We start from the raw sequence: 56,661 nt of genomic DNA, 5'->3' as shown, positions 1-56,661 counted from the left end.
GCCACTTTTGGCGATCACCCGATGACACGGGATAAGATAGCCAACATGGTTTTTGCCAATGGCACTCGCCACAGCGCGAACAGCGTTTGGTTTATCCAGAAAATTCGCCATATCTTGGTAGGTCGCGACAATGCCATTGGGAAGGTTGAGAAGCGCTTTCCAGACATTGACTTGAAAATTTGTGCCTTTGACCAACAGGGTGTATTTTTTGTTTTTGAGAAAAATGTTCTCCAGATATTCACGCGCTTTTGCTTCATCGTGCAGTAGATTTGCATTTTCCCAAAGTTCTTGAAACCTAGCAAAGATGAGCGCTTTGTTGTTGTCGATAAATCCCAAATAACAGATGCCTTTGTCAGTAAACCCGATCAACGCCTCGCCAAAAGGCGTTTCGCCATAACCGTATGTTATACGAACATCTTTTCCTTTTTCACGCCACTCTTTAGGCGTCACACCAATGAGGTTGACAAAAAGTTCGTGAAGACGGCTCGTGCTTGAAAGCCCAATGTCTAAACTGCTATCCAAAATAGAACGTGACTCTTTGATGTGCTCTTTGGCGTAATTAAGGGTCACGGAGTGTAGAAACTGCTTAGGCGTCACACCCACATACTCTTTGAAAACACGAATAAAGTGGAACTTGCTCATGCCTATATTTTTAGCAATCTCATCGATGGAGGGCTGTTCTTTGAAGTTGTCATCGATGTAGCGAATCGCCTTTTCGATCTGTCTATAATTGTCCGATAACTCAACGTTAGAGCTCATGGATAGACCTTCGTATAGTTTTGTCAAAGTATAACGCAATGAGCGAAGAGAAACAATCCAAAAATTGCTATTTTTTGAAGATGTGTCAATGAAAAATCTTTACATGTAAAATGCTACAATTTCTCTATGCAAATTACCATTACACCCTACACAGACGAAAATGCCACCGAAATCACAGACCTGCACCACGCCTGCGTGCATGCGATAGACCCGCTTATTTATTCGCATGAACAACAAGAAGCGTGGGCGCACACACCACCCAATTATCCCTATTGGGTCAAAAGGCTCTCTCTTAAAAAACCGTTTATGGCGATGGTGGAAGCAAAAATTGTCGGGTTTATAGAACTGGAAGAGAACGGGCATATCGACTGTGCGTACACCCATCCAGAGTATCAAAAATGCGGTGTGATGAGTGCGCTTTATACGTATATTGAAAATTTGGCACAGCAAAAAGGTATGGAAAAGTTATACCTCGAAGCCTCTATCGTCGCGAAACCTTTTTTTGAAAAACGAGGTTTTACAACACTAAAGCGCAATGAAATCAAGAGAAATGGACAGATGATTGTTAATTATTCGATGGAGAAAATGCTAAGCTGAATCTTTACATGTAAAATCACTCTAACCTTATTTCTTCTTGATCCTGTAACATGTTCGTACTATAATCATTCTAACGCTATCGTGATAAGGATTGATCATGTATTTAATATTGGTTGCAAGTCTAAATGAAAATATGAAGTTGGCACGAAGAATAGAAAAAAGCCTAGAAACAATGGGTGTTAAAAGTCAAATCATCAATCTAGTTGATTTAAACATCACCCTGTATGACTCTTCGAAAGAGACAAATGATGGCATCCCAAGCAAAATCCTTGAGCTTTCAAACACCATGAAAAATTCCTCAGGATACATCGTTGTAGCCCCTGAGTACAACTACTCCATTCCTCCTGTTTTAACCAATGTCATCGCATGGATATCCAGAAGCAATGAAAATTTCAGAGAACTGTTCACCTTAAAATGCGTCCAACTCGCAACGCACTCAGGAATCACGGGAACTGACGTGTGCAATGCGATGCGTTTACAGTTTTCAAAATTAGGAGCGGTCGTTGCCCCCAGAGAGATTTTAACAACCGCCCAAAATAAGATTGAAGAGGGTAGTTTGCAGAGGATTTTGACGCAATTTTTGAGTATTTCGCAAAAGCCACTGTAATTATTTTTAGCAATTAAGAGATTATCGTTTAATGGTTACATGTAAGGAAAAATCCTTACATGTAAACTCTCTCACTCCTCGATTTTCTGCATCCGATAGTACAAAACAGGTATCACCAAAAGTGTCAATATAGCCGAACTTACCACGCCACCGATCATCGGTGCGGCGATGCGTTGCATGACTTCACTTCCGACACCGTTTAACCACATGATAGGCAGTAGTCCTCCAAGGATGGCAAAAACGGTCATCAATTTAGGGCGTACTCTTAAAACTGCGCCCTCAAAAATAGCTTCTTGTACCGCCTCTTTGGTTTTATGCTTGACATTTGCAAGAGCTTCTTCAAGGTAGATAATCATAACAATAGCCGTTTCTACCGCGATGCCAATCAGTGCTAAAAAGCCCACGATAACGGCAATGGAGAGGTTAAAGTTCAAGAAATCCACATACAAAAACCCACCAACCGCAGCGAGAGGCAATGTCAAAAAAACCAAAAGCGCATTTTTAAACGAGCCAAGCCCTAAGTAGATGAGCACAAACGTGACTAACAGTGTGAGTGGAAGGATGAACTGCAAACGCTCCATAGCACTTTCCAAGTACTCGCTCTCCCCTGCCCAACCGATGTAAAAGCCCGTTGGTAACTCCACGCTCTCTTTTAAAATTTTGGTCGCTTCGTCTTTATACGTTTTAGACGAAAAGCCCTCTTTGAGCGTGATGTAGATGTAGTTGACTTTTTTGCCCATTTCAGACTTTAGTTCACTCGCACCGACGTCGTAACCAAGTTCCACAAAGTGCCCAAGACGTTGGAATCCGTACGGCGTTTTGATAGTCAACTCGCTGATGGCATTTAAGTCTTTGCGACTCTCTTCTTCCAGTCTTAGCGTGATCGCATAACGCTCAATGCCTTGGTAAAACGTCGTCACTTTCGAGCCACCGATGGCGTTGTCCACAAAGTTAAGTATCTCTTCTTTCGTGAGACCATAAGAGGCGATATTTTCAGGCTTTAGCGTCATATTGAGGTAATACCCACTGTTGGCTTTGTCCGCAAAAATGCTTTTTGTTCCCTCATAATTGGCAAGCACACTGGCGATTTTATTGGCGCTATCCTCTAGCGCTTGGTCATTGTCACCGTAGAGTTTGATGCCAAGCGGTGTTCGTATGCCTGTTATGAGCATATCAATGCGCCCGCGAATCGGGTATGTCCATGAGTTCGTGAGCCCCAACATTTGAAGCTGTTCGTTCATCTCATCGCGAAGTTTCTCATAGCTCATGCCCTCTCTCCACTGCTCTTTGGGTTTGAGCTGTATGATGGTCTCGATCATCGAAAGCGGAGCGGGATCTGTCGCACTTTCCGCTCGCCCTGCTTTAGCGAAAGTGCTCAGCACTTCAGGGAAGCTTTTGATGACTTCATTACTCTTTTGCGCGTACTCTTTTGCCATCTCAATGCTGATGCCAAACGGCGTGACAGGCATGTACATAAACGTCTGCTCATTGAGAGGCGGCATAAACTCCCAACGCTGTTTCGTAAACGTGTGATACCCTAGTACCAAAAAGCCGATAAACGCAACCATAGCGATGTACCAGAAACGCATATGCAGTCGTAAAAGTGGCGCATAAAGCCAGATGAAAAAGCGATTGAGTGGATTTCTATGTTCTTCTAGGATTTTGCCTTTGACAAAAAAGAGCATCAAAAGCGGAACAAGGGTGATGGAAAGCACCGCACCGATGAGCATCGCAAACGTTTTAGTGTACGCTAACGGTTTAAAGAGCGCTCCCTCTTGACCGCTGAGTGCAAAGATGGGTAAGAAACTGACCACGATGAGCAAAAGCGCAAAAAAGATCGGGCGACCGACTTGTTTGGATGAAGCGATGATGATGGCTTTGCGCTCTTCATCACTTTTTATCTCACCGTGTGAAAGCTTTTTATGCACATTTTCGATCATCACGATACACGCATCGACCATCGCACCAATGGCAATGGCAATGCCACCCAAACTCATGATGTTCGACTCCAGCCCAAAAAGCTTCATCGCCAAAAAGGTCAGAGCAATGGTAAGTGGCAAAACGATAATAACGACCAAGGCACTTCTAAAATGCAGTAAAAAGAGCATAACGACTGCCAAAACAACGATGCTCTCTTCCAAAAGAGCGCGCTTGAGGTTGTTGATCGCTTTAGTAATGAGATCGCTTCTATCGTAGGTTGTCACCACTTCCACATCGTTTACATGTAAAGATTCTAGCTTCTCTTTGACCGCCTGAATAACCTTGTAAGCGTTCTCTTTGTGGCGTACAACCACAACGCCTCCGACCACTTCGCCTTCACCGTTAAGTTCTGCTAAACCACTTCTATACGTTGGTACAACACGTACATCGGCGATGTCGGAGAGCTTGAGCGGAATGCCATTGACTGTTTTGATGGTGATGTGTGAAAGGTCGTCCAGTGAGGCGGCGAAACCTCTGGCTTGGATGATCTGCTCAAAGCCATTTTCAAGCACCACTCGCCCACCCAAATCGCTGTTATTTTTGGAAAGTGCGCTCATAAGATCATCGATGCTTAGGTCATATTTGTAGAGTGCATCCGCGCGAAGGGTAACTTCATAGTCTTTTACAAAACCGCCCACACTCGCCACTTCACTCACGCCCTCAACACCCAAAAGTGCGTAACGGTAGAGGTAGTCTTGAATGCTTCGAAGCTCATCAAGACTGCGATTTTGTGATGTTAGTGCATACTCAAACGCCCAACCAATGCCCGTGGCATCTGGTCCTAGTTTGATGGTCGCATTTTTAGGGGCATTTTTAGAGACATTTTGGATGACTTCATTGACCCTATCGCGCGCCCAGTAGAGGTCGGTGCCATCTTCAAAGATGATGTAAACGATGGCGTTTTCATACGAGGTAAACGCACGCACGGTTTTGGTTTTTGCGACCGAGAGCAACGCATTGGTCAGTTCATAAACGAGCTGATCTTGGATGATCTTTGGCGATTGCCCTAAGTACTTGACATTCACAATAACTTGCGGTGGTGTCAAGTCTGGCAATGCGTCCAGTGGCGTCTGCCGAATCGCCCAAAATGAGAGAAAAGCGGCAATAAGCAAGGTTAAAAGAAGAAGCGCCTTGTTTTTGACGCTTTTTTCAATGATACTTTCGATCATTTCATCGCCCCTGCGTTATTTTGGGCATCGGCATCAAACATAAAGAGCGCATTTGAGACAACCACATCGCCCTCTTTTAAGCCTGAGACGATTTCAAATGTGTCGTTATTCAACCGCTTTGCTTCGATTTCTCTAGGCTCATACTCACCCTCAAATTCGCCTTTGACAAAGACACTCGTCTTCGCACCTTTGGTCATCACCGCACTTTTTGGAAGGGCTAGATACTCACGTTTAGCCGTACCAAACCGTGCTTTGGCAAACGCGTTTTCGTAAATCTCAAGGTCTTTGTTTTCAATGACCAAACGTACGTCCACACTTTTCGTTTGCGGATCAACTTTTGGGTAGATAAAATCAATTTTAGCTTTGTAAGGTTTTGCACTCATATCAAAAAAGATGTCGGCAGTTTGGGTGCTTTTCACAAAGTCGAGGTCTTTTTCATAGACTTTGACGATGAGCCATAAGTTTGTATAATCGCTGATCTCATAAAGCTTTGTGCCTTTAGGAACGAATGCGCCTTGATTGACCGCTTTTACCGTTACGATGCCGCTGTAGGGCGAAACAATGGTGATGTTTTCAGGCACGTTTTTATCGGCAATAATCTTCGCTATGGTTTTCTCATCGACCCCTAAAAGTTTGAGCTTTTGGGTAATGCTCTGAACCATACTGTCACTTTTGATGCGAAGCGCGTTGATCAGTTCTAATTCTGCAGTATAAATCTCTTGCGAATAGAGCTTCGCCAAAGGTTCACCTTTTTTTACATGTAAAAAGTTTTTGTTGACATAAAGCTGCTCGATAAACGCGTCATAACGCAAGCTTACCTCTTTCACGCTCTCTTCATTCGCTTTGGTATAACCGTAAAACTCCTTGGCGGAACCTTCCAACACTTTTTTGACTTCGATGGTTTTGACATTGAAAATCTGCTTGGCGTCAAGCTGAGCACTTAAGAGTAAAAGTGCTGTTAAAATGAGATGGGTGACTTTCATAGCTCGACTCCTAAAAGGGTGTAGATTTTGATGATAGACTCGTTATACGCAAAGGTATTGGCATTGATCTGTTTTTGCGCTTCAATGATTTGACTGAGTACATTTAAAAGGCTTAAAAGTGCGTCATTTTGGCTAAGAGCCGTGCTTTGAAGCACTTGGTACATCTTCTCGTTTTCATATAAAACCTCTTTGGCAAGTGAGATTTTGTCGTACTGAAGCTCTTTGTTAAGAAGTTCATCTCTTAGCTCAAACAGTAAGCTTTTATGCACCGACTGCACACTCTGAAGAGATGCGGCATGAGTCAGTGTGGCTTTTTGGATGGAGGCATTTTCTTTACCATAAATCGGAAGCGGCACAGAAACGCCTAAAAAGGCGTAGTCATCTCTACCTTGTCTTCGATTGTAGCCAAGAGTTACCGTTACATCAGGCGTTTTGTTCGCTTTTTCATAACGTAAGTTCAACAGCTCTTTACTGCTTTGCATGTTTTGAACTTGAAGCTTGGGTGATTTTTCCAACAACTTCTCTTCATCACTGAGTTTATAAGGCAATAATCCCTCATGTGCGCTCATCTCAGGCATTTGCGTAACGATGATGCTCTCTAGCTTTCGCTCTATAGAAGCTTTGTCGCGAAGCAATGTTTTTTTCTCGATGGCAAGATTTTTTTGCAAAATCGTATTGTTCAGCGTATCGACATAATGCGCGCTCGTGGTGTTATAAGCAAGATGCGCGTTTTTAAGGTCTTCCAACACTTTTTCATACTTCATTACTAAAGCAAGGTCTTGGTTGATGCGGATGTAACTCTGCTCCAACACGCCAATTTCACGTTGCATTTCGAGTTTTTTGGCTTTAAGTTCTATCTTTTTAATCGCCAAATCTTGCAATGCAATCGACTCTTTGATATCCAGTTTTCCACCCGTTGGGATCTTTTGGGAAAGAGAAATCGCCTCATTTTGGGCTTCTTGGTTTCGTTTAAGTGGCTCATTTAAAAAGATGTCGTTTACCCCAAGGGAGAGCATAGGGTTTTCCCAAATCTTGCTTATATCAACCTCTTTTTCAAGTGCTTGCACCTCAGCCTCTAGCGCTTTTAACTCATAGTTATGACTGTAGGCTAAAGAGGTTAACTCGCTTTGCGCCAAAGCGTAGCCCGCGAGGGCTACGACTGCTATAAGGACGCGTTTCATTAGAGGTTAACGCTTGATTTTAAGCGTTGTTTTTTGCCGTCACTGGTTTCGATGACGATGTTAAGCTGCCATGTACCGTTCATTGAAAAAATGACATTGGCTTCATAGGCACCATCTTTATACACAGCGTCTGTTTTTTCTTCCATCGCATGCATTCCAGGCATTGCTGGCATCGCTGCAATGATGCTTACTTTGGCATCTTTAACCTCTTTAGTGCCATCCATAACTTTGACTTTGATAAGATTCATACCCTGCGAGACAGGCTTTAGCGTGCTGTACTCCACTTCTAATGGCCCAGCCATACCTTTTTTAGAAAGCGCCTCTGCCGCATACAAACTCCCGAGGCTTAACGCCACCGCTAAAAACATCCCTAAAATCTTCTTCATCACGTACTCCTTGTAAAAATATAGTGACAGTATAGAAAGCGTGTGTGTACTATTTGTGCAATAACTCTCATCAAAACAATCATACTACTTTATAACAATCTTGTGGTGCATTCCCGCTTCAAAATGCTCTGGAATGTTGCACGCAAACATCACCGTGTCTCTTTTGGTAAATTTTAATCTTACTTCTTTGTCTCTTCAGGCTTGTGCATCATGTTCTTACTATCACTGTGCATCATATTAGGCATCATATTGGGCATTTGATTCATAGCTTCATTATTTTTCTTTTGCACTTGTTCACTACCTATAGAAAACTCTCGCTTCTGGTTGATTCCTTTTCCCTCTCCGCCATGACCATTTTCAGCAAAAGCTTGATTGGAAAAAATCGCTATAAGGGCAATCGTTGCCATCGTTATTTTATATTTCATTGTGTACTCCTGTTTTTATTAAAATGTAATAGAAGTATAAAAAAGACGTATGCAATATTTGTGGAGTGAAAAAAGAAAGAGAGCGTGACTGTTAAATCAGTCACGCAAGAAAGGAGTTTAATTTTTAATTTTTTTAAACAAGATCGTACTACCTACTTTATAACAACCTTGTGGTGCATCCCCGCTTCAAAATGCTCTGGAATGTTGCACGCGAACATCACCGTGTCTCTTTTGGTAAATTTCCATGTGAGCTCTTTGGTTTCATTCGGTTTAACGGTAATGGTACTGCCATCACTGTGCACCATATTTGGCATCTGTTTCATCATTTCAAGATGTGCTTTTTGCTCTTTTTCACTCCCAATGGAGAACTCATGGTCAATCACGCCTTTATTGGTCACAACAAATCTAACAATATCTCCTTCTTTGATGCTCATTGTGTTATGAAATTCAAACCGCATGGAATCAAGCAAATCAAGCTTGATGGTTTTGTTTGCGAGCGAGGCGTCGGAGGGTTTACCAACGGTGGATGCCATACTATGGCTGTGTGTAGCATGGTTGTGAGCAGAGTGGTCATCCATCGCAAACGCTTGACTTGAAAAAACAGTGGCAAGCATTAGCGTAGCAATACTTTTTTTGGGGTGTAACATTCGTTTCCTTTTTTTAGTAATAGTGTTACTCAAGTATAGGAAACGTCTGTGTACTATTTGTGGAATGGAAAGAAAAAAGTGGCTATCTCTAGCCACTTACCCCTCAGAGTTTAAGCTTATGAAGCGGTTGGGGTTCGCTCCAGAGATAGCCTTGAAAGTAGTCGATTTTTTGGTCTTGGCACGCTTCGTAAATCTCATAGTCTGAGACAAACTCTGCGACCGTTTGCATACCTACTTTTTTCGAAAACGTGACAATGGCTTCGACCACGGCTCGATGTGTGGCATTTTTGTTGATGTTGCGAATGAGCGAACCGTCAATCTTGATGTAATCGGCTTGAAGCTTTACCACATACTCAAAGTTCGAGTAGCCCGTACCAAAGTCGTCGATGGCGATTTTCACGCCTTGTTTTTTGAGCAACGAGAGAAACGCAAAAACCTCAGGATGATTCTCTATGTTTTCACTCTCCACAAGCTCTACCGTCAAACGATTGGCGACTCGGTAAACGTTCATCTTTTCGATGATAAAACTGGTCGTCTCTTGGTCTAAAATGTCGCTCAATGTGAGGTTGATGGAAAACTCCGCCTCTTTGTCGGCAAAAAACTCAAACGATTTTTGAACCACCACTTTCGTGATGCTCGTGTACAGATGCGCCCTCTTAGCATGTTCCAAAAACTGATACGGCGAGATGACGCCACCGTTGGTGCTTTTCATCCGTACCAAACACTCAAATTTTTTGACCTTACCACCTTGAATGCTTTGCGCATACACCTCAAAACGATCTTTCAGCAATGCTTGACGAATCGCCTTTTGCCACTCTAAGTCCGCTCTAGCGCTCGTATGGGTCGGACGGCACAGTGTGACACTGGATGAGTCATAGACCACGATGTCCTTGCCGATGCGTTTAGCTTGTTTGATGGCAAATTCGGCATTGAGAAACAGGTCAACATAGTCGATGGCAACGCCTACGCGAATGGCGACATAAATCTTCTCTTCTTCAATGCTAAGCGCTGAATTTCCAAAGTACCACATACACGAATTGATTGCCTGCAAGAAGGCTTCTTTGCCAACCTCTTTACCCGCAAGAACGGCAAAATTATCACCACCTAAGTGGAAAACAACCGAGTTAGGGAAGCGTTTTTGAAGCCTCCCAGAGATTATTTTTAAGATCTCATCACCGATGGCATACCCAAACACATGGTTAAAATTCCAAAAGCCATTGATGTTTAAAAGAGCTAATTTATTGGCTTGGGAATGCTCCAATGTGTTTAAAAAACGCTGTCTATCGGGCAGTTCGGTAATGGGGCTCATGCGCCCATATTTGAGTTCGTATTTTATTTCTTTTTTCATTGTTTCTATCTCTTACATGTAAAAATGAGTGTGTATCGTTTGACTTTATTTTAAGATCAAAACGAACGGATTTTAAAAGGGTTTTGTGAAATTCTTAGTGTATTAGCAGCAACGCATGAGGCATAAAACAAGTGTTATTTTTCCATGAAATGAGGCATAGTGAAATGTCATGGTAGAACTCCTTGTTTTAAAAATTAGACTTCTTGCATAACTCTTGAAAAGATAAAGAGTTTGCTTAGAGTGCGTTAATTTTTGAAACTCAAAATTGAGTCATAGCAGAAGCTATGGCGATGCTTTTAGTTTTAAAAAGTGATGTGCTATAAGCGATACTCTTTTTTCAATGGGTTATGAAAGAAGTCTATCTAGCAAAATCATAACAAAAACACTCCGATAAGTCAACTATTCCGCCCTTTTTAATCATGAATAAGTTTGAGGAAGCAAAAAATTTTAGTGTATAATGGCTCTTATGAAAATTTTACTCTTAGAAGACGACCCCATTCTTAGCGAAATTATTGAAGAGTTTTTAGTCGAACATGGTTTACATGTAAAGCTCTTTTACGATGGCAAAGAAGCGCTTGATGCCATTTTTGAACACAAATTTGACATCTTGGTTTTGGACATCAACGTCCCAAACCTGAGCGGTTTTGAGCTTTTAAAAACACTCAAAGAGGCCAACATCGCCACACCTGTCATCTTCATCACCTCACTGGATCAAATCAGCGATGTGAAAAAAGGCTTTGCTTTGGGAGCAGAGGATTACCTCAAAAAACCCTTTGAGCTTGAAGAGCTTTTGGTTCGCATTGAGCGCACAAAAAAATTGCATCACATCGAAGACACCGCGCTTTTAAAACTGGCTTCAAACATCAGCTACGATCCGCAAAATTACCAGATCATCACGCCTGAGACGTTGTATAAACTTCGCAAAAAAGAGGCACAGCTTTTGGAGTATTTCCTCTCCCATCAAAACCGCATGCTCAGTTTTGATGAGATTATTGAAGAGGTGTGGCGCTTTGATGAAGTGCCGACCCATGCGACGGTGCGTACCTACATCAAAAACCTACGCAGTTACGGACTGGAGAGTCTTATAGAGAACATCAAAGGAGTGGGATATCGCTTTAAGTGTCTATGAAAAACGCTCGCTTGCGAGGTTTTTACTCATCTATCTTGGCTCCATTTACGCGTTCATCTGCTTGCTTGCGTGGATGTTTTACACCATTGAGATCAAAAATCTCCATGAAAACTATGCCCTAAAAATGCGAGCCACCGCTTCTAGCATTGCACACCAAATCGTCACCGCCCATATGATGGAAGACGGCACACTTCAAAAATGCCTTAAAGAAAAGCCAGCTGAGCAGTGTTTTGGCTTAGAAAAAGAGTACCAGCTCGGACTCTTTGGAGAAGGCAATATACCTTTACATGTAAGCTTTCCGGAACCTGTGGATTTTACGAAAACATTTTACCTTGAAAACAACAGTTTTTACGCACTGGATGAGAGTAGCCAAAAACATTTGGGCATTCACACCATAGTCCTCAAACACACGCATAGTTCGAGTATGATTCATTCTTTACGCTTGCAAACCGTGTTCTATTTATTCCTAAGTCTGGCATTTGCAACTATTTTGGGCTATGTCCTTGCCAAACAATTTCTCAAACCCATTCAAGAAGAGATCAACCATCTTGACACCTTCATCAAAGACTCCACGCATGAGCTAAACACGCCCATTACGGCGATTTTGATGAGTATCAGTACGCTTAAAAACGTGGAAGAGAAAAAGCTCAAACGCATCGAACTGAGTGCAAAACGCATTGCAACCTTGTACGGCAACCTTAGTTATATGCTTCTTCATGACAAACAAAATGAAGAAAAAAGCGATGTCGATGTGAAAAAGCTCATCGAGGAGCGCATCGAGTATTTTATGGATTTGATGGCAAGTAAACGCATTGACATGACGTTAAAACTGAACGAAAAATCTTTACATGTAAACGAAGAGAGCCTTACCAAACTTATCGACAATCTCCTCTCAAACGCTATCAAATACAACCGTTTAAATGGTAGCATCGAAGTGACGCTGGACTTTGAAAAGCTCAGTGTCAAAGACAGTGGCATCGGCATTGAAAGCTCCAAACTGGGTGATATCACCAAACGCTATAAACGCGCCAATAGCGATAAAGGTGGCTTTGGCATCGGTTTAGATATCGTCAACACCATTTGCAAAACGAATGATTTTAAACTTGTTATCAACTCCGTTGAAGGCAAAGGCACTACCTTTAGCGTCTTTTTTTAAGCAAACGTAATGAGCTTACTTTCATCAACCTCAAAGCCTATCACATCACCCTCTCTTAAGGTGGCATCAAAACTGTATGCGCTTAGCATCGCCCCTTCAAAATCCAAAATAATCTCGTAAAAATTTCCGTAAAAAATAATCTCTTTGATGCGAGCCTTACGTGTAAAATCTGGGCTTAAACGCAACGCATCTAAACGACAATACGCTGCATTCAAACCTAAACTTTGAGGCAATGCGTTGATTTTGCCTAAAAAATTGGCGCAGTAGAGTGAGTTTGGATGATTGTAAACCTCTTGGGGTGTGCCGATTTGCAAGATGTCACCCCCATCCATAATAGCGATGCGGTCGGAGAGATAAAACGCATCTTCTTTGTCATGCGTGATGAACAGGGCTGTGATGCCAAAGAGTTTGATCATCTCTTTGAGTTCGCTTCTTAAAATGGCTCTAAGCTCCGTGTCGATGTTGCTCAGTGGTTCATCGAGCAGTAAAATTTTGGGCTTATCCAAGATGGCACGTGCCAAGGCGACACGCTGTTGCTGACCACCGCTGATCTCATGCGGGTACTTGGAAGAGAGCGTTTCTATCTTAGTTTTTTGCATTACATGTAAAAGCTCTTCGTGGCTCGCTTTGCTTCCAAAAGCGATGTTTTGAGCAATGCTCAGATGGGGTAAAAGTGCATAGTTTTGGAAGACAATGGCAATTTCTCGCTGATTGGGTGGTAGATTGGTTTTGGCGGCATAGACGACCTTGTCGCCAATGCAAATCGTTCCACTGTCAGGATTTTCAAGACCTGAGAGCATCCGCAAAAGCGTGGTTTTACCACTACCGCTTCTGCCTAAAATGGTAAAAATTTCACCTTCGTTGATGGAAAAGCTAATGTCATTGGCAACACAGATGTTACCTTTGCAAAAACGTTTGTGTAAATCTTCGATGCTAACGATAGGTTTCATCTTCTACCTCGTACAAATTTTGAATTGAGTAATAAGACCGCAATGGCAGTTGTAACCACCAATAAGAGCGATGGAAAGGCACTTTTATAGAGTATCTCGTTGCTGGCTAACTCGTAAATGCGAATGGCAATGGTGTCATAATTAAACGGTCTTAAAAGCAAGGTTGCCGGAAGCTCTTTTGCAAGATCGATGTAAAGAATCAAAAAACCACTCAGCAAATAAGGTCGCATCAATGGTAAATAGACTTTGAAAATGCGCCCCCATTCGCTCGTTCCAAAAACAATGGTCGCATCATCAATGCTTTTATCAATCTTGCTAAAACCGTTTTCGACTGAACCAATACTTGCGGCAAAATAACGGCTCAAATACGCAAAAATAAGCGCAAAAAAAGAGCCTCCAAGAATAACTTTACCAAAATGTTGGTCGATAAAATTGGTAAAAAGTAAAATGCCTATACCAATGATAGCACCTGGTATAGAGTACCCAAGAATAGAGAGTTTATGACTAATCACCCCTAATTTGCTTGGGTAAAAACGCGAGGCATAGACCATTCCAAATGCTAAAGCAATGATGATAAGTGATGAGAGAACATTGAGACTCAGTGTGCGGTAAAGATAGGTAAAAGAGCTCCAATCCAGTGTGTTAAAATCAAGATAAAACCAGTACAAAAGCACACCTGTTGGGATGAAAAGTGTAAAGGTGCTTATGAGCATAGAGAGTCCAAAAGCGATGCCATTTTGTAAGCCTCTTAGTTTTACTTTAGGTGCTTTTTTACTGCTGTGGGTGACGCTGATAAAACGAAATTTGGCTCTAAACCTGGACTCTGCAAGCATCATGATAAAAACCATAAAGAGCATAATAATCGCAAGGTTAATCGCCTCATTTAGATTGCCATAGCCAAACCAACTTTTAAAAATGCCCACACTAAAGGTATCGACACCAAAGTACGCCACTGTTCCATAATCACTCAGTACTTCCATCATGGCAAGCACGAGTCCTGCAAAAATGGCGGGGTATGCCAAAGGCAGATAGACCGTGAAAAAGGCTTTGCAAAACGAGAGCTGTTTGAGTGAAACGAGTTCTACCACTGTTGAAGAGATGGAGGCAAATGAGACACGTGCCAAAATGAAGACATACGGAAACATCGCAAAAGAAAGAATAGCCGTAACGCCATAAATATTTAAGATGTCGAGTTTAATTTTTGGCTGGGAGAGAAGTGTGGCTAAGATGCCATGAAACTCAAAAAACCCCACATAACTGTACCCTAAGATGTAGGCTGGAAAGGCTAAAGGGAGTACAAAAATGAGGCTAAAAAAACGACTTCCAAAATACTCAAAGCGCGCACTCATAAACGCTGTACTGATACCTAAAAAAAGCACTAAAAATGCTGTTCCAAAGAGAACAAATGCCGTGTTTTTCGTGTAGAGTAAAAGCTCTGCTGGGTTAATCGAGGTCATAGAAAAATCATTCTGTGCGATAAAGTAGATGACCAGCGAAAAAATGGGAAGAGAGATTACCAGCCCCAAAAGAGGGGCTAGTAGATGTTTAAACGTTTGCATTATCTCCAGTTTGCCTTTGTTGCGATTTCAACCGCTTTTTTGTTGTATTTACCAACCTCTGCGAGGGGTAGTGTATCTTCTTTAAATGTTCCAAATGTTGCTACTGTTCCAGAAGCTTTAACAGCAGGGTTCGCTGGATACTCGTGGTTAGCTTCGGCAAAGAGTGTTTGTGCCTCAACACTGCTTAAAAACTCGATCAATTTAATGGCATTCTCTTTGTTTTTAGCATACTTTGTTACACCAGCACCACTGATGTTGATGTGCGTACCTTCTGCTTTTTGTGCAGGGAAAAAGAGCTTGACACTTTTAGCGATTTCAACATCTTTTGGGTCTTTGCTGTTCAGCATTATGCCTAAATAATAGGTATTGACAATCGCCAAGTCACCTTCACCACTTGCCACGGCTTTGATTTGGTCTCTGTCATTGCCTTTTGGATCTCTGGCAAAATTTGCCACCAACCCTTTGGCAAATTCCAACGCTTTGGCTTCACCATGATTCGCGATGATAGACGCTAAAAGCGATTTATTGTATGCCGCTGAAGAGCTACGAGTAAGGAGCTTACCTTTAAATTTAGGATCGCTCAGATCAAGGTAACTTCCCAACTCTTTTTCAGAGATTTTTTCGGGGTTGTAAACAAAGATACGCGCACGTTTTGTAAGACCAAACCATTCACTCTCGCTGTCTCTTAAGTGTGCAGGAATATTTTCAACAAGCGTTTTAGAAACGATTGGTTGTAAAAGATGTTCTTCTTTGGCTTCGTATAAATTACCAATATCCGAGGTAATTAACATATCAGCAGGTGAATTTGCACCCTCAATTTTGAGCTTTGAAACAAGCTCTTCTGCTTTAGCGGTAATGACATTGACTTTAATGCCACTCTTTTTTTCAAACGCTTCAAAGAGCATTTTATCGCTATCATAGTGTCTGTGTGAATAGACATTGATTTCACTTGCCAGTGCAAAGCTCGATGCAATGCTAAGCCCTAGAAATGCTTTTAAGATGTTGGAGGAAATACTCATTATAGCTATCCTTGTACTAATTTTGTGATGGAAGCATAATATAAAACTCTTTAATAAGTCATAATAACCATTATCAATTAAAAAGTTAAAGCCTATTTTAGTTTTACGGTCATTCTAGTGTGCTTATGCCCTTTTAAAAGAGTAGTGATTTTGTATACAAACCAAGAATAGTCTTAGCCAAAACAACTACTCTGAAACTGTTAAATAAACCTTAAATACCTTGGAGTAAAATGAATTCAATTTCAAACTATTAGGAGGAATTCATGATTAAAAAAATCTCTTTAGCCTTTATCGTAGCGACGCTTCCCCTAGCTCTCTTTGCCGCTGAAACCAAAGTAGCACTCAGTCTTGCAACAAGCGAAGGTGTTGGTGAAAAAATCGGTGAAGTTACTATTTCTGAGACAAAATACGGTCTTGTATTTACCCCTTCTATTAAAGGCGTTCCAGCAGGCGTTCATGGCTTCCATGTCCATGCAAACCCTAGTTGTGAACCCTTAAAAGCAGCCGATGGCAAAGTAACGCCTGCAGGAGCGGCAGGCGGACACTTTGACCCAAAAGCAACCAATGCACACAAAGGTCCTTACAGTGATGATGGTCACTTAGGCGATCTTCCTGCACTGTATGCCGATGCCAATGGTGACATTACAACGCCTGTTCTTGCTCCAAGACTCACGTCATTGGATCAAATCAAAGAACACGCTTTGATGCTTCACGCAGGTGGAGACAACCACTCTGACCATCCAGCAATGCTTGGCGGTGGAGGGGCACGCGTTGCGTGTGGTGTTATCAAATAACTTCACTCTCAAAGGGAGGAGAAAGCTCCTCTCTTTTCTCGCTTTTATTCATCTTTTCCCCTCACAATAACAGTGTAAAATACTCAAATTTTTTTCGTCTTAAATGGCTCTCTTAAAAAAAACTTTTCTAACAAAACAAATTTAGAATTTTATACATTACTATATTGATAAACATACTTGACAATACCCTAGTAAAATGCTATTATTCTCTAAATTCAAAAGGAGGCAACATGGTAGAGCACAAAAAACGTAGTATTGTCAAAGCGATCTCTTGGAGAACACTTGGAACTGTTGACACCATGTTGATTAGTTTTATTGTTACGGGAAGCCCACTTGCCGCTCTCTCTATCGGAGCGTTTGAGCTTATCACCAAAACATTGCTATACTATTTCCATGAAAGAGCATGGAATAAGATCGATTTTGGTCGCCAAAAACCTCAATTAGAGTATCAAATATGAGCCAAACGTATGAAATAAAGGTCGCCGAAGCGATCAATTCACTGAAAGAACTTGTTGGAGCAAAGGCTCTTAAGGTCACACTGGCATTTAGCCATCAGAATGAAGATGCCATCAACATCTCTCTTGCGCAAAAAGCGGGCATTGATTTTGATATTTTCACGCTTGAAACACACAAGCTTTTTGATGAGTCATTAGCGTATGAAAAAGAGATCGAAGCCTTTTTTGGCGTGGAGATCAAACGCTTTAGCGCAAGCGATGAGCAGATTAAAGATTTGGAAGCAAAGGTCGGAGAGTACGGCATCTTTGATGATATTAATTTACGCAAAGAGTGTTGCCATGTTCGCAAGCTTATCCCTTTGGCACAGGCACTTAAAGGGTATGATGGTTGGATTAGTGGTATTCGTATCGCACAGTCTATTACCAGAAGCGATACAAAACTGGTAGAATTTGATGGTAAATTTGAGCTTTTAAAGTTCAACCCACTCACACATTTTAGTGATGAAGATGTGGAGCGCTATATGGCTGAATTTGCTATACCTCAGAACACCTTATATGCTAAAGGCTTTAAAAGTATCGGTTGTAAACCTTGTACACGCGCCATTAAAGAGGGCGAAGATATACGAGCAGGCAGGTGGTGGTGGGAGAACCCAGAACATAAAGAGTGCGGATTGCATCTGCATAAGAAGGATTAATATGGATCATTTAGACCGACTCGAAGCGCAGAGTATCTACATTTTGAGAGAAGCATACAGAAGCTTCCCAAACCTTGCCATGCTTTGGAGCATTGGTAAAGACAGCACCGTACTTTTGTGGCTTACGCGAAAAGCATTTTTTGGACATGTGCCCTATCCGTTGGTACACATCGACACGGCGTTTAAAATTCCTGAGATGATTAAATACCGCGATGAAATCGCCGTACAGTGGGATTTGAACCTCGTCGTTGGACAAAACAAAGAAGCACTTGCGAAAGGTGAAACTTTTGTCAATGGACTCGATCGTCTCAGTTGTTGTAAAAAGCTTAAAAGTGACGCACTGAAGTACACACTTGATGGTACATGGGCACGACGCAAATGGAATCCTTACAAAAAAACATGGGAAGATGAGTTAAACGGAGCACCTTATACGGGTGTCATTGTTGGTGTTAGGGCTGATGAAGAGGGAAGTCGCTCCAAAGAGCGCGTCTTTTCAGCACGTGATGAAAAAAGCGAATGGGACGCAAGTACGCAACCGCCAGAACTTTGGAATCAGTATAAAACCGATTTTGCGCCTGGAACGCATGTGCGCATTCACCCACTTTTGGAGTGGACGGAGCTGAACATTTGGGAGTACATTGAGAGGGAAAACATTCCGATTATCTCGCTTTACTTTGACCAAGGCAATGGTAAACGTTACCGCTCTTTAGGCTGTTATCCGTGTACGGCACCTGTGGACTCGGTGGCTCGTAACCCAAAAGAGATCATCGAAGAGCTGACCAGTGGTAAGTTTAAAGACATTGCGGAGCGTTCTGGTCGCGCCCAAGACAAAGATGGCGGCGGCACGCTTGAAGCACTAAGAAAAGAAGGATATATGTAATGCAAAGACTCAATATTGTCATCACAGGACACGTCGATCATGGTAAGAGTACGCTCATCGGGCGTCTGCTTGCCGATACCGACTCATTGCCACAAGGAAAACTTGAGAGTGTGAAAAAGATGTGTGAAAACAACGCACGTCCGTTTGAGTACGCTTTCTTGCTTGACGCACTTGCCGATGAGCAAAAACAAGGCATTACGATAGACAGTGCGCGCGTCTTTTTTCAAAGTAAAAAACGAGAGTACATCATCATCGATGCACCCGGTCATATCGAATTTTTGAAAAACATGATCAGTGGAGCGTCTCGTGCTGAGGCAGCGTTGCTTCTCATCGACGCTAAAGAAGGTGTGGCGGAGAACTCTAAACGTCATGGTATGTTGCTCTCTCTTTTGGGCATCAAACAAGTGGCGATTGTGGTCAATAAAATGGACTTGGTCAACTTTAGTGAAATCGCCTTTACAAAACTGAAAGTGGAGTACAGCGAATACCTTGCAACATTGGGTATTAAAAGCGACATCTTCATCCCGATCAGTGCAAGAGAAGGTGTGAATTTGATCGAGCATTCTAGCTCAACACCATGGTATAAAGGGCCAACCGTTTTAGAAATTTTAGATAGTTTCAAAAGCGTGGAAGAAAAAGAGAATGACGATTTTAGAATGCCATTGCAAGATGTGTACAAGTTTACACGTGACAACGATGACCGCCGTATCTATGCAGGAACCGTAACCAGTGGTGAGCTAAATGTCGGTGATGAAGTGGTATTTTACCCTTCTCTTAAACGTTCTAAAGTTGCAAGTATCGAGAGCTTTAACACCGAAGTCAAAACGAGTGTCAAAGAGAGTGAGGCGATTGGCTTTACACTTCAAACACAAATTTACGTGCGAAACGGTGATGTGGTAGCCAGAGCTGATCAAAGTGCGCCAAAGGTGAGCAACCGTTTTGAAGCGAACCTCTTTTGGTTGGGTTCAAAACCCTTGGAGCTGGATAAACCGTACAAAATAAAGATCGGTTCAGCACAAAGCACGATCTATCTTGAAGAGATCAAACGTGTGATCGATGGCGATACGTTAGATCGTGCCGACGAGCCAAGTGTCGGACGCCATGAAGCAGCATGCGTCATCTTTAGAGTACACGATCTTTTGGCGATGGAGCTTTTTGCTGAGAACCAAAAGTTAGGTCGTTTTGTCATCGTTGATGAGTATGACATCGCAGGCGGTGGTATCATTACTGAAGTTTTGGAGCAGTACACAACACGTCGCACAAAGTCTTTACATGTAAGCGATATTTTGGTCGACAAAGCAAGTACCAGTGCAGAGTTTGAAGAGGAGCTTTTTGCCCTGCTTCGTAAACATTTTCCACATCAATTTAATTAAGGATAGTCTATGAAATTAATAATAAACGGCGATGCAAAAGAAATTAAAGATGGTATTAGCTTACCAGAACTACTCATTATCGAGAATGTAGAACAACCTGACATGGTTTCCGTTCAACTTAATGACGAGTTTATAAGACAAGATGAACACAAAAATATTGTCTTAAAAGATGGCGATGAGATCAACTTTTTATACTTTATGGGAGGTGGCGCGTGAGAGATTTTAGCGATGAGGAATTAGAGCGTTATTCACGTCACATCATCCTCCAAGATGTGGGTATTGAAGGGCAAGAGAAGATTGCTAATTCTAAGATTTTAGTGATTGGCGCGGGTGGACTTGGCTCTCCTGTGGCACTTTACTTAGCCGCAGCAGGTGTGGGCGAAATTGGCATCGTGGATGGCGATGTGGTTGACCTTTCAAACCTTCAACGTCAAGTCATTCATGCCACAGCAGACATTGGTGTTCCTAAGGTTCTCTCGGCGAAAGCGAAAATGGAAGCGATTAACCCCAATGTTAAAGTCACCGTCTATCAAAAATTCTTAGACGCTTCAAACATTTTAGACATCGTCAAAGGCTACGACTTTGTCATCGATGGAACCGACAATTTTTCGGCGAAATTTTTGATTAACGATGCGTGTATCTTGGCAAATGTACCTTATTCACACGGTGGCATTTTGCGTTTTGGCGGACAAACGATGACGATTAAGCCGCATGAGAGTGCGTGTTACGCGTGTGTGTTTGACAGCCCTCCCCCTGCGAATGCGATTCCTACATGTTCGAGTGCGGGCATTTTAGGCGCAGTTGCGGGCATGCTTGGAACCATCCAAGCCGCAGAAGCTTTAAAATACATCGTCGGTGTAGGTGAGCCCCTTTACAACAGACTGTTAACCTTTGATGCAAAAAGTATGAATTTTAGAAATGTGAATTTCAAGAAAAACCCTAAATGTCGTGTGTGCGGTGGCGAGGGAATTAAAGAAATTAGAGATTATGAAGCGGTGGTTTGTGAGGCAAAACTATGATTAAAATCCCACAAAGCGTGTACGATGAAATCGTCGCACACGCCTTAAAAGATACACCCATCGAAGCGTGTGGTTATCTTGCAGGAATAGAGGGCGAAGTAAAATACGCCATCCCTATGAAAAATACGGATGCGAGCAATGAACACTTCAGCTTTGATCCGCAAGAGCAGTTTGATGCGTTTAAAAAGACGCAAAAAGAGGGGTTGAGACTGATCTCTGTTTACCACTCTCACCCAGAAACACCCGCACGTCCGAGCGAAGAGGACATTCGTTTGGCGTATGATCCTAATGTGAGTTATGTTATCGTCTCTCTTGCCGGTAAAACGCCTGACATGAAGTCATTTATTATTAAAAATAAAACGGTTGAAAAAGAAGAAATTGAAATTATTTAAAGTCCGTAAAGCGCGTTGAAAAATGTAAAACAGCTTACGAAATAACCTTCTATCGACACGGTTGAGACACGATGGGAACCCCGAAACGCTCCGCTTATTCGTCCCATCGGCTCAAAGTGTCTCTTTCAGGTCATTTCTTCGCGTTTTACTCTGAACTGCTTTACAGTTTTACATGTAACGATAAGGAGTTACGATTATGAGCAGATATACTATCCCTGAAATGGTCTATGAAGACCTTGAAGTTTTCAAAAAAAACCATGCCGAGTTTTTGGCTGGAACGCTTGATGAGCTTACTTTTAAAACGATGCGAGTCCCTTTTGGTGTGTATGAGCAACGCGCGGCCAATACCTTTATGGTGCGCATCAAACTTGCAGGCGGTATCCTAACCCCCAAACAACTTTTAACACTCTCAGACTTGGCTGAAAAGTACGCGCACGAGGCGATTCACATCACCACACGTGGCGGCGCACAGCTCCACTATGTCAAGATCGAAGACATCATCGACATTATCACAACATTGCACAGCATTGACCTCAGTGGTCGTGGTGGCGGAGGCAATACTGTCCGTAACGTTATGGCTGACCCACTTGCAGGCACAGCGAAAGATGAAATTTTCGATGTTTCACCTTACGCCCTTGCGATGACTTCTAAAATGCTAGAGCAAAAAGACTCATTTGCTCTTCCACGAAAATTTAAAATCACCTTTAGTGGCTCAGAAGCAGACCGCGGTTATGCAACCATCCATGATGTAGGCTTTATCGCTAAGATTCAAGATGGCGTGAAAGGGTTTAAACTCTTCACCGCTGGCGGTATGGGTGCGAAGTCTCGTTTGGGAACACTGTTGCGTGACTTTGTACCAGACACCGAGGTCTTTTTATACTCTCAAGCCATCAAACAAGTGTTCGACAAATACGGCAACCGCAAAAACAAACATGCTGCGCGTCTTCGCTTTTTGTTTGAAGATCTTGGTCTTGAAGAGTTTAACAAACTCCTTGACGTAGAGCTTAAAGCAGTAAAAGCAAAAGGTGACTGGGAAATGCCCATCACTGAAATTGAACGCGACTTCGGCGATACTACGCATGAGCCATTTACGATTCCTGAAAATATTAAAAAATGGTGGAACCGCTACGTTTATGCCCAAAAACAAGAGGGGCTTTACGGATGTAAAGTGCCTGTGCATTTAGGCGACATTCACTTTGAAAACGCACGCGCTCTTGCCAATGCTTTACTTCCTTTTGGTGAAGATGTCCTTCGTTTTACAGGTGACCAAAACCTCTACATCCGAAACCTAACAGCGCCTCAAATGGTAAGTTTACACGACATCTTGCAAAAATTTTCTGTTGAAGTCTCTAAACCAACGCTCTTTGGCGATATGGTCGCGTGTACGGGTGCGGCAACGTGTCAACTCGGCATCGCTCGCCCTCGTGGTGCAGTCGATGCGATTCAAAAACGCCTCAATAAACTCATCGATGAGCGTGATTATGACGCCCTTCAAGGATTTAAAATCCATTTATCTGGTTGTCCAAACAGTTGTGGAAAACACCTCATTGGCGATCTTGGCTTTTTTGGAAAAGTGCAACGCAATGAGGGCTACTCCTACCCAGCTTACAACGTCGTAGCAGGTTCACGCACCCATGGTGATGGCAGTGTCTATGCACAAAAAGCGGGTGATGTTGCAGCGTTTCATGTCCCTGCGTTTGTGGAAGAAGTTTTGGATACGTGGCTTTTACATGTAAAGGCATACGAGAGTTTTGCAGACTGGATTGACGATGGTGGACTTGCCATCATTACAGAGATCAGCAAAAAATACGTGGATATCCCCTCGTTCAAAGAGGACAAAAACCCTTACTTTGATTACGATGCCGTTGAGCTCTTCTCTTTGAAAGGTCGAGGAACAGGCGAATGTAGTGCAGGTATGTATGACCTCATCGAAGCCGATAAAAAGGCACTTAAAGAAGCGTTAGAAAAAGAAGAGAAAGACTATGAGTTGATTCGTCTTTTAGCCGCTCGTATGCTACTCGTCACACGTGGAGAGGATGCACGCGATAAAGCAGGTGTTCTCAAAGCCTTTAAAACACTTTTTGTCGATACAACACTGCTCAATGCTTACTTTGGCACTATGCTAGAGGGCGATGCGGATGAAAAATCTATCGAACTGGCTGAAGAGGTCATCAAACTCTATGAGACAATGGACAATACCCTGAAATTTGCCAAAGAGAAAGAGCTCGCAGCAGCGGCTACACAGACCGAAGAAAAATCAGCCCATTTTAAAGACCTAAGCGGTGTGGCGTGCCCGATGAACTTTGTCAAAACAAAGATGGAACTCTCCAAAATTGGAAGTGGCGAAGTCTTAGAGATTTTGCTCGACGATGGCGCACCGATTGACAATGTTCCAAAATCTGTCGCAGGCGAAGGACACAAAGTTGAAAGTACCACCAAAGAAGGTAACGGCTGGCGCGTAAGGATCGTTAAAAAATGAGTACCTTAGGCATCGCGCTCACACCTAAACGCACGCTTTTGATTGGGGCGGGCAAAGTCGCCGCACAAAAAGCGCGCGTACTGGACAGTCTTGATTTTGCGTATGAAATCGTCGCAGAATCAAGGCTCGATGCCTATTTTGATTCCAAAACCTTTACATGTAAAGCGTTTGAGGATGCTGATGCAGAAGGGTTTGAGGTGATTATTGACGCGAGCGGCAATGAGAGCGTGACCAAGCGTTTGGTTGCTCTGAAACCTCAGCTTCATTTTTGGCTCAACGTCGTGGACGTTCCTGAACTCTGTGATTTTTACTTTAGTGCGCTTACCCGTCGTGGCGACATTCAAGTTGCGGTGAGTAGTGGCGGTAGTTCGCCAACCTTAGCGCAAGTCATTCGTAACAAAATTGAAAAAATTCTACCGCATGATTTGACCTCTTTAATTGAGCGTCTGAAAAACGAGCGTAAAAAGCCAGACCGCGATTTGGATAAACTAAGAGACATCGCCAAAGCGGGTGTTGGAAAAGTCTTTCTCATCGGCTGTGGCACAGGTTATGTGGGCAATCTCACGTTAGATGCTTTAAATGCCTTTGAACTGCTCGATGTGGCGTTGGTGGATGCGCTGGTTTCAGAAGAAATTCGCTCCCTCATTCCGCTTACATGTAAAGTCGTCGATGTCAGTAAAAAGAAGGGTTTTCACTCCAAAACACAAGATGAAATCAATGCTCTTTTAGTGGAGTATGCTAAAGAGGGGTTGGTTGTCGGACGGCTTAAAGGGGGCGACCCACTTCTGTTTGGTCGCTTGGGTGAAGAGAAGCAGGTCTTAGCAAAAGAAGGCATTGCGTTTGAAGTCATCAATGGCATTACCTCAGCCCTAAGATCATGCACGGTTTCAGGCATTGTGCCAACGATTCGTGACATTTCCAAAGGGGTAACCATCGTCTCGGCGCACCTTCGAGAGACGCTTTTCAATGATGATTGGGTGAGCATTTTGAAACAACCCTTGCATACGGTTATTGTTTTGATGGCACACAGTTTTGCGAAAAAGATCGAAGATGCCATAGCTAAACATGGTATCGACCCCAACCTTCCCGCCGCGTTTGTCTCGAAGATTGACCTACCCGATCAGATTACCATAGTGGGAACTGTGGGAAAATTAGATAAAATGGCAACATTATGCGCCACACCCGCGGTCTTAATCATCGGTGAGTGTGTCGCAAAAGAGAATATAGTACCAGCCGTTAATAGCGGCAAAATCATTTACATGTAAAAAGCTAACCAGCTTCAAAATAAACCCTCTCTCGACACGGTTGAGACACGATGGGAGCCCCGAAACGCTCACGCTTTTCGTCCCATCGGCTCAAAGTGTCTCGTTCAGGTTTTTTCTACGCGATTAGCTTTATAAAGGATATTTCATGGGATTTACGACCAAAGCATTGCATGCCAAACCTGCACACAAAGACCAACATGGCGCAATGCGCTTCCCTATTTACCAAAGTTCAGCCTTTGAATTTGAGAAAGCAGAAGACCTTGAGGCTGTTTTTAAAGGTCAAAAGATGGGACATGTGTATACACGCTCCTCAAACCCGTCTATTGAAGAGTTTGAACTCAAAATCAAAGCGATCAGTGGTGCTTTTGGTGTCATAGCAACTGCTACGGGTATGGCAGCCATCTCAAATGCGCTGTTTGCACTTTTAAAAAGTGGCGATAACATCATCACAACCAAGTACCTTTTTGGCAACACGCTCTCCTTATTCCAAACACTTTTCAGTGATTTTGGTGTGGAAGTGCGTTATGTGGATTTAAGCGATTTAGAGGCAATCAAAGCCAATATTGATGCGAAAACACGCTTCCTTTTTTGCGAAAGTATCAGCAATCCACAGCTTATCGTACCTGATTTTAGTGCGATAAAAAGTGTTTTAAAAGAGCTTCATGTCCCTTTGATCGTCGATACAACAGCGACACCTTGGAACATCTTTGATGCTAAAAAACACGGTGTGGATATTGAGATTATCTCCGCAACCAAATACATTTCAGGTGGTGGGCATGTTTTGGGTGGTTTAATCATCGATAATGGCACCTTTAATTGGAAAAACCATGCGACACTTGAGCCTTACTACAAGAAATTTGGACCCAATGCGTTCATCGCACGTCTTCGCAAAGAGACTTTTAGAAACCTAGGGGCTTCACTTTCGCCTCAAAGTGCTTACTTACTTTCCTTAGGGCTTGAAACGCTTGATCTAAGAGTGCAGAGAAGCTGTCAAAACGCGCTTTTAGTGGCAAAGCACTTGCAAACAAAAACTGAAATTATCAGCGTTGAGTACCCCTTTTTAGAGAGTTCTTCTGCGTATGCTAACGCTTCCAAACAGTTTAGTGGTGGCGGAGGACTTGTGAGTTTTAGCTTTAAAGACAAAGAAGCCACCTATGCCTTTTTAAATCGCCTCAACATCATCAAGCGAGGAACGAACGTCCAAGATAACAAATCTTTGGCGATTGCAACGTACCACACGATTTACGCGGAATACTCTGTTGAACAAAAAGCAGCTTACGGACTCACAGAGGGGATGATTCGTCTTTCTGTTGGTATTGAGGATTTGGAAGATTTGATCACAGATATCGACCAAGCATTAGCCTATCAAGAGACACTCACAGTGGAAGCTAGATCACCAAAAGATAATTATGCTTTTGATGTTTAAAAAATTTTAGACTAAGGTGCCCCTTTTAGGGCTAATCTACGAAGACACGTAAAGACTTTTACTCTTTAGACGTCGGTTTTAAGCGTAGCGTGGGCTCACTCGAAGTGAACTCAGTGTTAACGTAGCTTTTGAAGCTTTGCTTTGAAAGCGTGCCAAAATGAAAATAAAAGAGGTTTTATATATGAAAGTTGCACTACTGATGAGCGGAGGCATAGATTCTAGTTACTCCGCTTATTTACTTAAACAAGAAGGTCATGAGGTTATAGGTATTTATCTTAAACTCCATGAAGATGAAAAAAAACACGCGGTTAATATCGCTAATATTGAAAAAGTAAGCAAATATTTGGAGATCGAAACACACGTTATAGATGCCAAAACGCTTTTTAAAGAGCATGTGTATGACTACTTTGTACGCTCATACGAGCAAGGACTCACCCCAAATCCTTGTGCTTATTGTAACCCACGTATGAAATTTGGCTTTGCGTTTGAAAAAGCGATGGAAATGGGTTGCGAGAAAATTGCGACAGGACATTACGCTCGCGTTGAGAACGGTCATATCAAAGAAGCCTTTGATATGAGTAAAGACCAGAGTTATTTCCTTTTTGGACTTAAAAAAGAGGTGATTGAAAAGATCATTTTCCCACTGGGCGATATGCTTAAAGTTGACATCAAACCTATAGCCTTAGAAAAATTACCTTGGCTTGGTACGCTTGAAACCTATAAAGAGTCACAAGAGATCTGCTTTGTGACCGATACCTACATTGAGGTCTTAAAAAAACATCACAATGTCGATCAAAAAGGCGTTATCAAAGATGTTGAAGGCAACGTGATCGGTGAACATAAAGGCTATATGCACTACACCATCGGTAAGCGAAAAGGGTTGACGATTGATGGAGCACATGACCCTCACTTTGTCGTGAACATTGATGCGAAAACCAATACGGTCATCGCAGGAACCAAAGAAGATCTCATTCAAACGAAAGTAATCGCAGAGAATTTCTCCTTAGGCGAAGATTTTAAAGAAGGTGAATACGGCGTCAAAGTACGTTACAGAAGCGCTAAAACCAAAGCGCATGTGAGTGTTGTTGACGGCAAGATCGTTGCGCAGTTACACGAAGGTGTTTACGGACTTGCAAGCGGTCAAGCGCTGGTTGTGTATCAAGATGACCTCGTCATCGGTGGCGGCTGGATCGAAGCGTAAAAATTTTTAGGGGCAGTTTAAAAGCTGCCCTACGTTTACATGTAAAGCTACAAAACCCCTGCAATCAATAAAAAAGCCACAACGCCAAGCATCCACGCTACGATAAAACGAATAAACTCAATACTCACTTTTTTCAAGAAAAACTTTCCAATTAACGTTCCTATAAATGCACTCAGAGTTGCGATAACGATCAATTCCCATTGTGCTAGTGCGCTTTCCCAATGCTTTGCATAAAGACTTAAGCGAGAGAGATCAACAATAACCGCAATGCTCACGCCTGTGGCTAAAAAAACCTCTTTTGAAAGTGCATTTTGCGTTAAAAAGAGACTTCGAAACGCTCCTTGATTTCCACTAAGCCCTCCAAAAAAGCCACTGAGTGCGCCTCCTAGCCAAAGCTTTTTAAAGGCATTGGGAACGCGAAGTGTTGGACTAGACTCCAAAATCAAGAAAAATACGATGACTAAACCGATGATAAGTTTAAGTGGCGTAACATTACATGTAAAGCCAAAAAGGGTATAGGTAAACCCCAAACTCCACTCGCTTAAAAGATCCAAACTCCAAGCACCCAAAAGGGCAAAAATAACCGCAGGCACGCCAAAGCGTAGTAGGATGGAAACATCGCTGTGTTTTACCAGTAGAAAAAATTTTAAAAGATTATTTGAGAAGTGAACGATAGCCGTAATGGCTATGGCAATCGGAAGCGGGAAAAAAAGTACGATAATGGGCATCAAAAGCGTACCCAAACCAAAACCAGAAAAGAAAGTCAGCAGTGAAGCAATAAACGCTACCCCCGCGACAAGAAAAATCTCCATCAAAAGCCTTTACATGTAAAGAGGGGATTACCCCTCTTTTTTCCATATATTAGCCAAAATAAGTACACTCATCAAAAGAATAGACGAGACCATCAGCCCACCCATCGCAAAGATGAGATAAACCAGTTCTGGCACAAATTTTGAAAACCACCATGAGAAAATATCTAAAAACGCTCCACCAAAAGAGGCAATTATCAGTATATTTCTCACACTCTCTTTGTACGTCGTATAGGCAAATAACAGTGTCACGATCAGTAGAAATGTCGAGATACCAAACATGTGAATATGTGCTTGTTTGGACATTTTTGACCATGAATACCCAGCATCGGTATGCGTAAGCACTTGCTCATAGGTATCAAACGGCATTGAAGGAATCGCTTTGCTCATTTTAGAGGTTTTACTATGACAATTCGCACAATCTTTTTGGATGATTTTCCATGCGTCATCATAGAGTTTACCCTCTTTTTTAGTACCCTCTTTAATCCAGTTATGTACGGTATCAATATCTTCATCATCCGTCACTTCTTTGTACATGCTCCCTTTCATTGCAGAAACAATGGAGGGCATTGTGTATTTGTTTTGTATCTGTGAAATAGTTGGTATATTAAACCCTGCTTTTTCACCAGATAACTCTAAACCTAAAAGAATAACAGATGAAATTGTTGCGGTTATCACAAAGAGCAAAAACAGCGAAATCGCTGTTTTTGCTGGTGTGTTGAGTTGTTGAATCGACACACGCTCTCCTTTTTTACTTGAATCTAAGCTCTATACTTCCATCATGGAACACATGGTTGATTTGAGAGTTATCAAATGCTGCTACACCAAAGAAGTAAGCTTTTTTCAGATCACTAAACTGTACATCTTGTTCAGCATCTTTTGGGGCTGTTGTCACAAGCGCTCTTTTCATCACCAGTGTCCACTTTCCATCTTTCCAAACAGCACTTGTCTCGATGTCACCCGCTGAGCCTGTATGTTTGGTTACGATTGGACCAGGAATTTTATCGCCTGCTTTGAAGGTGTCAACAAAAGGAACTTTGTTCTCATCTTTGATGGAGCCAATAGCATTATCTTTTGGATCTTTGTTCATAAACGCAGGTCCTGTTTTGGCTTCATTGATGTTGTTTTTATAGCCACCTTGTGTTTGGTCATCACCTTTTCTGCCCCACTCTTTGTTGAGTTTTGGATCATTGGTACTGTCAACATATTGATCATGGGTTTGGTTAAAAGACAAGCCTGTTCTCACACCTTTCCAATGCCACATATCAATGGTCTCGCCTGGATTATTGGTGTATTTTCGACCCGCAGAAGTGTCATCAAAGCCATTATTTTTACCCTCTTTGGTAATGTGACAAGCGATGGCGCATCCTTTTTTCTCAAAACCTTTGGTATTGATATTCCAAAAAAGTGCCGCTTTATCTTCATAATAAGTATTGTCTTGCCCCGCTTGATCTAATGTTTTAAGCTGTTTCCATGAACCATCTTCTTGTTTTACCCACGGTTGTCTGTCAACACTATAGGTTGGATCGTCGTATTGGAGTTTGATATAAATATTTTTATCATCGTAGAGTGATTTAATCACTGCTGTCGATTTAAGCATCCCTTTGTAACCCTCTGGTTTATACGGTGTATCAGTGAGTGGAACACTTACTTCTTTTGCCTTTGCCCAAGCAGCATCACCCGCATCGAGCGTTGCAGGTGTACCTTTAACACTCTCTAATTTATAATCTGCTGCAAATACACTGGATGCTAATAACATCGTACTTGCCATAACAACTGATAGCCCCGCAGTTGAAAGTTTGTGTGAAAACCCTTTCATGAAAACTCCTTTTTATAGTGTGAAGAGAAGTATCACATCTTTTTATTTCATCAACATTAACGTTTTATTAATTTTTTTTAATATTTCTTTGGCTACGATGAAAGCATGAAACTCTTAATCATTGAAGATGACCCAAAAATTCTCTCATTTGTTCAAAAAGGTCTCCAAGAAGAAGGCTTTATCGTCGATACCGCTAGTGATGGTGAAGAAGGACTTTACCTCTCGGAGCAGTATTCGTATGACCTTCTTATTCTTGATTGGATGTTGCCAAAGCTTGATGGATTGAAGATTTGTGCAAAACTTCGAGATCAAAAAATCGTTACACCCATCTTGATGCTAACGGCTAAAACGAGTGTGGAAGAGCGCATCGCAGGGCTTGGCTGTGGAGCGGATGACTACTTGGTAAAACCTTTTGTTTTTGCCGAGTTGGTGGCACGTGTACGCTCCTTACTTCGCCGTTCATCGTATAATTTCAATGAACGCTTGAGTCTTGACACCCTTGAAGTCAATGTTTCCAAACGCGTCGTAACACGTTCTCAAAAGCCTATTTCGCTTACGTCTAAAGAGTTTGATATTTTGGTTTATCTGCTGCTCAATCAAAATAATATCATCACCCATACCCAACTGCAAGAGAAAATTTGGGGCATTAATGAAGCGACTTCGAGCAATATCATTAACGTTTTTATCCACCATTTGCGCCATAAAATCGACATGGAAGGAGAGAAACCTCTCATTAAAACCATTCGTGGTTCTGGTTATAAAATAGAGTCCTGCTAAGATGGAGATTATCCTCTTTGTTTACGGTCTCTCCTTTTTTATTTTAGGCGTTTTGGTTCTATTTGTACGAACCAAAGAAAGTGCTATTTTCTTTGCACGCAAAATCTGGTTGCTCGGTGTTTTTGCTATCTTGCATGCTTTTGTGGAGTGGGTTTTTCTTTACATGTATCTCTACCCCCAATACGAACCTCTTTTAAGTCCCATAAAGTTTATTTTACTGCTTCTGTCTTACCTCTTTTTATTTGAATTTTCACGTTTTATCGTAAGAGAAAGCTTTAAAGATAAGCGCGCTAAGCTTCATTTTCTACACACCCTTTACGCCGCACCTGTTATTTACATCATCAGTCTCTCCAGCCTTTTAACCTTGATTCTCATTCACCCATCCTTAGATGATGCCATTGCCGCCATTCGTTACACGTACGGCTTTTTTGGCTCTTTACTTCTGGGTATTGGACTTTACTATTATGGGGAATCGCTGAAAAAAAGTGAATACGTCGAACGCCTCAAAATTTACTTTAAAATCCCAGGCGTTGCGTTTATCTGCTACGCGCTTTTAGCGGGAATTGCCGTCGCTCCAACCCACTATTTTCCTGGTAACATCATCAACACTGCATGGTTTTTGGACACCATTGGCATTCCTGTACAGTTTTTTCGTGCTCTTTGTGCTTTGGTCATTACGATCTGTTCCATTAAAGCGTTACAAATTTTTAGCGATGAAACACATCTTAAGATGATGAAATCGCTTCGGCAGATCAAACGCTTCTCTTCCGATGTTTCCCATGAACTCAAAACACCTTTAACAGCGATGAAAGGTGAAATCGAAGTAGCCCTCAAAGAGCCTCGTACAAACGCAGAATACCAAAAGATTTTATACTCCAATCTTGAAGACGTCGATACCTTGCAGAGTATCGTCAAAAACCTTCTTATGCTAACCTACATCGAAAAAGAGTCTCTTAAAAGTAAATTTACACAGCAAAATTTAGATGATATTGTCCTCAATGCTATCGAAGATCTGATGGTTGTAGCAGCACAAAAAAATAGTGCATTTGAAATTGCCGCCCTAGAAAGTATTTCAATCATGGGTGATGCCATTTTGCTCAAAACGGTCTTTTCGAATCTCATTGAAAATGCGATCAAATACAGTCCGTATCACGCAACGCTTACCATCTCATTGACACAAGAAAATGACAAAGCAATTTTTTGCATCGAAGATGAAGGTAGTGGTATTGAAGAGGAAAAGCTCAAACTTATATTTGAACGCTTTTACCGTGCAGATGACTCACGCTCTAAGCAGATTAAAGGATTTGGCTTGGGGCTTTCCATTGTTCAGCAAATCATTGAAGTGCACGATGGAAGTATAACGGTGAAAAACCGTAAACCTCATGGACTTGAAGTAAAGGTGGCGCTACCTACTTTCCAGTAGCGTTTCGACCTCTTTCACAGCATAAGCAACATAAACGTCGCACTTACAAGCTTTGCAATTGCCCTCTTGAAATTTGACACCTGCATCAGGAGAACTCAAAGAAAAGCCTAAAAGCGTACCACAGTCACACGAGCCAAACATCTCCTCAAAACGTTCTTTGAAGAGTTGGACATTGTGATAGAGCGGATCTTTTGGCATACGTGCATCTGTACGCCCTTGAAGCAGAGAAAGTGCCATTACCCCACCGCTAAATGCTCCACAAAGCCCCTTTTCTGTGCGTGCCATTCCACTGCCAAAAGCAGAGGCAATGGCAGGAATCAAAGGAGAGTCGATGCCATATTCTTCTGCAACCGCTTTTAAAACCGCTTCACTGCAAACATACCCCTTGGAAAAGAACTCCAGTGCTTTTTGCTCTACCGATTCATTCATCTTTTCTCCTTAACCTAGCAGTGCTATGATCTCATCAACGCTGAGAAGTTTTCCACTACTCACGACGTTACCATCGACAACCAAAGCAGGGGTTGATGTGACACCATACGCCATGATTTTCATAATATCTTCGACTTTCTCAATCTGCGCAAAAATCCCTTTTTTAGCTACAGCTTCTTTTACATGTAAGCTCAACGTTTGACACTTTGCGCACCCTGTTCCTAAAATTTCGATCTTCATTTTTTCTCCTTTGAAGATTGATACTCCTCTAAAAACTCTTTCGCATTCTCACCGCGTAAAAAGTCGGCTGTTTTTAAAAGTCCATCATTCAAATACTTTGCGTTGTAACCATTCATGACTAAAAAAAGACGCGCGAGGTTTGATCTGTCATTATGCGGACATGCTGTGATGATGAGCTTATCTTTAGGAAGCTCACCCAGACGTTTAGGTAGCTCATTAAGCGGAATGTTTTTCGCAAAATTCATATGCCATACTTCAAACTCTTCACGAAATCGCACATCCACTAAAATAGCTTTCCCCTCTTCAATGAGAGCAAGCATATCGGGTGTTTTGATCTTCATATTTTCGCGCTCTTTATAGTCAAACGCTAAAAGGTACTCTTCAAAACTAACTTTTTTGAGCTCCACTGCTTGTAAAAACCCAAGAAGTACGAACAGACTCAACAAAACTTTTTTCATTTTTTTTCCTTATGCAACAACCACTTGGTTTTTCCCTGCTTTTTTGGCTTCATAAAGCGCATTATCAACTTTATGAACCAGCCCATCTTGGCTTTCCAGACTACTCATTTCTCCAAGACCAATGCTGACAGTCAAGGGTCGTTGTAAGAGTTCATTTAGCACTGTGTCTTCTTTGATCGCATGGCAAATCTTCTGTGCAATTTCTGTGGCATTTTGAGGCGTAACATCAACCAAAAGAAGGGCAAATTCCTCTCCACCCCAGCGAGCAACCATATCGGAAGCACGAAGCTCTACTCTTAAAATATCAGCGACCCGAACAAGCGCTTCATCTCCAATCAAATGCCCATACGTGTCATTCACACTTTTAAAATCATCGATATCAATCAGTAAAAGTGTGAGTCTATTTACCCCTTTTTTATAGCGTTTATAGAGTTTTTCAAAGTCATCATTAAACTTTCTACGGTTGGCAAGTCTTGTCAGAGAGTCTTCACTCGCCATCTGTACAAGCTGTTTTTGGTAAATATTGATCGTATAAAGAATGATCAAAGTCACCAACGCGGTCACGATAATCGAAGCAAACAAATTGCTGTAAAACGTCTTTTTGATCTCATCCAAATACTCTTTTTTATTGATCTCCACAAACAGATGCAACTTCAATTTTTCAATGTATTTTGTATTGAGAAGGTATTCACCGTCTTTATCTTTATAGTCAAATTGAGTCTGTTTATCACTAAAAATAGCCTCTTGAATTTTATTGAGCCCTTCGATATTAGCGATATTGCCACGCTTATTGAGCCCTTTAGAAAAGAGGGTTAACTCGCCTCTTTGATCGACAAAATAGACATCGTATTTGTAACGCGTCTTAAAGGAGGTGAGCATCTCTTCGATATTTAAAAGCCTCACACCCACACCTGTTACACCGATCATTTGGTTACTATAGTCCATGACTTTATAGTTAATGAACATCACCAAAAAATCGCCTAAATTGGCATTGTGATCAAGATTAATCTCATAAGGCTCTGCTTGATTTTTAAAGTTAAAGTACCATGCATCGGCGCTGTTCTCTTTATTGACAACATCAATGAGTCCTCTTGGATGATAGTAATGCTTCGTTTTATCCGAGACTAAAAAGGTGGTAAAGATGTCGTATTTTTGTTGAATTTCCGTAAGATAGCGCATGATGCCATTGATGTCTGTTTCACCCTCTATAATCCAGTCACGCAAAAACGTATCATTAGACATCAGTGATGAAACCAAAAGCGGTTCAATCATACGCTGCTGTATCTCAGTATAGATGTTATCAACCGAGAGGGGCAAAGAGGTATTTTGCAGTTGCTCTTGCGTATCACGAACATTTTTCATGTAATTGATGATAGAGCCTGTAATGGAGACGCCTAAAAGCAGTCCCGCTATGATGATGACAACTTTGGTTTTTAATCGCATAGTCTCTCCTTAGATACGCGATTATAACACAAAACAGATGCTCAAAATACTACAGAATTGCATTAAAAAGATACCCAACACCCATAATACCAAGCGCAACAATGCCAAAAAAGATCGCAATAAGCTTTACATGTAAAATACGTTTTAGGATAAGCGCTTCAGGCAGACTCAAAGCCGTAATCGCCATCATAAGACTTAGTGCCGTTCCAAGCAACATCCCTTTACTGGTCAAGACTTCGATAAGTGGCATAACACTTGCGGCACTCGCATACATAGGAACACCCATCAAAACGGCTAGTGGAACACTATACCATCTGTTTTCTCCCGTATAAGCTACTATCATTTCGGTAGGAATATAGCCGTGTATCCATGCGCCAACGCCGACACCAAGGAGGACATAAAGATAAATTTTTACAAAAATATCCGCTGTATTTTGCCACGCTTCAAGAAGGCGTTTCTGCCACGACAATGTGATCTGTACCTCTTCCAACTCGCCCTCCATCGGAACAACAGGAATCAACACATAATGTTCAAGTTTTAATTTCCCAATCACATACCCACCAAGGATTGCAACCAAGAGTCCAAAACCGATGTAAAGAGCGGTGATCTTCCAGCCAAACAGTCCAAAGAGAAGTGCAATGGCGACTTCATTGTTCATAGGCGAGGAGATAAGAAAACTAAAGGTAATGCCCATAGGAATGCGTGCTTGCATAAACCCTAAAAACAGAGGAATGGCAGAACAGCTGCAAAACGGTGTTATAATGCCAAAAAGTGCTGCCAAGATGTTTCCCGTAAAGGAACTTCTGCGTTGTAAATACGTTCTAATTTTTTGGGTATTGAAGTAGGTACGTAAAAAAGAGATTAAAAAAATAATGGCTACTAATAAAATATAAATCTTCACGGTATCGAAAATAAAAAAGTGTAACGCTTGTGCTTTTTGTGTGGTTGCATCCAGTCCAAAAAACCCGTACACCAAATAATCAACCATGCTCTCCCAAAGACTAAACATCGTTAAGCTCCTTTTCGATGATGGGTAAAAGCTCCGCTTCTATAGCTTTACATGTAAGAATAAATGCGCCATAATCTTTACCGTCAGGATCGGAAAATCCCACATGAATTTTAGGAACAGAACGAGGAAACATCGGGCACGTTTCGTTGGCGTGATCACACACCGTAACAACCAAATCAAAGTTTACATGTAAAACCTCATCCAACGTTTTGGAGTGATATGACTCTTTCCAAATGCCCTCTTCTTCGAGAACTTTTTTAGCATAAGCATTCACTTTGCCCGTAGCACGTACGCCTGCACTATAGGCTTCAATGCCTTGTAATTTTGCATTTACCAGTGCTTCTGCGATGATGCTTCGACAACTGTTCCCTGTGCATAAAATCAATACTTTCTTCATGTCTAAACCTTTACATGTAACAATGGAGTAATTGTAGCGTAAAGTTATCATTATATCAAGATATATTGATGTATTATACCTCTCTGAAAAACATTGTGATGCTCTCTAAAAATACCAATAAAGTTTCGTCCATAACGTATCTTGAACCAGTTTAGAGCCATATTCAGAGCCTCTTTGACCATCGTTGATATTGTACGAAATATCCAAGAGCATGTTGTTTTTGAAACTGTACGTTGCGCCAAAAGAGTTTTGCATCGACTTATCTTCGAGGTTGTAGATGTTTTTATAGTAAAGAGACCCATACAGCCAATCAAAGGGCTCTTTTTGTGAAAACTTGTTCATAAAATACTGATGATCGTAAAAAGGTTCTGATTTACTGCTCTGATTTTTTTGGTAAAAATACTCGCTGGTAATACTGAGTTCAAACTCGGTTAAATACTTCAACCCAACCAAATAAGCATAATCATCCGCCCCCAGTGTTTTAGCAAACTCTCCATGTACTTCAATGTTCGTTTGAATATTTTTAGAAAAATCTAGCCCTATTTTATCGCTCTGCTCACTTCGATGATAATAGATAAGATCAATATCCGTATCATACGCCAAGAAATAGGCTTTAAACCCTACATTATTTTCCTCTTTTTGGCTAAAATCACTGTTCATATGGTCATTATTTTGCATCACAATGAGATCCAACGAGACATTTCTCACATTCCCATCGTAGCTTTTGTTATACCGATAATTTGCCATCACATACCCCTCACGCGAAGCATCAGGGTCATTTGGGTCTTTCTTTCGATCAAAAAAAGCGATGGGATTGACGAAGTAGCCTTTTCCCCATTTAGGAGCTTTTTTACCGACCTCTATAAGATTATTTTGGTCAAACTTATACTGCATGAAGAGTTGCGCGATGGTGTAGGCATCACTGTACTCTCCGTCAATATCGTTGTAATTCACCATCACTTCAGAGTCCAGTTTAATGGCATCGTGAAAGTAAGCAAATTTTAAATCACCTTCACTGCCATAGCTCTTCATGCTCTCTTTGTTTTTGGTACGAAACTGTGGTGAATCTTCATTTAAACCTTGAAGTTTATTTTCACCTTTGAGATAACCACTCAATGTATAGGGTTTGACCTCGATAGCATCAAGGTCAAAATCGTAATCTCCTGCATTGCTTAAAACTGCTGCAAAAAGAATTACATGTAAAGGTTTCATCTATTTTCTAAACTCATGGACTTTGCCGATATTTTCAATGGTAAAGAGTTCATCAGAGACATTGCGCTCTGTGATCTTTCCATAAACCATAATGGACTTGTAGCCTTTATAAAGTGGCGAATCCGTCTCAATCACCGCAGGTCTTACAATACCCCCACCAAAGTCTTTCATATCTTTGTAATAGAGCGTTTTTATGAGCATCCCCGTAGAAGTATAACAGGCTATTTTTGTCGGTGTCACTGTTTTTTTATCCACTTCCATCAACAATTTATCGTATGCAACCGTCTCATTTTTAGCTTTGAGATCCAAAACAATCGTAGCACCCTCATCTGTTTGACTTTTGATGTCATATTCAGCCGAGAAATCGAGTTGCATAATATCGCTGTTATTAAATACACCACCCACCACACTTTGCATGGAAGTAATGCGAATAGGCTTACCCACATCGGGTAAATAAAGCCACATATTTTCATCCAATCTCAGTGTACTCCTGCCTTTTTCACTATCGGGCTGTAAGAACAACGAGACAATTTTATCTTTGCCTTTTTTGATCTGATAGAGCAAAAACTCTTTTTTGCTACCATCAGGCTCGATGTTAATGAGTTTTTTATAGCTATCCGCAGAACTAGGACTGAGCTTTTTATCCACCTGTTCTAAAATGCTTTCCGCTCCAAAAAGTGCTAGCGTTGTAAGTAAAAAAAGTATGATCTTCTTCATGGTGTTCTCCTAATAGGTACGTAACGCTTCAACAGGATCAAGTCGTGAAGCTTTGATGGCGGGAGATATGGACGCGACGAGTGAGATCAAAATAACGATGATACTCACACTAAGTATCTCATTTAACCCTAAACTCGGTGTTAAAATAAGACCGCTCTGTTGCCCGATGCTATAGGTAATCTTGACAATGTTGAGAAGATAAACAATTCCCAAAGACAAGATGCTTCCCACAACCGCCCCAAACACGCCTAACATCAAGCCTTCACATAAAAAAAGTTTGACGATGGTCAAAGGCGGTGTGCCCATCGCCGCAATGGTTCCTATTTCTCTGACACGCTCAAACACGCTCATGATCATCACATTAAGGATGGAGATAAGAACAATAGAGATAAGAATGATTTGAATCGAAATATTCATAAGGTCTATCATCTTAATGATGTTATAAAAAGGAGAGAGTTGCTGCCATGTATGAATTTCCAAAATAGGCTTTCCCTCTTTATTGAGTTTTTCTAAGAGTGGCTGAAGTGATTTTTCTGCAACTCCTAGTTTTTCTACATCTTTGAGGCGAAGGACGATTTCACTGATCTCCATTTCATTGTTCATACGCAGTGCCTTCTTGGCATCTTCAATATGAATGTACCCATCTCGTCCTCCTGGTCCCATGACTTGCCCCACAATACCAGCAACTTTAAGGTTAATGCCATTGACGGAACCATTTTTGTTATTGGCAACCAAGACGATAGTATCGCCTATTTTGACATCCATCCCTTTGATAAGCAGTTCAGGAACGATGATTTCGCCTGGTTTAAAGGTACCATTCATATCCGAAATTCGACTTTCAAGCAGTGGTAACGTTGGAAATTCATCTTTAGGATTAATCGCGTTAAGTCTGATGTTGGTCGTACTGGTAAAGTTAGAAAACATTGCACCAAACTTAATACGGTAAGAGGTACTCTGCACATAAGGGTTAGACGCTAACGTTGATTCGATAAATTCTAACATTTTGGCATTGAGGTTTTTATCGAGAGGGAGGTTATCGACAGAAGCAACATACCCTTTTTTGTGTATCTGAATATGCCCCATTAAAGAATCGGTAATCTGCCCAACCGTGTAACTTTTAAAGCTCCCTGACATTGCCGTGTAGATAAGTACAAAGATGACACCTATTGTAATAAGTGAAGCCGTTAAAAGTGTTCTTCGATAGTTTCGTTTGAGATTTCGATACGAAATTTTAAGGATATTGTTCATTTGCTCATCCTTTGATCTGCGACAACTTCACCATCGACAATGGTGATGAGTCTGTCCACATTAGAGACTATTTTTTCATCATGCGTCGCAAACACAAAAGTGGTTTGATGCTCTCTTTGGATTTTTTTCATCAGCTCAATAATCATATGTGCTGTTTTAGTATCAAGATTTGCCGTAGGTTCGTCCGCAAAGACGATTTTTGGATTGGTCACGAGTGCTCTTGCTATGGCGACACGTTGCATCTGACCGCCCGAGATTTTATCGGGTGTTTTATCTTTGTGCTCTAACATCCCAACCTCCTCTAAAAGCTTTAGAACTCTTTTCTGGCGCTCTTTTTCCTCGAGATTTTGTACCATAATTAGGGGATATTCAACATTCTCATAAACGCTCAAAACAGGGATAAGATTGAAACTTTGAAAAATAAAACCAATGTTTTCACCTCTAAAGTTAGCCCTTTGTGTTCGATTCATGGTCGTTGTGGAAGTGTTGTTGATAACGATTTCACCTTCAGTGGGCGTATCAAGGCAACCAAGCATATTCAAGACCGTACTTTTACCACTGCCACTAGGACCGATCAGTGAGATAAACTCGCCTTCATGTATCTCTAAAGAGAAATCTTTGATAACCTCTTGAACCATTTCACCGATGCGATAAACCTTTTTAAGGTGCAGTGCTTGAAGCATATTCTTACCTTTTTGTTTGATTTTAAAAAGTATAGAAGACGTATATTAATGAAATGTTAACATTTTTTTACTTTTTTGCATCCTTTAAAAAATGAGAACAAAAATTGCGAATTTAAAATTATAATTTTTTTCGTCATATTTAGTTTTTATTTAATGAAATTTGCTACGATTTAACATCTTACATGTAAAAAGGTTTTGTATGAAAAAAATAGTTTTAACCAGCCTCATTTTAGGCTTTTTTATCTCGCTTTTTGCCGAAACACTTCCACCTGTTACTGTTTATAAATCCAAATATTGCGGGTGTTGTGGCGAATGGGTGAAACATATGGAAAAAAATGGCTTTAAAGTGACTGTCGTTGAAACAGAAGCGCTCAATGAAGTGAAAATCAAATACAATGTCCCCGCCCCACTTGCTTCATGTCACACTGCAATTATTGGTAATTTTATCGTCGAAGGTCATACACCAGCGAGCAGCATCAAGCATTTTCTCAATGATGCTCCTAAAGATGCCATCGGCTTAGCCGTTCCCGGTATGCCTCTTGGATCTCCTGGAATGGAACAAGGCAATATGAAACAACCCTACGATGTTTTAGCGTTTGACAAACAAGGTAACACCGTTGTTTTTGAAAAATTTTAGTCTTTTTGCCCTCGCGGGACTTTTACATGTAAACCTTTGGAGTGCGAGCAATGAAGTACTGTATAACTCATGCCGTTTTTGCCATGGGGAAAAAGGTGAGGTGAATTATTTAGGGAAAGTTGAGCCAATCAAACGGCTTGATAAGCCTTCTCTCATAATCCTTTTGCAAAGTTATAAAAAAGGCGAAATTGATCAAATTGGGCTTGGCAAGCTTATGCAAGCCCAAATAGCAAATTTCAATGATGCAGATATTGAGCAACTCAGTAACTATATTACTTCGTTTTAAGCGCCTAAAAGTGGACTGTAACGAGCTTCTTCCATTGCCCGCCCTGCCCCTAAAATGATGTTTTGCAGAGGGTTTTCCACAGGATTGACTCTTATTTCTAATTTCTCACTGAGGTAACGATCAAGCCCTTGTAGCATTGAAGAGCCTCCTGTGAGCAAAATGCCTTGATCGTAAATATCTTGAGCAAATGCAGGGGGAAGTTCTGAGAGCATGCTGTGTGTTAATGAAACTATTTTATCGACCATAGGTAAAATAGCTTGACGCACGTCGATGGAACTTGCAACAAAGCGTTCAGGAAGTCTGGAGACGAGATTTTTCACATTGATCTTCATCGTTATCGCTTCATTCATAAAAGGATTTCCCAACTCTTTTTTCAAACGTTCCGCATCATTGTGAGAGACAAGCACTCGATGATGTGCTTTAAAATACTCAATGACCGCTTCATCGAGGTCATTTCCAGCAAGACGAAGCGACTTACTCATAACGATACCATTGCATGAAAGCAGCGAAATATCACTCACGCCCGCTCCAATATCGAGCACTAAAACGCCCTCAGCTTTCTCAATCGCCTGCATGGAACCAAGGGCCGCAGAAAAAGGATCTTTGATGAGCATCACATTACGAGCGCCACCATCTTTACACGCTTCCATCACAGCACTTCGCTCCATCGAATTGAGATCGCTTGGAACACTGACAACAATGGTTGGTTTGAAAAATCGGCTCTGTGCGATACGTGCAATTACCTCTTTGATATACGCTTTCGCCACCGTCAAATTAGCAATCGCCCCTTTGGAAAGCGGATGCATGACTTCAATGTATTTGGGGTTTTTACCCCACATGCGCCTTGAAGAAGCTCCACCGTCAAAAAATGAGTTTCGATTATTATCAAAAGCAATGGACGTGGGTTCATCTAAAATAATCCCACGGCTTGGTTGATACACAAGCGTATTATTAGTACCAAGATCAATGGCAAAGGCATTGGAAGAACGAAGGAGAGAAAACATAATTACGCCTCTTTTTGAGCTACTGACTTTTTAGCTTTTTTCTTACGACTGTAAATATTAATCGACTCAACCGCAAGCGAGAATGCCATAGCAAAGTAAACATACGCTTTTGAGATATGAAAATCCAACCCCTCTGCAATCAATGTTACACCGACTAAAATCAAAAACGAAAGTGCTAAGATTTTGATGGTTGGGTTCACATCAATAAAATGTGAAATGCTCTTACTTGCAAACATCATGACACCCACAGCAATCACAACGGCTAAGATCATAACGATGATGTCATTGGCCATACCCACAGCAGTAATGACAGAATCAAGAGAGAAAACGATGTCTAAAATTGCGATCTGAATCAGCGTATTGAAAAAACCACGTGAACCTTTTTTAAGCTCTTTTTCCTCTTCGCCAGCCTCTTCAATGTCTTGGTGAATCTCCGTCGTTGACTTAGCAAGAAGAAAAAGCCCCCCCACAATTAAAATAAGATCTCGTCCTGAAATCTCTTGTGCAAAAATAGTAAAAAGGGGTGAGGTGAGCTTCATAATCCAAAAGAGCGAAAGAAGTAGCAGGATGCGCGTGATCATCGCAAGAGCAAGACCAAAAATTCTTCCTTTGTCTCTTTGGTGTTGTGGTAAACGCCCCACCAAAATAGCAATAAAAATAATATTATCAATTCCAAGTACGATTTCCAAAGCGGTTAATGTCAAGAGTGCCATCAATGCTTCTGCTGTAAATAACGATTCTAACATCTTTATGTCTTCCTAATTTTTTGTTTTCATTGTACCAATTTTTGGGTATAACTCTTCTTAGTAAACCATCTTGTTAAGCTATGTGAGTTATAATATTCTTCCCAAAACAAGGAGTCTGTATGGTTTTTGGTAAGATAGATTATATCAATCTTCTTCCCTTTCATGTTTTCTTGAAACGCTCTTCGCTTCCAAACGCTTTTAAACGCTCTTGTGAGCACCAAAAGGCTGTTCCTTCTAGCATTAATCGTAAGTTTAGAAAACGTGTCGTGGATGCCGCATTTATTTCCAGTATTGAAAGTAAACGCAAATCAATTACCCCTTTGCCCATTGGCATTGTGGCGCAAAAAAATGTTAAAAGTGTCATCATTAAAGAAGGTGAGGCGAAAAGAGATCCCGCTTCTGCAACGTCAAATATGCTCGCTCGCGTCCTTGGACTCGAAGGTGAAGTGTTTATAGGAGACCGTGCATTAAAACTCTATTTAGAAGCACCTGAAGAGTACATTGATCTTGGTAAAACATGGCATGAGAAGTATCATTTGCCTTTTGTCTTTGCACGCTTGTGCATCAATGCACAACAACGCTTCTATAAAAAGCTCTCTGCTAAATTTGTGCAACGTCCGATTAAAATTCCTAACTATATTTTGAAAAAATACTCTCAAGAGCGCGGTATTTCCCCTTATGACATCAAAGAATATCTCAAACTTATTAGCTATACTATTGGAAAGAAAGAACAAAAAGCCCTCTTCATATTTTTAAAAAAAGCAAAACGAGCACAGAAGCCTTCATCGTAAAATCCTTAAAGGAGTTGCCTGATGTCAGTCAAAAGCGATATAGATAGAATTCTGAAATCCACGATCCAAAGCACCCCCGGTCAAACCGAATTTTACCAAGCGGTAGAAGAGGTTTTGACCTCTCTTGAACCTCTCTTGCAAGCTGAACCAAAGTACGATCATTACAACATTTTAGAGCGCATCGTCATCCCTGAGCGTCAAATTCTCTTTCGCGTGGTTTGGATGGATGACCAAGGTAAAATTCAAACCAACATTGGCTACCGTGTACAGTTTAATTCAGCCATCGGACCGTATAAAGGGGGGCTTCGCTTTCATCCGAGTGTCAATCTTGGGATCATCAAGTTTTTAGGCTTTGAGCAAATTTTTAAAAACTCGCTCACAGGTCTTGCCATCGGTGGAGCAAAAGGCGGAAGTAACTTTGATCCTAAAGGGAAAAGCGAAGGCGAAATCATGCGCTTTTGCCAGTCTTTCATGGTTGAACTCTCCAAACACATTGGCGAAACAAAAGATATCCCTGCTGGCGACATTGGTGTAGGAGGACGCGAAATTGGCTATATGTTTGGCGAATACAAACGCCTTACGGGTCGTTTTGAAGGTGCATTAACGGGAAAAGGACTCAATTGGGGAGGTTCACTTGCGCGCACGGAAGCGACAGGATATGGGTCTGTCTATTTTGCAGAGAATATTCTTAACAAAGCAGGCGACTCACTCAAAGGTAAAATCTGCACCGTTTCTGGAGCTGGTAATGTTGCTCTTTATACCATTCAAAAGCTTTATGAATTAGAGGCTATTCCTGTTACATGTAGCGATTCTAAAGGGATGATTTACGACAAAGATGGGATTGATTTTAAGACGCTTAAAGCCATTAAAGAGGTTAACCGCAAAGATCTCACCGAATACCTCAAAGTCCATCCAACGGCAACATATATTTCAGTCAGTGACTATCCTATAGGAACCAATGCAGTTTGGGGTATTCCTTGTTTTGCAGCTTTCCCGAGTGCCACACAAAATGAACTTAACCTTACGGATATACAAATTCTCTACAAAAATGGATGTCGCTTGGTGAATGAAGGTGCCAATATGCCAAGCACGCCGGGGGCAATTGATTTTATGCTTTCCCACAAAATGTTTTACGGCCCTGCTAAGGCTGCTAATGCAGGAGGTGTTGCAACAAGTCAGCTAGAGATGAGTCAAAACGCCAGTATGCAAAAATGGAGCTTTTCCGAAGTTGACAACAAACTACACACCATTATGAAGTCTATTTTCGAACTCTCTTATAACACTTCTAAGGAATTTGGAGATGAGGGTAATTTGATGTTGGGTGCAAATATTGCAGGGTTTAGAAAAGTAGCTGACTCCATGATCGACCAAGGAGCGGTATAGTAAAACGGGCAAAGCCCGTTTTACATGTAAAGATTCAAAGAGAGAATTTTTATGCGCCTAGCGTATTAAAAACCCTATCTCCCGCATCTCCAAGACCTGGAACGATGTAACCGTTCTCATTCAATCCATCATCAATGCATGCCGTATAAACAGGAACATCTGGATGAATTTCATGAAACTTTTTAAGTCCTTCAGGCGCTGAGACAAGGCATAAGAAGCGAATGTCTTGAACACCTTTACCTTTGAGGAAATTCACCGCATCAATCGCTGTACCGCCTGTTGCAAACATCGGATCGATGATGATGGCAGTGCGTTCCGTATGATCGGCAGGAAGTTTCGCATAGTAAAATTCTGCTTCAAGCGTTTTTTCGTTACGCTGAAAGCCTAAAAAGCCTACACTCGCATCAGGAATAAGTTTAAAAACACTGTCCAACATGCCAAGAGCCGCCCGAAGAATCGGGCAGATCATAATCTTAACATCCAGCTTTTTAGCATTTGCCACTGCGACAGGGGTTTGAACCTTAACGTCTCTTAGTGGTAAATCTCTGGTTGCCTCAAACAGCATCAAATAAGAGATTTCATCGACTAAAAGTCGAAACTGAAAGGGCTCTGTTTTTTCATCTCTTAAAATCGAAAGCTTATGCTCGATCAGAGGGTGTTTGATGACATGGACATTTTTCACTTATTTTTGCTCCGCATCAATAATGGCTTGAAGTTTTGCTTTATAGGCTTTAAGATCAAAATCTTTCTCACGCGCAACACCATCTTTAATTGCAGCTTCTGCAACCGCAGCAGAAATCCACACAAAAACTCTTCTATCAAATGGTTTTGGAATGATGTAATTGATACCAAATTTAAGATCTTCGCCATTGTAAGCCGCTTTGACATAATCAGGAACATCTTCTTTTGCTAATTTTGCCATCGCAACAGCAGCTGCCATTTTCATGCCTTCTGTTACCTTCGTTGCTTTAACATCAAGCGCACCTCTAAAGATGAAAGGGAAACCTAATACGTTGTTAACTTGGTTTGGATAGTCACTTCTACCTGTTCCCATCATAACGTCATTTCTAATAGCATGGACTTCTTCAGGTAAAATTTCAGGTGTTGGGTTTGCAAGAGCAAAAATGATTGGGTATGGATTCATTGATTTAACCATCTCTTGGCTCACAACGCCAGGAGCTGAAAGACCAAGGAACATGTCTGAACCTTTCATTGCATCTTCGAGTGTTCTATCACTTGTTTCAAGAGCAAACTCTGCTTTGTATTTGTTAAGATCCGTTCTACCAGAGTGAATAACACCTTTGGTGTCAATCATCACGATATTTTTAGCCCCTAAAAGTTTATACATTTTAGCACACGCAATACCAGCAGCTCCAGCACCAGATACTACAATTTTCATATCTTCGATTTTTTTACCACTGATTTCAAGCGCATTGATAAGACCAGCTGATGTAATCATCGCTGTACCGTGTTGGTCATCGTGCATAACAGGAATGTTGACAGCCGCTTGAAGTTTTTGCTCAATCTCAAAACATTTTGGTGCTTTAATATCTTCAAGGTTAATACCACCAAATGTTGGTGCAAGTGCTTTACAAATCTCTACGATTTTATCAGCGTCATGTTCATCAAGCTCAATATCAAAAGAATCTACATCTGCAAATTTTTTGAAAAGAACAGATTTTCCTTCCATAACAGGCTTACCAGCAATTGCGCCAATATCGCCAAGTCCAAGGACTGCTGTACCATCGGTAATAACGGCAACAAGATTACCTTTGTTAGTATATTTATACGCTAATTCATTATCTTTTTCAATCTCTAAACATGGGTGCGCAACACCTGGAGTGTAGGCCATAGAAAGATCTCTAGCTGTATCACAACGTGTTTTAACATGTATTTCAATTTTTCCACCAATATGGTACTCTAATGACTCTTCTTTAGTTACTTTTCCCTTATTACTCACACTAACTCCTTTTATAAGATATTAATTTTTGAATTCTTTGTATAACGTTAACATATCCGATAATTTCTAGTACTTCAAAGATTGAAGGACTTACAGAACTTCCAACCATTGCGATACGAATGGCTTGTGCAAGATCTTTGAGTTTAAGACCTTTTTCTTCTAAAAATGCCTTGGTAAATGTTTCAAATTCACTCGCATTGCACAGCTCTTTTGCACTCTTTAATGCTTCAAGATACTGCTCTAAAACGCTTAGTCCATCAACGGTTAAGAACTTTTCAACGGCTTTTTCATCGTAACATGTTGGAGCTTCTAAAATCTGTTTTGCTAGGCTTGCAAACTCAACAAGTGTTTTTGCCCTATCTCTTAATGCGTCAATAAGTAACTCTTTTTTTACATGTAAAGAAAGATCGAGGTCAAAAAAGCGTAATTCATCAATTAAACGCTCATAACTCGCTTGTTTAATGTAATGCGCATTGAGCCACACAAGTTTTTCTTGATTGTAAGCAGAAGCTGATTTATTGATATTCGAAGGATCAAACAGAGCTTTCATCTCGTCAAAAGAGAAAATCTCTTGGTCACCATGACTCCACCCTAAACGAATGAGGAAATTGAGCAATGCTTCTGGTAAATAGCCTTCTCTTTTATACTCCATTACATCGACCGCGCCATCACGTTTAGAGAGCTTTTTACCTTCTGGATTGAGGATCATTGGAACATGATAAAATTTAGGAATATCAAAGCCAAGTGCTTGATATAAAATGATCTGTTTTGGAGTGTTTGAAAGGTGATCATCACCACGAATGACTTCATTAACACCCATCAGCGCATCATCAATGACAACCACAAAATTATACGTTGGCGTGCCATCACTGCGTGCGATAATAAAATCATCGAGCATATCGCTTGCATTAAATGTTACTTCACCTTTGACACCATCGACAAAAGAAACAACACCGCTCGTAGGCGCTTTGATACGAATAACAGGCGCCACACCCTCTGGAGGAGTACCTGTAAAATCACGGTATCTACCATCATACTTTGGACGCTCTTTGCGTGCCATTTGTCCTTCACGAAGAGCGTCAAGCTCCTCTTTGCTCATATAACATTTGTACGCCTTACCTTCTTCTAAAAGCTTTTTCACATAGCTTTTGTAAAGATCGAAACGCTCAGATTGATAAACAATTTCACCTTCATGGGCAAGTCCAACCCATTTAAAGGCCTCAACAATAGCTTCCGCTGCTTCTTTTGAGTTTCGAGCAAGATCTGTATCTTCAATGCGAAATAAAAACTTTCCACTGTTTCTTTTTGCCCAAAGATAACTGTAAAGAGCAGTGCGAAGCCCTCCAATATGCAAATATCCCGTAGGACTGGGGGCAAAACGTGTCACAACCATGACTATAACCTTACGATTGATTTTTAATAAGTTATGTATAAATTATGTATCATTTTGTTACGTGAGAAACAAAAAAACTACCAGAGCGAGAAGAAAAACATTTTTTTAATTTTTTTTGTCGAAAAAAATGTTATCATTCGTAGCCTATTATTTATAATACTGCACGATTATATAGGTATTTTTCTTAAAACAAAGGACTATTGATGAAGATTAAACTAAAGGTGTTAACTTTTGTAACTTTGGGCGCAAGCCTTCTTTTTTCACCTGTGAATGCGGCCACCGTTGACGGTGTTTCTGTGATTATCAATAAAGAACCTATCACCCTTTATGACGTTTTCAAATACTCTCAACGCTTTAATATCTCTAAAAAAGAGTCCTTGGATATTCTAGTACGACAAAAGCTTGAAGAGTCTGAAATCAAGAAACAAAACATCAGCGTTGACAATTTTGAAGTCGATCAATACATCGAAAGCTTAGCGATTAGTAACAATATGAACCAATACGATTTTCTCAATATGATCCGTTCAAAAAATATTGACATTGCAGAATACAAAGAAGATCTTAAAAAGAAACTTCAACGCGATAAGCTCTACAAAAAAATTGTTAGTACAAAAATGCAACAACTAAATGATGGTGAACTTAAAGCCTATTATAATGATAATCTTCATGAATTTTCACAAGCTGGCTCTTTTGATGTAACAATTTATACCAGTGCAAATCAACAAAGCCTTTCAACCATTCAAAGCAATCCTATGAGTGCTGCAACGGATGTTCAACTCCAAGAAGGAAAAATTGAAGCAGGCAAAACGGATCCAAAACTTTTAGCACTTTTGAATAAAACACCAAAAGGCAAATTTACGTCTATCAGCAAAACCGATTCAAACTACGTAATGTTCTTTATCAAAGAGAAATATAACGTACAAAGCGTCTCATTTGATGAGGCAAAAAATTATATTTATAATAAACTTGGCGAAGGTAAAGAGCAAAAAGGAATTGAAGAGTATTTTGAAAAACTCAAGTCTTCTGCAAACATCCAAGTTGTCAGAGCACCGTAAGTCAAAGAAGTTCAGGTCGCCAAATGGCGACCTAAGTTAATTAGTAGCGTGAAAGATAGTTTGTGTCAAACTTATTTTCGATAAAGTCTTTGTTATCCATCATATTCAAATGAAAATCCCTTACCGTTTTAATTCCCTCAATTTGTAACTCACTCAAAGCTTGTTTCATTTTTGCAATAGCGCGTGTGCGATCTTCACCCCAAACGACAAGCTTTCCAATCATAGAGTCATAATGAGATGGAACAACATAGCCTTGGTATGCATGTGAGTCCATACGAACATTACGTCCTCCAGGAATGATATACTTTGTAATCTTACCCGGACTTGGAATAAACTTGACAGGATCTTCAGCCGTAATACGACACTCTATGGCATGACCGCGAAATGTCAATGCGCTTTGATCAAAAAGTTTTTCACCCTCTGCCACACGAATCATCCACTCGATGATGTCGATACCGCTCACCATTTCACTGACACAATGCTCCACTTGAAGTCTGGTGTTCATTTCCATAAAGTAGAAGTTTTTGTCAGCATCTAAAAGGAACTCAAACGTACCAGCATTTTCATAACCGATATATTTGGTCGCTTTAACGGCTACCTCATGAAGTCGTGCTCTCGTTTTTGCATCAAGTGCAATAGCAGGAGACTCTTCAATGAGTTTTTGATGACGTCTCTGCATTGAACAGTCACGCTCACCAATATGAAGCACATTGCCAAATGAGTCACCGATAACTTGAACTTCAATGTGGCGTGGGTTTTTGATGTATTTTTCCATGTAAAGCGTGCCATCGCCAAACGCACTTAGCGCTTCGCTTTCAGCTGCAAGAAATGATTTTTCCAAATCTTCCATCTTCTCAACCACACGCATACCACGTCCACCACCACCTGCACTCGCTTTAACGATAACAGGAAGTCCGATTTGTTCAGCCAATTTTTTCGCTTCTTCAACACTCTCAAGCGCACCTTCACTACCAAGAATTACTGGTACACCTGCTTTTTTCATCACTTCTTTGGCTTTTGATTTATCACTCATTAAAACCATAGAGTCAACGGATGGTCCAATAAATTTAATATTGTGGTGTTTACATACTTCAACAAACGTTTGGTTCTCACTTAGAAAACCATAGCCTGGGAAGATAGCATCACAACCACTGATCTCAGCTGCACTAATGATCGCAGGAATACTCAAATAGCTCTCAGATGATTTTGCACCACCAATACAAATACTTGCATCGGCATGTTGAAGATAGAGTGCATCTTTATCCGCAGTGGAATAAACCGCAATCGCTTGTTTCCCCATCTCTTTGATGGTTCTTATTGCACGAAGGGCGATTTCACCACGATTGGCAACAAGAATTTTCTCAATCTTCATTACACTTTCTCCACCGCAAAGATTGGCATATCGTATTCTACTGGCTGACCATCTTCAACAAGGATTTCTAAAATTTTACAGTCAAATTCTGCTTCAATTTCATTCATGATTTTCATCGCTTCAATAATGCCGATTGGTTGACCTTTACGGATAACATCGCCCACTTTTGCAAACGGAGCAGCACCAGGTGCTGGAGATTTGTAGAAAGTTCCTACCATTGGTGATTTGATACTTAAACCAGCAGGAGCAGCATTGATGCTCGCTTCGCCACCAATTTGAGCAACAGGGGCTGGGGCTACAGGAGCAGCGCTTGGGGTATGTACAACAGGGGCCGCTGCATAGGCAACAGGGCCATCAAAACCTTTTTGCAACTCAATGCTAAAATCACCCTCTTTGATTTTCAGTTTTGTAATATCACTTTTGTCAAAAATACGTATTAACTCTCTGATCTCATTTTTGTCCATTCGGTTTCTCCTAAATATTTGCCATTTTTTGGCATGACATAAAATGTGCTATAATACCATACTAAAGATATACGATCACTTAAGGGAAATTATGGGTTTAAAAGCAGATAGTTGGATACGAGAAAAATCGCTCAAAGAGCGTATGATAGAGCCTTTTTGCGAGGATCAAGTCGGTAAAGATGTTGTAAGTTATGGCGTGAGTAGTTATGGGTATGACATCCGTGTGGGACGTGAATTTAAGATTTTTACCAATGTCAATTCGACTGTCGTTGATCCTAAAGAATTTGACGATAAAAATGTAATTGATTTTGAAGGTGATATTTGTATTGTTCCACCTAACTCTTTTGCATTGGCACGTACGGTTGAGTACTTTAGAATTCCAAAAAATGTCCTTGCAATTTGTTTAGGTAAAAGTACGTATGCACGTTGCGGCATCATCGTTAATGTTACCCCGTTTGAGCCAGAGTTTGAAGGTCACATCACCATCGAAATTTCAAATACAACGCCGTTGCCAGCAAAAATCTATGCCAACGAAGGCATCGCGCAAGTGCTCTTTTTAGAGGGTGATACGCCATGTGAAACCACCTACAAAGACAAACACGGTAAGTACCAAGGTCAAACAGGCATTACATTACCGCGCATTTTAAAATAACTCCGTATGGCTTTACATGTAAAAGCTTTAGAGAGAAGTAATACAGACGAGTTTGATGGCTTTTATGCCATCTACTCTACCGCTTTTCCAATCAGTGAACAAAAATCTCGCGATACACTTTTAGCAATGCAACACGCCTCTTTTTACACGATTTATCTTGCCTATAATGATGAAAAAATAGTTGGATTTTGTATTATGTATCATCCGCGTAGTGAAGATTTTTTCTTGTTAGAATACCTAGCCGTTGATGAGAGTCTTCGTGGCATTGGTCTTGGCTCAACACTTTTAAAAAGTAGCATTGAACAGCTCTTTAAAACACATGGAATACGAGCGCTTCTCATTGAAATAGAATCACCTGAAGAATCTTCATCGGACAAAGAAATTCGTAAAAAACGAGAACAATTTTACCGTAACTTAGGTGCATTAAAAATTGATTCGTTTGATTATATTTTAGCGTTACAAAGTGTTGAAGCGCCTCCAGCGATGAAGCTTTTGGTCTACCATCCAAACTTGCATGCAATCTCTAAACCAACCTTGCAAAGATGGCTTGAAAAGATTTATGTGGATGTTTATGAATGCCGTAAAAATGACCCACGCATTGCGCAAATGCTTGATACTGCACCACCGATTTTAAACCTTATTTAGAGCAAAATTTAAAGCATAATTTTTGAGATTTATTGAGAAAGGGCACATTTCAAGTATTATAACTTTTCTTCAAACTTGCCCTTGTCGTTTAAGATTATTCCCAATACTTCACGCCATACATTTCTTTAGGAGCTTCCATCCCTTTGGGAGCATTGGTTACGGGCTTTATAATAATCTTATTATTTCCTACATTTGGCGGTAATGGTACAGAAGCAGATTTCATAATTATTTTCATAGAAAGCTTATCATTTGAAGCAAAACTTGTTGCTTTTACAAAGATAGGATACAATTTTTTTAAATCGTAAAGCTTGTATCCTTTCATGACGACATGACCAAGGTTTTTTATATCTTCATCAACATTAATTTTTGCCACAATAACTTTTTGAGTTCCAAATACACCAATACCTTCAACAACCTCATCAACATAAATCTCTTTTTCAGAAAAAGGTATAGCAACTTTACTTTGATTTAAAATCGTACCTGTTTTAATACCTTTGTAAATGGCATTAAAAAATATTGCTTCAGCTATCTGAGCTGGCTCTTTGGCTATAGTCTCTAACACCGTATTAGTTTGTTGATTGCTTGATCTACATGAAAAAGAATTTATAGTTTGAGTTGTTGTATTAAAGGTGTAAAAGCAGTTAAAAAAAGCCATATTATTTCCAACTCCAACGACATTATCATTGGTTATATCAATCATGTCAGGCTCTTTTTGTGTACGTTTTAAAGAGTTTACTGTATCCATAGATAGCTTTGAGAAGTTATGCTTTATTTTGTCATACATTTCAATATCCATTGTTACACCAAATCTATAAGCGAGATAAGGATAAGGAATTACTAATGGTTCCGTAATAGGTTCTATATTGCCAGAATATTCAGGAAAGGACGTTGTTTCTAATGATGGTACTTTAATATTTTGTTGCCCGCTACACCCAAGAAACACAATCCCTAACAAACATACCAAAAGGCATTTACAAAAATACATTAAGGCTCCTTCATTAAATAATTGAAATACTACTTACTTCTCAACCCTCAACAACAATCCATTCAAATAAAACGAGGCAGAAGCATTAATCAAACATGGATGGTCACTGTCTTGTTGCATTTGCTCAAGCAATATGTATTGCACTTTAAGATCGTGTGAGACTTCCATCGCGATCTCTAAAAGCTCTTTTTTACCTACATGAAAGGAGCATGAGAACAATGCGATTAAGCCGCTATCCTTTACCGCTTTGGTGGATTCCATCAAAAGATGTTTAAAGCCTCGTTTAGCTCCGCTTGCTTGCTCTTTGGTTTTGGCGAAAGAGGGTGGATCAAGAACGATCAGGTCAAAACTGTTTTTGTATTTTTTCTCTTTCATGAACGTAAACGCATCGGCGGCATAGGTTTCATACGTTTCCATTGCGTTGGCTTGCAAGTTTACTTTGGTTTGCTCTATGGCTGATTCTGAGATGTCCACAAAGACGGCATTTTTAGCGCCTTTGGCAAGGGCAGAGATGCCAAAGCCACCCGCATTACAGCAGATGTCTAGCACTGTATCATTCTCTTTGATGTAACTTGCACAGATAGATCTATTTTTACGCTGGTCTAGGTAAAAGCCTGTTTTTTGGGCATCTTCAATGTCCACTAAAAAGTTCAAGCCATTTTCTTTGAGTTCAAATTCTTTGGTTGATGTTCCAAAGAGTGTGCCATTTTTACTCTCTAAGCCTTCGATTTCGCGTGAGTGCTCATCGGACTTCTCAACGATCCAAGAAGGGTTGACAAGCTGTTTGAGTGTACTGAGTATCAACTCACGAAAGGTTTCCATACCGGCGGTGTTGATCTGAATGGAGAGTGTGTCGCCATACTTGTCGACAATAAGCCCTGGTAAAAAGTCTGCTTCGGAGTGTATGAGACGTACGGCATTGGTTTGAGACAGAAGTGCCTCACGCTTTGCGATGGCTCTTTTGATGCGGTTGTGGAAAAACTTTTTACCAATCTCCTCTTTGCCAAAGCTAAGAATGCGCGCGAAAATCGCACATTTTGGATTGACATAGGCGGTTCCTAAAAAACCATCTTTTTTTGAAAAGAGTGCTACGACTTCACCGCTTTGAAATTCCTCTAGAGCAGAGTCGATTTCGTTGGCATAAACCCATGGGGTAAAGCGTCTTAGTTTGGGAACAACGGAGTGTTTGATATAAACTTTATTCAATGATTTTTCCTAATATAGTTTGTAATTCGCTTGTAAATGCTGGGTGTTCGAGAATTTTGCCATGCGTGGTATTGGCAAGGATGACATGTAAAGGCTTTCTTGGCATGGCTTCTACAAATTTTTCGAAATGATACCGTGGAATAGTAGCATCATTTTCTACCTCAACCACCGCTATTTTTGCTTTCACGAAAGGCAAGTAGTTAATGCTTTCAAATTTATTTTTGAGTAAAAGGTCGATTGGGAAGAAAGGGTATTTGAGTTTGGCCAAAGAGAGAATCGAATCGTAAGGTGTGAGAAGTACCAAGCCATCGACCACCCGCTTACTTGCAAGGTATGTTGCAACACCTGTGCCTAAACTTCGACCTATCACAACAACTTTTCGACCTTTGGCGTAGGTATCATAAATCTTCAAAGCATCTTCAAAAAGCGCTTCTTCGCTAGGTTCTCCCGTACTTCCAACGTAACCGCGGTAATTAAACGTCACAATATCATAGCCATGAAGCTCTTTTACATGTAAAACAAAGCGCGTTGCATCATCGGCATTTCCACCAAAGTAAAGAATAAGCCCTGCATCGCTCTCTTGATCTTTGCGCAACACTCCATCAAGGATGACATTTTCTTTTACATATAAAGAGAGTGACTCAATGTTTTCACCACTGACTTTGGCTTCTTTCTCGATCAGTTTAGCAGGAAAGAGTTGGTCATTTTGCGTAAAATACAAATATCCCATTGCTACCAAATAGAGTCCAATCACTCCGAGTAAAAGTTTTCTCATAAATCTTCCTTCTTTAAAAATACGGTGAAATCACCTTCCATATAGCCCTCGTAAATTTCCACATCATATGCAAAATCATTGACGTGTGCTTCGATCTCTTCGGGTAAAAAATAGTTAAAATGACCCTCTTTCTCCTCGCCTCTGAGCAGATTAAAAATGAACCCTTTTTTGGAAGCTTCAAAGCAACGGCGAATAAATAAAAACGTCTCAAAACGGTTCAAGATATTCATCGAGCCACTTGCGATGTAAAAGTCAGCATGTTCTAGTTCATCGTTTAAAATATCTTTATGCGCAAAATGCTGTTTGGTACGTTTTTTAGCTACGAAGAGTGCTTCTTGTAGCATATCGTAACCCACATATTTGCGAGGGAGTGAACCTTTTTGTTGCAAATAGAGATAAAGATCACCAAAGCCACATCCCGCATCTATAACGGTACTGGAAGGTAAATGCTCTTCCAAAAGCGTGTGAATCACTTCAAAGCGCGTGTGTTGTGACTGCTTGGAGTTCCAGTTTAACCCCTTTGCCGTACAGCCATAGCGTTTGATGGCATTTTCATAAAAGGTTTTATTGTTAAGACGTGGCATACGAGAAGACTAAAAAAGGAGAGGCACTTTTAAACTAAAAGCGCCGAAACATTTTGTTGCATCATACTGTTTTGATGAATTTGGCCTAAAACAGAACTACTGAGTTTTATCTGATCGCTGTTAATCTCTGCGATCTTTTGATCCAGTGGTTTTTCTGAAATCTGTGCATTGGCACTGCTTAAGTT

General features: G+C 40.9%; 61 protein-coding genes (2 of these 61 only partly in view). 25 read left to right on the top strand and 36 right to left on the bottom strand.

The features are described from left to right. Positions 1 to 759: the 5' portion of a bifunctional transcriptional activator/DNA repair enzyme AdaA gene (locus SAR02S_RS08150; protein WP_041958683.1), read on the bottom strand. It extends 93 nt beyond the left edge of the window; the window shows 759 of its 852 coding nt (coding positions 1–759); it begins with the start codon at positions 757 to 759; its stop codon lies beyond the left edge, outside the window. A gap of 126 nt (positions 760 to 885) precedes the next feature. Here SAR02S_RS08150 and SAR02S_RS08145 point away from each other — a divergent pair, with 126 nt between their 5' ends. Together SAR02S_RS08145 and SAR02S_RS08140 are read left to right on the top strand one after the other, a co-directional pair. Then, positions 886 to 1,356: a GNAT family N-acetyltransferase gene (locus tag SAR02S_RS08145; protein ID WP_198133096.1), complete on the top strand. Its 471-nt coding sequence runs from the start codon at positions 886 to 888 to the stop codon at positions 1,354 to 1,356. A gap of 97 nt (positions 1,357 to 1,453) precedes the next feature. Further along, entirely contained in the window at positions 1,454 to 1,963 is a 510-nt protein-coding gene (locus SAR02S_RS08140) for an NADPH-dependent FMN reductase (protein WP_041958681.1), read from the top strand. Between the two features lie 71 nt (positions 1,964 to 2,034). Here the strand turns inward: SAR02S_RS08140 and SAR02S_RS08135 are convergent, their stop codons facing one another. The 7 genes from SAR02S_RS08135 to SAR02S_RS08105 form a co-directional block, all read right to left on the bottom strand. Next, complete coding sequence (locus tag SAR02S_RS08135; protein ID WP_041958679.1) at positions 2,035 to 5,112, bottom strand: efflux RND transporter permease subunit; 3,078 nt, start codon at positions 5,110 to 5,112, stop codon at positions 2,035 to 2,037. Continuing rightward, positions 5,109 to 6,095 carry an efflux RND transporter periplasmic adaptor subunit gene (locus SAR02S_RS08130; RefSeq protein WP_041958677.1) on the bottom strand — a complete coding sequence of 329 codons (987 nt, stop codon included), beginning with the start codon at positions 6,093 to 6,095 and terminating at the stop codon, positions 5,109 to 5,111. The genes SAR02S_RS08135 and SAR02S_RS08130 overlap by 4 nt, the downstream gene beginning before the upstream one ends. Beyond that, positions 6,092 to 7,276 (bottom strand): TolC family protein, encoded by a 1,185-nt coding sequence (locus SAR02S_RS08125; RefSeq protein WP_041958675.1) that lies wholly within the window; start codon positions 7,274 to 7,276, stop codon positions 6,092 to 6,094. The genes SAR02S_RS08130 and SAR02S_RS08125 overlap by 4 nt, the downstream gene beginning before the upstream one ends. Next, positions 7,276 to 7,662 carry a FixH family protein gene (locus SAR02S_RS08120; RefSeq protein ID WP_052433575.1) on the bottom strand — a complete coding sequence of 129 codons (387 nt, stop codon included), beginning with the start codon at positions 7,660 to 7,662 and terminating at the stop codon, positions 7,276 to 7,278. The genes SAR02S_RS08125 and SAR02S_RS08120 overlap by 1 nt, the downstream gene beginning before the upstream one ends. A gap of 179 nt (positions 7,663 to 7,841) precedes the next feature. Continuing rightward, positions 7,842 to 8,087 (bottom strand): hypothetical protein, encoded by a 246-nt coding sequence (locus tag SAR02S_RS08115; protein WP_041958673.1) that lies wholly within the window; start codon positions 8,085 to 8,087, stop codon positions 7,842 to 7,844. Positions 8,088 to 8,239: 152 nt separating this feature from the next. Then, positions 8,240 to 8,734 (bottom strand): cupredoxin domain-containing protein, encoded by a 495-nt coding sequence (locus SAR02S_RS08110; protein WP_041958671.1) that lies wholly within the window; start codon positions 8,732 to 8,734, stop codon positions 8,240 to 8,242. Positions 8,735 to 8,837: 103 nt separating this feature from the next. After that, a complete protein-coding gene (locus SAR02S_RS08105; protein ID WP_232294020.1) occupies positions 8,838 to 10,082 on the bottom strand; it encodes an EAL domain-containing protein in 1,245 nt (414 codons plus the stop codon). Between the two features lie 466 nt (positions 10,083 to 10,548). Here SAR02S_RS08105 and SAR02S_RS08100 point away from each other — a divergent pair, with 466 nt between their 5' ends. Both SAR02S_RS08100 and SAR02S_RS08095 read left to right on the top strand, forming a co-directional pair. Further along, positions 10,549 to 11,211 carry a response regulator transcription factor gene (locus tag SAR02S_RS08100; protein ID WP_041959381.1) on the top strand — a complete coding sequence of 221 codons (663 nt, stop codon included), beginning with the start codon at positions 10,549 to 10,551 and terminating at the stop codon, positions 11,209 to 11,211. A gap of 73 nt (positions 11,212 to 11,284) precedes the next feature. Further along, the gene (locus tag SAR02S_RS08095; protein ID WP_052433574.1) at positions 11,285 to 12,367 is read left to right on the top strand and encodes a sensor histidine kinase; all 1,083 of its coding nucleotides are present in this window, start codon (positions 11,285 to 11,287) and stop codon (positions 12,365 to 12,367) included. On the opposite strand, the gene SAR02S_RS08090 is transcribed toward SAR02S_RS08095, so the two are convergent. The 3 genes from SAR02S_RS08090 to SAR02S_RS08080 are packed head-to-tail and all read right to left on the bottom strand — an operon-like array spanning position 12,364 to position 15,895. Continuing rightward, entirely contained in the window at positions 12,364 to 13,317 is a 954-nt protein-coding gene (locus SAR02S_RS08090) for an ABC transporter ATP-binding protein (RefSeq protein ID WP_041958669.1), read from the bottom strand. The two genes, SAR02S_RS08095 and SAR02S_RS08090, sit on opposite strands and share 4 nt — an antisense overlap. Beyond that, a complete protein-coding gene (locus SAR02S_RS08085; RefSeq protein WP_232294019.1) occupies positions 13,314 to 14,876 on the bottom strand; it encodes an ABC transporter permease in 1,563 nt (520 codons plus the stop codon). Before SAR02S_RS08085 ends, SAR02S_RS08090 begins: the two co-directional genes overlap by 4 nt. Then, positions 14,876 to 15,895 carry a Fe(3+) ABC transporter substrate-binding protein gene (locus tag SAR02S_RS08080; RefSeq protein ID WP_041958664.1) on the bottom strand — a complete coding sequence of 340 codons (1,020 nt, stop codon included), beginning with the start codon at positions 15,893 to 15,895 and terminating at the stop codon, positions 14,876 to 14,878. The genes SAR02S_RS08085 and SAR02S_RS08080 overlap by 1 nt, the downstream gene beginning before the upstream one ends. A 263-nt stretch (positions 15,896 to 16,158) precedes the next feature. Between SAR02S_RS08080 and sodC the strand changes: the two genes are divergently transcribed. The 12 genes from sodC (at position 16,159) to mnmA (ending at position 27,874) form a co-directional block, all read left to right on the top strand. Further along, positions 16,159 to 16,689: a superoxide dismutase family protein gene (gene sodC, locus SAR02S_RS08075; protein ID WP_041958662.1), complete on the top strand. Its 531-nt coding sequence runs from the start codon at positions 16,159 to 16,161 to the stop codon at positions 16,687 to 16,689. 230 nt (positions 16,690 to 16,919) lie between these two features. After that, positions 16,920 to 17,147: a DUF2061 domain-containing protein gene (locus SAR02S_RS08070; RefSeq protein ID WP_041958660.1), complete on the top strand. Its 228-nt coding sequence runs from the start codon at positions 16,920 to 16,922 to the stop codon at positions 17,145 to 17,147. Beyond that, positions 17,144 to 17,839: a phosphoadenylyl-sulfate reductase gene (locus SAR02S_RS08065; protein ID WP_041958658.1), complete on the top strand. Its 696-nt coding sequence runs from the start codon at positions 17,144 to 17,146 to the stop codon at positions 17,837 to 17,839. The genes SAR02S_RS08070 and SAR02S_RS08065 overlap by 4 nt, the downstream gene beginning before the upstream one ends. Position 17,840: 1 nt before the next feature. Beyond that, a complete protein-coding gene (gene cysD, locus SAR02S_RS08060; protein WP_041958656.1) occupies positions 17,841 to 18,719 on the top strand; it encodes a sulfate adenylyltransferase subunit CysD in 879 nt (292 codons plus the stop codon). Continuing rightward, complete coding sequence (locus SAR02S_RS08055; protein ID WP_041958654.1) at positions 18,719 to 20,092, top strand: sulfate adenylyltransferase subunit 1; 1,374 nt, start codon at positions 18,719 to 18,721, stop codon at positions 20,090 to 20,092. The genes cysD and SAR02S_RS08055 overlap by 1 nt, the downstream gene beginning before the upstream one ends. Before the next feature lie 9 nt (positions 20,093 to 20,101). Next, on the top strand, positions 20,102 to 20,308 hold the full coding sequence (gene thiS / locus SAR02S_RS08050) for a sulfur carrier protein ThiS (protein WP_041958652.1): 207 nt from the start codon (positions 20,102 to 20,104) through the stop codon (positions 20,306 to 20,308). Next, on the top strand, positions 20,305 to 21,111 hold the full coding sequence (locus SAR02S_RS08045; protein ID WP_041958650.1) for a HesA/MoeB/ThiF family protein: 807 nt from the start codon (positions 20,305 to 20,307) through the stop codon (positions 21,109 to 21,111). The genes thiS and SAR02S_RS08045 overlap by 4 nt, the downstream gene beginning before the upstream one ends. Continuing rightward, a complete protein-coding gene (locus SAR02S_RS08040) occupies positions 21,108 to 21,503 on the top strand; it encodes a M67 family metallopeptidase (protein WP_041958648.1) in 396 nt (131 codons plus the stop codon). Before SAR02S_RS08045 ends, SAR02S_RS08040 begins: the two co-directional genes overlap by 4 nt. Before the next feature lie 196 nt (positions 21,504 to 21,699). Next, positions 21,700 to 23,982, top strand: a complete 2,283-nt coding sequence (locus SAR02S_RS08035) for a ferredoxin-like domain-containing protein (RefSeq protein ID WP_041958645.1) — start codon at positions 21,700 to 21,702, stop codon at positions 23,980 to 23,982. Beyond that, the gene (gene cobA / locus SAR02S_RS08030; protein ID WP_041958643.1) at positions 23,979 to 25,247 is read left to right on the top strand and encodes a uroporphyrinogen-III C-methyltransferase; all 1,269 of its coding nucleotides are present in this window, start codon (positions 23,979 to 23,981) and stop codon (positions 25,245 to 25,247) included. The genes SAR02S_RS08035 and cobA overlap by 4 nt, the downstream gene beginning before the upstream one ends. Positions 25,248 to 25,392: 145 nt before the next feature. Beyond that, on the top strand, positions 25,393 to 26,673 hold the full coding sequence (locus tag SAR02S_RS08025) for an aminotransferase class V-fold PLP-dependent enzyme (RefSeq protein WP_041958641.1): 1,281 nt from the start codon (positions 25,393 to 25,395) through the stop codon (positions 26,671 to 26,673). Between the two features lie 181 nt (positions 26,674 to 26,854). Continuing rightward, a complete protein-coding gene (gene mnmA / locus SAR02S_RS08020; protein WP_041958639.1) occupies positions 26,855 to 27,874 on the top strand; it encodes a tRNA 2-thiouridine(34) synthase MnmA in 1,020 nt (339 codons plus the stop codon). A 47-nt stretch (positions 27,875 to 27,921) separates the two neighbouring features. Here the strand turns inward: mnmA and SAR02S_RS08015 are convergent, their stop codons facing one another. The 3 genes from SAR02S_RS08015 to SAR02S_RS08005 are packed head-to-tail and all read right to left on the bottom strand — an operon-like array spanning position 27,922 to position 30,502. Further along, entirely contained in the window at positions 27,922 to 28,686 is a 765-nt protein-coding gene (locus SAR02S_RS08015) for a sulfite exporter TauE/SafE family protein (RefSeq protein WP_041958637.1), read from the bottom strand. 27 nt (positions 28,687 to 28,713) lie between these two features. Then, a complete protein-coding gene (locus SAR02S_RS08010) occupies positions 28,714 to 29,421 on the bottom strand; it encodes an Aq_1264-related membrane protein (RefSeq protein WP_041958635.1) in 708 nt (235 codons plus the stop codon). Positions 29,422 to 29,434: 13 nt separating this feature from the next. After that, positions 29,435 to 30,502, bottom strand: a complete 1,068-nt coding sequence (locus SAR02S_RS08005) for an ethylbenzene dehydrogenase-related protein (protein WP_041958633.1) — start codon at positions 30,500 to 30,502, stop codon at positions 29,435 to 29,437. A gap of 105 nt (positions 30,503 to 30,607) precedes the next feature. On the opposite strand from SAR02S_RS08005, the gene SAR02S_RS08000 reads away from it, so the two are divergent. Next, positions 30,608 to 31,279, top strand: coding sequence for a response regulator transcription factor (locus SAR02S_RS08000; protein ID WP_041958631.1), 672 nt, complete (start codon positions 30,608 to 30,610; stop codon positions 31,277 to 31,279). Position 31,280: 1 nt separating this feature from the next. Beyond that, on the top strand, positions 31,281 to 32,702 hold the full coding sequence (locus SAR02S_RS13235; protein ID WP_052433573.1) for a sensor histidine kinase: 1,422 nt from the start codon (positions 31,281 to 31,283) through the stop codon (positions 32,700 to 32,702). Here SAR02S_RS13235 and SAR02S_RS07990 read toward each other — a convergent pair. From SAR02S_RS07990 to SAR02S_RS07945, 10 genes are all read right to left on the bottom strand, one after another. Next, on the bottom strand, positions 32,685 to 33,131 hold the full coding sequence (locus SAR02S_RS07990) for a C-GCAxxG-C-C family protein (RefSeq protein WP_052433572.1): 447 nt from the start codon (positions 33,129 to 33,131) through the stop codon (positions 32,685 to 32,687). The two genes, SAR02S_RS13235 and SAR02S_RS07990, sit on opposite strands and share 18 nt — an antisense overlap. A gap of 9 nt (positions 33,132 to 33,140) precedes the next feature. Beyond that, positions 33,141 to 33,371 (bottom strand): thioredoxin family protein, encoded by a 231-nt coding sequence (locus SAR02S_RS07985; RefSeq protein ID WP_041958629.1) that lies wholly within the window; start codon positions 33,369 to 33,371, stop codon positions 33,141 to 33,143. Then, positions 33,368 to 33,829 carry a rhodanese-like domain-containing protein gene (locus tag SAR02S_RS07980; protein ID WP_041958627.1) on the bottom strand — a complete coding sequence of 154 codons (462 nt, stop codon included), beginning with the start codon at positions 33,827 to 33,829 and terminating at the stop codon, positions 33,368 to 33,370. Before SAR02S_RS07980 ends, SAR02S_RS07985 begins: the two co-directional genes overlap by 4 nt. A 9-nt stretch (positions 33,830 to 33,838) precedes the next feature. Continuing rightward, positions 33,839 to 35,272: a sensor domain-containing diguanylate cyclase gene (locus SAR02S_RS07975; RefSeq protein ID WP_041958624.1), complete on the bottom strand. Its 1,434-nt coding sequence runs from the start codon at positions 35,270 to 35,272 to the stop codon at positions 33,839 to 33,841. Positions 35,273 to 35,321: 49 nt separating this feature from the next. Then, the gene (locus tag SAR02S_RS07970; protein WP_052433571.1) at positions 35,322 to 36,281 is read right to left on the bottom strand and encodes a permease; all 960 of its coding nucleotides are present in this window, start codon (positions 36,279 to 36,281) and stop codon (positions 35,322 to 35,324) included. After that, on the bottom strand, positions 36,274 to 36,678 hold the full coding sequence (locus tag SAR02S_RS07965; protein WP_041958621.1) for an arsenate reductase ArsC: 405 nt from the start codon (positions 36,676 to 36,678) through the stop codon (positions 36,274 to 36,276). Before SAR02S_RS07965 ends, SAR02S_RS07970 begins: the two co-directional genes overlap by 8 nt. A 105-nt stretch (positions 36,679 to 36,783) precedes the next feature. Next, positions 36,784 to 37,890, bottom strand: coding sequence for a hypothetical protein (locus SAR02S_RS07960; RefSeq protein WP_041958619.1), 1,107 nt, complete (start codon positions 37,888 to 37,890; stop codon positions 36,784 to 36,786). After that, complete coding sequence (locus SAR02S_RS07955; protein ID WP_041958617.1) at positions 37,891 to 38,607, bottom strand: outer membrane lipoprotein-sorting protein; 717 nt, start codon at positions 38,605 to 38,607, stop codon at positions 37,891 to 37,893. Between the two features lie 9 nt (positions 38,608 to 38,616). Continuing rightward, on the bottom strand, positions 38,617 to 39,855 hold the full coding sequence (locus SAR02S_RS07950; protein WP_041958615.1) for an ABC transporter permease: 1,239 nt from the start codon (positions 39,853 to 39,855) through the stop codon (positions 38,617 to 38,619). After that, complete coding sequence (locus tag SAR02S_RS07945; RefSeq protein WP_041958613.1) at positions 39,852 to 40,538, bottom strand: ABC transporter ATP-binding protein; 687 nt, start codon at positions 40,536 to 40,538, stop codon at positions 39,852 to 39,854. The genes SAR02S_RS07950 and SAR02S_RS07945 overlap by 4 nt, the downstream gene beginning before the upstream one ends. Before the next feature lie 199 nt (positions 40,539 to 40,737). Between SAR02S_RS07945 and SAR02S_RS07940 the strand changes: the two genes are divergently transcribed. Together SAR02S_RS07940 and SAR02S_RS07935 are read left to right on the top strand one after the other, a co-directional pair. Further along, entirely contained in the window at positions 40,738 to 41,175 is a 438-nt protein-coding gene (locus SAR02S_RS07940; RefSeq protein ID WP_041958611.1) for a DUF411 domain-containing protein, read from the top strand. Continuing rightward, complete coding sequence (locus SAR02S_RS07935) at positions 41,162 to 41,461, top strand: c-type cytochrome (protein WP_041959374.1); 300 nt, start codon at positions 41,162 to 41,164, stop codon at positions 41,459 to 41,461. The genes SAR02S_RS07940 and SAR02S_RS07935 overlap by 14 nt, the downstream gene beginning before the upstream one ends. On the opposite strand, the gene SAR02S_RS07930 is transcribed toward SAR02S_RS07935, so the two are convergent. Together SAR02S_RS07930 and SAR02S_RS07925 are read right to left on the bottom strand one after the other, a co-directional pair. After that, positions 41,458 to 42,465 carry a rod shape-determining protein gene (locus tag SAR02S_RS07930; RefSeq protein ID WP_041958609.1) on the bottom strand — a complete coding sequence of 336 codons (1,008 nt, stop codon included), beginning with the start codon at positions 42,463 to 42,465 and terminating at the stop codon, positions 41,458 to 41,460. The genes SAR02S_RS07935 and SAR02S_RS07930 overlap by 4 nt on opposite strands. Positions 42,466 to 42,467: 2 nt before the next feature. Continuing rightward, a complete protein-coding gene (locus SAR02S_RS07925) occupies positions 42,468 to 43,211 on the bottom strand; it encodes a TerC family protein (protein ID WP_041958607.1) in 744 nt (247 codons plus the stop codon). 119 nt (positions 43,212 to 43,330) lie between these two features. On the opposite strand from SAR02S_RS07925, the gene SAR02S_RS07920 reads away from it, so the two are divergent. Both SAR02S_RS07920 and gdhA read left to right on the top strand, forming a co-directional pair. Then, on the top strand, positions 43,331 to 44,002 hold the full coding sequence (locus tag SAR02S_RS07920; RefSeq protein WP_041958605.1) for an MqnA/MqnD/SBP family protein: 672 nt from the start codon (positions 43,331 to 43,333) through the stop codon (positions 44,000 to 44,002). Between the two features lie 21 nt (positions 44,003 to 44,023). Beyond that, positions 44,024 to 45,385 carry an NADP-specific glutamate dehydrogenase gene (gdhA, locus tag SAR02S_RS07915; RefSeq protein ID WP_041958603.1) on the top strand — a complete coding sequence of 454 codons (1,362 nt, stop codon included), beginning with the start codon at positions 44,024 to 44,026 and terminating at the stop codon, positions 45,383 to 45,385. 49 nt (positions 45,386 to 45,434) lie between these two features. On the opposite strand, the gene upp is transcribed toward gdhA, so the two are convergent. Genes upp through gltX form a run of 3 tightly spaced genes read right to left on the bottom strand, consistent with a single transcriptional unit; the run spans position 45,435 to position 48,738 of the window. Then, positions 45,435 to 46,067 (bottom strand): uracil phosphoribosyltransferase, encoded by a 633-nt coding sequence (gene upp / locus SAR02S_RS07910; protein WP_041958601.1) that lies wholly within the window; start codon positions 46,065 to 46,067, stop codon positions 45,435 to 45,437. Next, entirely contained in the window at positions 46,068 to 47,345 is a 1,278-nt protein-coding gene (locus SAR02S_RS07905; protein WP_041958599.1) for a malic enzyme-like NAD(P)-binding protein, read from the bottom strand. Between the two features lies 1 nt (position 47,346). Further along, positions 47,347 to 48,738, bottom strand: a complete 1,392-nt coding sequence (gltX, locus tag SAR02S_RS07900; RefSeq protein WP_041958597.1) for a glutamate--tRNA ligase — start codon at positions 48,736 to 48,738, stop codon at positions 47,347 to 47,349. 203 nt (positions 48,739 to 48,941) lie between these two features. On the opposite strand from gltX, the gene SAR02S_RS07895 reads away from it, so the two are divergent. Then, complete coding sequence (locus tag SAR02S_RS07895; protein ID WP_041958595.1) at positions 48,942 to 49,793, top strand: peptidylprolyl isomerase; 852 nt, start codon at positions 48,942 to 48,944, stop codon at positions 49,791 to 49,793. Between the two features lie 40 nt (positions 49,794 to 49,833). Here SAR02S_RS07895 and SAR02S_RS07890 read toward each other — a convergent pair whose 3' ends face one another. Beyond that, positions 49,834 to 51,165 carry an acetyl-CoA carboxylase biotin carboxylase subunit gene (locus tag SAR02S_RS07890; protein WP_041958593.1) on the bottom strand — a complete coding sequence of 444 codons (1,332 nt, stop codon included), beginning with the start codon at positions 51,163 to 51,165 and terminating at the stop codon, positions 49,834 to 49,836. Beyond that, positions 51,165 to 51,629 carry an acetyl-CoA carboxylase biotin carboxyl carrier protein gene (gene accB, locus SAR02S_RS07885; RefSeq protein ID WP_041958591.1) on the bottom strand — a complete coding sequence of 155 codons (465 nt, stop codon included), beginning with the start codon at positions 51,627 to 51,629 and terminating at the stop codon, positions 51,165 to 51,167. The genes SAR02S_RS07890 and accB overlap by 1 nt, the downstream gene beginning before the upstream one ends. Before the next feature lie 91 nt (positions 51,630 to 51,720). Here accB and dcd point away from each other — a divergent pair, with 91 nt between their 5' ends. Further along, positions 51,721 to 52,281: a dCTP deaminase gene (dcd, locus tag SAR02S_RS07880; protein WP_041958589.1), complete on the top strand. Its 561-nt coding sequence runs from the start codon at positions 51,721 to 51,723 to the stop codon at positions 52,279 to 52,281. A gap of 6 nt (positions 52,282 to 52,287) precedes the next feature. Beyond that, positions 52,288 to 52,926: a GNAT family N-acetyltransferase gene (locus tag SAR02S_RS07875; protein WP_041958587.1), complete on the top strand. Its 639-nt coding sequence runs from the start codon at positions 52,288 to 52,290 to the stop codon at positions 52,924 to 52,926. Between the two features lie 94 nt (positions 52,927 to 53,020). On the opposite strand, the gene SAR02S_RS07870 is transcribed toward SAR02S_RS07875, so the two are convergent. The 5 genes in view from SAR02S_RS07870 to SAR02S_RS07850 are tightly spaced (at most 33 nt apart) and all read right to left on the bottom strand, a layout consistent with a single transcriptional unit that may run on beyond the window. Next, complete coding sequence (locus SAR02S_RS07870; protein ID WP_041958585.1) at positions 53,021 to 53,911, bottom strand: hypothetical protein; 891 nt, start codon at positions 53,909 to 53,911, stop codon at positions 53,021 to 53,023. Positions 53,912 to 53,944: 33 nt separating this feature from the next. Continuing rightward, the gene (locus SAR02S_RS07865; protein WP_041958583.1) at positions 53,945 to 55,117 is read right to left on the bottom strand and encodes a class I SAM-dependent rRNA methyltransferase; all 1,173 of its coding nucleotides are present in this window, start codon (positions 55,115 to 55,117) and stop codon (positions 53,945 to 53,947) included. Beyond that, a complete protein-coding gene (locus SAR02S_RS07860) occupies positions 55,110 to 55,892 on the bottom strand; it encodes an alpha/beta hydrolase (RefSeq protein ID WP_041958581.1) in 783 nt (260 codons plus the stop codon). The genes SAR02S_RS07865 and SAR02S_RS07860 overlap by 8 nt, the downstream gene beginning before the upstream one ends. Beyond that, positions 55,889 to 56,476 carry a class I SAM-dependent methyltransferase gene (locus tag SAR02S_RS07855; protein ID WP_041958579.1) on the bottom strand — a complete coding sequence of 196 codons (588 nt, stop codon included), beginning with the start codon at positions 56,474 to 56,476 and terminating at the stop codon, positions 55,889 to 55,891. Before SAR02S_RS07855 ends, SAR02S_RS07860 begins: the two co-directional genes overlap by 4 nt. Before the next feature lie 29 nt (positions 56,477 to 56,505). Then, positions 56,506 to 56,661, bottom strand: the 3' end of a protein-coding gene (locus SAR02S_RS07850) for a flagellin (protein ID WP_041958577.1). It continues 564 nt past the right edge of the window; the window shows 156 of its 720 coding nt (coding positions 565–720); the start codon falls outside the window, past its right edge — the gene reads right to left on this strand; its stop codon occupies positions 56,506 to 56,508.

It is taken from the genome of Sulfurospirillum arsenophilum NBRC 109478 (genome assembly GCF_000813345.1).
GTDB lineage: Bacteria > Campylobacterota > Campylobacteria > Campylobacterales > Sulfurospirillaceae > Sulfurospirillum > Sulfurospirillum arsenophilum.
This window is presented reverse-complemented; position numbering and strand designations above follow the sequence as displayed.

Coding starts and splice junctions, on each gene's coding strand:
- SAR02S_RS08145 (WP_198133096.1), top strand. CDS start 886: ATGCAAATTACCATTACACCCTACACAGACGAAAATGCCACCGAAATC.
- SAR02S_RS08140 (WP_041958681.1), top strand. CDS start 1,454: ATGTATTTAATATTGGTTGCAAGTCTAAATGAAAATATGAAGTTGGCA.
- SAR02S_RS08135 (WP_041958679.1), bottom strand. CDS start 5,112: ATGATCGAAAGTATCATTGAAAAAAGCGTCAAAAACAAGGCGCTTCTT.
- SAR02S_RS08130 (WP_041958677.1), bottom strand. CDS start 6,095: ATGAAAGTCACCCATCTCATTTTAACAGCACTTTTACTCTTAAGTGCT.
- SAR02S_RS08125 (WP_041958675.1), bottom strand. CDS start 7,276: ATGAAACGCGTCCTTATAGCAGTCGTAGCCCTCGCGGGCTACGCTTTG.
- SAR02S_RS08120 (WP_052433575.1), bottom strand. CDS start 7,662: ATGAAGAAGATTTTAGGGATGTTTTTAGCGGTGGCGTTAAGCCTCGGG.
- SAR02S_RS08115 (WP_041958673.1), bottom strand. CDS start 8,087: ATGAAATATAAAATAACGATGGCAACGATTGCCCTTATAGCGATTTTT.
- SAR02S_RS08110 (WP_041958671.1), bottom strand. CDS start 8,734: ATGTTACACCCCAAAAAAAGTATTGCTACGCTAATGCTTGCCACTGTT.
- SAR02S_RS08105 (WP_232294020.1), bottom strand. CDS start 10,082: ATGAAAAAAGAAATAAAATACGAACTCAAATATGGGCGCATGAGCCCC.
- SAR02S_RS08100 (WP_041959381.1), top strand. CDS start 10,549: ATGAAAATTTTACTCTTAGAAGACGACCCCATTCTTAGCGAAATTATT.
- SAR02S_RS08095 (WP_052433574.1), top strand. CDS start 11,285: ATGTTTTACACCATTGAGATCAAAAATCTCCATGAAAACTATGCCCTA.
- SAR02S_RS08090 (WP_041958669.1), bottom strand. CDS start 13,317: ATGAAACCTATCGTTAGCATCGAAGATTTACACAAACGTTTTTGCAAA.
- SAR02S_RS08085 (WP_232294019.1), bottom strand. CDS start 14,876: ATGCAAACGTTTAAACATCTACTAGCCCCTCTTTTGGGGCTGGTAATC.
- SAR02S_RS08080 (WP_041958664.1), bottom strand. CDS start 15,895: ATGAGTATTTCCTCCAACATCTTAAAAGCATTTCTAGGGCTTAGCATT.
- sodC (WP_041958662.1), top strand. CDS start 16,159: ATGATTAAAAAAATCTCTTTAGCCTTTATCGTAGCGACGCTTCCCCTA.
- SAR02S_RS08070 (WP_041958660.1), top strand. CDS start 16,920: ATGGTAGAGCACAAAAAACGTAGTATTGTCAAAGCGATCTCTTGGAGA.
- SAR02S_RS08065 (WP_041958658.1), top strand. CDS start 17,144: ATGAGCCAAACGTATGAAATAAAGGTCGCCGAAGCGATCAATTCACTG.
- cysD (WP_041958656.1), top strand. CDS start 17,841: ATGGATCATTTAGACCGACTCGAAGCGCAGAGTATCTACATTTTGAGA.
- SAR02S_RS08055 (WP_041958654.1), top strand. CDS start 18,719: ATGCAAAGACTCAATATTGTCATCACAGGACACGTCGATCATGGTAAG.
- thiS (WP_041958652.1), top strand. CDS start 20,102: ATGAAATTAATAATAAACGGCGATGCAAAAGAAATTAAAGATGGTATT.
- SAR02S_RS08040 (WP_041958648.1), top strand. CDS start 21,108: ATGATTAAAATCCCACAAAGCGTGTACGATGAAATCGTCGCACACGCC.
- SAR02S_RS08035 (WP_041958645.1), top strand. CDS start 21,700: ATGAGCAGATATACTATCCCTGAAATGGTCTATGAAGACCTTGAAGTT.
- cobA (WP_041958643.1), top strand. CDS start 23,979: ATGAGTACCTTAGGCATCGCGCTCACACCTAAACGCACGCTTTTGATT.
- SAR02S_RS08025 (WP_041958641.1), top strand. CDS start 25,393: ATGGGATTTACGACCAAAGCATTGCATGCCAAACCTGCACACAAAGAC.
- mnmA (WP_041958639.1), top strand. CDS start 26,855: ATGAAAGTTGCACTACTGATGAGCGGAGGCATAGATTCTAGTTACTCC.
- SAR02S_RS08015 (WP_041958637.1), bottom strand. CDS start 28,686: ATGGAGATTTTTCTTGTCGCGGGGGTAGCGTTTATTGCTTCACTGCTG.
- SAR02S_RS08005 (WP_041958633.1), bottom strand. CDS start 30,502: ATGAAAGGGTTTTCACACAAACTTTCAACTGCGGGGCTATCAGTTGTT.
- SAR02S_RS08000 (WP_041958631.1), top strand. CDS start 30,608: ATGAAACTCTTAATCATTGAAGATGACCCAAAAATTCTCTCATTTGTT.
- SAR02S_RS13235 (WP_052433573.1), top strand. CDS start 31,281: ATGGAGATTATCCTCTTTGTTTACGGTCTCTCCTTTTTTATTTTAGGC.
- SAR02S_RS07990 (WP_052433572.1), bottom strand. CDS start 33,131: ATGAATGAATCGGTAGAGCAAAAAGCACTGGAGTTCTTTTCCAAGGGG.
- SAR02S_RS07985 (WP_041958629.1), bottom strand. CDS start 33,371: ATGAAGATCGAAATTTTAGGAACAGGGTGCGCAAAGTGTCAAACGTTG.
- SAR02S_RS07980 (WP_041958627.1), bottom strand. CDS start 33,829: ATGAAAAAAGTTTTGTTGAGTCTGTTCGTACTTCTTGGGTTTTTACAA.
- SAR02S_RS07975 (WP_041958624.1), bottom strand. CDS start 35,272: ATGCGATTAAAAACCAAAGTTGTCATCATCATAGCGGGACTGCTTTTA.
- SAR02S_RS07970 (WP_052433571.1), bottom strand. CDS start 36,281: ATGTTTAGTCTTTGGGAGAGCATGGTTGATTATTTGGTGTACGGGTTT.
- SAR02S_RS07965 (WP_041958621.1), bottom strand. CDS start 36,678: ATGAAGAAAGTATTGATTTTATGCACAGGGAACAGTTGTCGAAGCATC.
- SAR02S_RS07960 (WP_041958619.1), bottom strand. CDS start 37,890: ATGAAACCTTTACATGTAATTCTTTTTGCAGCAGTTTTAAGCAATGCA.
- SAR02S_RS07955 (WP_041958617.1), bottom strand. CDS start 38,607: ATGAAGAAGATCATACTTTTTTTACTTACAACGCTAGCACTTTTTGGA.
- SAR02S_RS07950 (WP_041958615.1), bottom strand. CDS start 39,855: ATGAACAATATCCTTAAAATTTCGTATCGAAATCTCAAACGAAACTAT.
- SAR02S_RS07945 (WP_041958613.1), bottom strand. CDS start 40,538: ATGCTTCAAGCACTGCACCTTAAAAAGGTTTATCGCATCGGTGAAATG.
- SAR02S_RS07940 (WP_041958611.1), top strand. CDS start 40,738: ATGAAAAAAATAGTTTTAACCAGCCTCATTTTAGGCTTTTTTATCTCG.
- SAR02S_RS07930 (WP_041958609.1), bottom strand. CDS start 42,465: ATGTTTTCTCTCCTTCGTTCTTCCAATGCCTTTGCCATTGATCTTGGT.
- SAR02S_RS07925 (WP_041958607.1), bottom strand. CDS start 43,211: ATGTTAGAATCGTTATTTACAGCAGAAGCATTGATGGCACTCTTGACA.
- SAR02S_RS07920 (WP_041958605.1), top strand. CDS start 43,331: ATGGTTTTTGGTAAGATAGATTATATCAATCTTCTTCCCTTTCATGTT.
- gdhA (WP_041958603.1), top strand. CDS start 44,024: ATGTCAGTCAAAAGCGATATAGATAGAATTCTGAAATCCACGATCCAA.
- gltX (WP_041958597.1), bottom strand. CDS start 48,738: ATGGTTGTGACACGTTTTGCCCCCAGTCCTACGGGATATTTGCATATT.
- SAR02S_RS07895 (WP_041958595.1), top strand. CDS start 48,942: ATGAAGATTAAACTAAAGGTGTTAACTTTTGTAACTTTGGGCGCAAGC.
- SAR02S_RS07890 (WP_041958593.1), bottom strand. CDS start 51,165: ATGAAGATTGAGAAAATTCTTGTTGCCAATCGTGGTGAAATCGCCCTT.
- accB (WP_041958591.1), bottom strand. CDS start 51,629: ATGGACAAAAATGAGATCAGAGAGTTAATACGTATTTTTGACAAAAGT.
- dcd (WP_041958589.1), top strand. CDS start 51,721: ATGGGTTTAAAAGCAGATAGTTGGATACGAGAAAAATCGCTCAAAGAG.
- SAR02S_RS07875 (WP_041958587.1), top strand. CDS start 52,288: ATGGCTTTACATGTAAAAGCTTTAGAGAGAAGTAATACAGACGAGTTT.
- SAR02S_RS07870 (WP_041958585.1), bottom strand. CDS start 53,911: ATGTATTTTTGTAAATGCCTTTTGGTATGTTTGTTAGGGATTGTGTTT.
- SAR02S_RS07860 (WP_041958581.1), bottom strand. CDS start 55,892: ATGAGAAAACTTTTACTCGGAGTGATTGGACTCTATTTGGTAGCAATG.
- SAR02S_RS07855 (WP_041958579.1), bottom strand. CDS start 56,476: ATGCCACGTCTTAACAATAAAACCTTTTATGAAAATGCCATCAAACGC.